We start from the raw sequence: 57,671 nt of genomic DNA, 5'->3' as shown, positions 1-57,671 counted from the left end.
GACTTGAAAGGTTTGGTTCAACTGATGATTTAACGATCTCCTGTCCCCGCGGACAAAGGCGCCCGTTACAAGGGGGATCAGGGTTAAAGAAAAGGCCGTCGCCAAAGAGACGGGAATGGTCACCAATTTATGGGCGTAAAAATTGACGTAGTTCAATTGCACGTCGGATTGGCGGGCCAATCCGACGGCCGCCATGGCCCGGTTGAAAGTGAAGATATCGGCCAATTGGAACAAAGGGTTGGCGATCCCGACGATGACAAAGGGGATGGAATAGCTGAGGATTTCCTTGTAAATCGTTCTGTAGGAAATCTTTTTCGTCCCCCGGTCCTTTCGGAAAAGGCTTTGCAAATAGGGCTGCCGCTTGATCCAATACCAGATCAGGACGAGGAAACCGCCGACGCCCCCGACGAATGCGGCAAAGGTCGCCACCTGAATGGCCTGGACGACGGTCCCGTCCATGAGGTGCAATACAATAAAAGCGCCCGCCAGCAAGAAGACGACGCGGACGATCTGTTCCACCACCTGGGACACGGCCGTCGGCCCCATCGATTCATGCCCCTGGAAAAAACCGCGGAGCAGGCTCATGACGGGAACGATGATCAGGGCGAAACTGACGGAGCGGATGACGACCACGACTTCCCCTTTCGTCGTGATCTGGTCGTCGCTCGCATGAATGATGTCCGCCAAAAGAGGCGCGGAAAAATACAGGGTCAAGAAGGCAGCCAGCCCGGACAGGGTCATCACCAACAGCCCGGATTTGAACAGCCGGTAGCCGACGGTGTATTCCTCCAGCGTATTGTATTTGGCGATGAATTTGGAGACGGCGAGCGGAATCCCCGCCGTGCTGATGCTGATGAAGATCGAGTAAGGAACGTAGCTGTAATTGTACAAAACCGTCCCATGGCTGCCGACGAGGGCGGCAAAGGGGATCACATATAAAACGCCCAAAATTTTCGATATGTAGTTTCCCAGGGTTAAAATAAAGGTGCCTCGCAAAAGTTTCGACATAAAACCCCTTCTTTTTGCATCCCGCGAATCCGCTCGATTTCTTTTTCCATTTTTTTTAAAATAATTACGGCTACATGTAGTTTACACCGATCATCCGCTTTTGACAAACGTTCCCTTCGTTTCCGAAACGTCCGGTCCGAGCGCCAGAAGCCGCTTTTTTTCCGGGATTTCCGCGATCAAAAATTTCTTGGGAATGTTCTGTACATACATTTTCATCAGCAGCGGTTTTGGACAAAATGGGATTGACGGACCGGCCGGCTGCGGGGCCGGAGCGTTTTTCCATTAACGGTTTTTGGCTAAAACCATCAGCCGCCTGTTTTCCCTCATTTTCCCGGTCGATGTTTTCCACTAAACGGTTATTGGCCAAAACCTTTCGTTTTGGAATTTCTTGGATTTGCGGCAATCATTCGGAAGATTTATCCTCGCCCATTCAATCCGCTTCGGAAAAGAAAGGAGAGAACCATGATACGGAAAACGGAAGTGCTCGTCATCGGCGGGGGACCCGCCGGTTTAATGGCCGCGATCGCCGCCGCCGAAACGGGGGCGGAGGTGCTCCTCGTCGACAAGGGGGATAAACTCGGCCGGAAATTGGCCATATCCGGGGGCGGACGCTGCAATGTCACCAACCGGCTCCCCGTCGATGAAATCGTAAAAAATATCCCCGGCAACGGAAAATTTTTATACAGCGCCTTTTCCATTTTCAACAACGAAGACATCATCCGCTTTTTTGAAAAACTCGGCGTCAAGCTCAAAGAGGAGGACAACGGGCGCATGTTCCCCGCGAACGACGACGCCAAATCCGTCGTCAACGCCCTCATCCGCCGGTTAAAGGAATTGAAAGTGGTTATCCAAACGAGGACGAAAGTGATCGATATCGAATATGAAAAGGGCCGGGTCGCGAAGGTCCTTTTGCAGGACGGCGGGGAAATCCGGCCGAAGGCGGTCGTGGTCGCGGTCGGGGGAAAATCGGTCCCCCATACCGGTTCCACCGGCGACGGCTATCCGTGGGCCGAAAAGGCCGGCCACACCATTACGGAACTTTTTCCGACGGAGGTGCCCATCGTTTCCGACGAACCTTTTATCAAGGAGCGGAAGCTCCAAGGTCTTTCTTTAAGGAACGCGGCCTTGTCCGTGCTCGACCCGAAGGGGAAACCGGTCATCACCCACCGGATGGACCTCATTTTCACCCATTTCGGGGTCTCGGGTCCGGCAGCGTTAAGATGCAGCCAGTTCGTCGTGAAAGGGATGAAAAAATGGAAGCTTTCCCGGATTGAAATGAACTTGGACGCCCTGCCCGAACGGACCGAAGAAGAAATCTTCCTTGACCTCCAGGAAAAAGGGAGGGAACAACCGAAAAAGGCGGTCAAAAATTTGGCGAAGGAATGGGTCCCCGAACGATATGCCGCCTTTCTGCTGGAACGATGCGGAATCCTTCCCGAAACCCCTTTCCATTCCCTTTCAAAGGAAAAATGCCGGGAATTCAGCCGCATCCTGAAAAACTTCCGCTTTTTTGCAAGCGGGACCCAGCCGCTGGAAAAGGCCTTCGTAACGGGAGGCGGCGTGTCCGTGAAAGAAATCGATCCGAAAACGATGGCTTCCAAGAAGATGCAAGGCCTTTATTTTTGCGGGGAGATTCTTGACATCCACGGCTATACCGGCGGGTTCAACATTACCGCCGCCCTCGTCACGGGCAGGCTCGCCGGGATGAGCGCCGGGACCTATGCGAAGGAATAAGGGCGAGTACTTGTGAAAAGGGCCGACCCGGGGCGGAACCTGGGAATCTTGCGAAAAAGGCGGTCCCGGGATCGGGCCTCGGGAACCTTGCGGAAAAGACGATCCGGAGAGCCGGCCATGCCGAATCTTGTGAAAAAATGACGATCCGGGGAGCGACCCCTGCCCGTCCATCTTCCGGCTGAACCGCGGGAGACAGGGGGAGCCTGCGGCGGGCCGCCTTCCGCGGCATGGTTCCGGGAATCCCCTTCCCTAAAGACGCCGGGTGCGGGCATACTCAATCCCGGTAAATGATCATGGCGGAAAAACAGTAGATCTGCTCGTCCTCATCTTCCTTCATCGCGGCGATATGGTATTTGATATCGATCAAGTCGTTTTCGTCAATGTTCTTTAAAAACCGGTTAACCGCCCATTCCAAATCCTTTTCATGTTCATAGTCGAAAAGTTTGACTTGAACCAAAGAAACACCGCCTTTCCATGGAAAGATCTATTTCCAGTATCGGCGGTATTTTTTCGTTTTATAAGTTTATTCAAAACATTTTTACTATTTCTCGCCCTCCATTGTGCGGCGGTGGCAATCACCCCTTCAACTCCTTCGCAATCCGCCCGGGCAAGATGGCATTCTGCCCCCGAAAAAAGGAAAGAGACTGCCGCAAAAGGCCGGCAAAAGGACCTTTTGCAGACAGTCTCCGGATGGCATAGGGGAACGAAGCACGGTTTGAAAATCCGTTCATGAGCCCTTCGCGGACAGCCTCCGGATCGGCAGCCTCCGGACGGCATCCGGTTATCCGACGACGATGTTGACCAATTTATCCGGAACGACGATGACTTTCCGCACCGTCTTTCCTTCGAGGAGCTGCCGGATCCGTTCATCTTCGCGGGCGAGTTTTTCCAGCTCCCCTTTGTCAATGCCCCGGGGCACCGTCTTTTTCGCCCGGACTTTTCCGTTGATCTGGATGACGATTTCCGTTTCCTCTTCAACGGTTTTGGACTCGTCGTAAGCGGGCCAGGATTCGTAGGCGATCGTCCCCTGATGCCCGAGTTTTTCCCACAATTCTTCGGCGATGTGGGGGCAGACGGGGGAGAGCAGTTTGACGAAGCCTTCCATATATTGCTTCGGAAGTTCATCCTGCTTGTAGGCCTCGTTGATGAACACCATCAGCTGGGAAATAGCGGTATTGAACCGGATTCCCTCATAGTCTTCGGTCACCTTTTTCACCGTCTGGTGATAGATTTTTTCCATCGGCTTTAAATCGGCCTTATCCGAAATTTTTTCATTCAACGTGCCGTCCTCGTTGACGAAGAGCCGCCATACCCGGTCCAAAAAGCGCCGCGCCCCTTCGATCCCCTTTGTCGACCAAGCGACGGAAGCCTCAAGCGGTCCCATGAACATTTCATACAGCCTCAACGTGTCCGCCCCGTATTTTTCCACGATTTCATCGGGATTGACGACATTGCCCTTCGACTTGCTCATTTTTTCGTTGTTTTCGCCCAAGATCATCCCTTGGTTGAACAGTTTCTTGAACGGTTCCTTCGTCGGGACGACGCCGATGTCGTATAAAAATTTATGCCAGAAGCGGGCGTAAAGCAAGTGAAGGACCGCATGTTCCGCTCCGCCGATATAGATGTCCACCGGGAGCCAGTACTTCAATTTTTCCGGGTCCGCCAGCTTTTCGTCGTTGTGGGGATCGATATAGCGCAGGAAATACCAGCTGCTTCCCGCCCATTGGGGCATCGTGTTCGTTTCCCGGCGCCCCTTCTTGCCCGTCTTCGGATCCGTCACTTCCAGCCATTCCTTCGCGTTGGCCAGGGGAGATTCGCCGGTTCCGGAAGGCTTAATTTCTTTCATGACCGGAAGTTCCAAAGGCAGTTCGTCTTCGGGCACCGTCGTGATCGTCCCATCCTCCCAATGGATGACCGGGATCGGTTCCCCCCAATAACGCTGCCGGCTGAAAACCCAGTCCCTCAGCCGGTAGGAAACCTTCCGCTTGCCGATCTTGTTTTCTTCCAGCCATTCGATCATCTTTTTCGTCGCTTCTTCCCGGTTCAGGCCGTCGAGAAAACCGGAATGGATATGTTCGCCGTCGCCGGTGTACGCTTCCTTTTCGATGTTTCCGCCGGCCACCACCTCTTTGATCGGCAAACCGAATTTTTTCGCGAATTCATAGTCCCTTTCGTCGTGGGCGGGGACGGCCATGATCGCCCCGGTACCGTAACTCATCAACACATAATCGGCGATCCAAACCGGTATTTTTTCCCCGTTTGCCGGGTTGATCGCATAAGCGCCGGTGAACACCCCGGTTTTTTCCTTCGCCAGATCGGTGCGTTCCAGGTCGCTCTTCGACTGGACTTCTTCCAGATAGGCTTCCACTTTGGGCATTTGTTCCTTCGTCGTAATCTTTTTCACGAGGGGATGTTCCGGGGCCAATACCGCGTAGGTTGCGCCAAAAAGGGTGTCCGGTCTCGTCGTAAAGACGGTGAAGGTATGTTCGCTGCCGTCGATCTTAAAGGTGATCTCCGCCCCTTCCGAACGACCGATCCAGTTCCGCTGCATCTCTTTGATGCTTTCCGGCCAGTCGAGCTCTTCCAAATCTTCCAACAGCCGGTCGGCGTATTCGGTGATTTTTAACATCCATTGTTTCATCGGCTTGCGGATGACCGGGTATCCGCCCCGTTCGCTTTTCCCGTCGATGACCTCCTCGTTGGCGAGCACCGTTCCCAAAGCGGGGCACCAGTTGACGGGAACCTCGTCGATGTAGGCGAGCCCCTTTTCAAACAGCTTCGTGAAGATCCACTGGGTCCATTTATAATATTTCGGGTCGGTCGTGTCGATTTCCCGGTCCCAGTCGTAGGAAAAGCCAAGGGATTTGATCTGCCTTTTGAAGGTTTCAATATTTTTCCTGGTGAATTCCGCCGGATCGTTTCCCGTGTCGAGGGCGTATTGTTCCGCCGGAAGCCCGAAGGCGTCCCAGCCCATCGGATGGAGGACGTTATACCCTTGCATCCGCTTCATTCTCGCCAAAATGTCGGTCGCCGTATAACCTTCCGGATGCCCTACGTGAAGGCCCGCCCCGGAAGGATAGGGAAACATGTCAAGGACGTAAAACTTCGGCTTCGAATAGTCCTCTTCGGCTTTAAAGGTTTTATTTTCTTCCCAATAGCGCTGCCATTTTTTCTCGATCTCGCGGTGATTGTAACTCAATGGTTTCACCCCTTCTCTGATTTTGCTTTATCCTGAAAAACAAAAACCTCCCGTCCCAATAACCTTGGGACGGGAGGCGAATCTCCCGCGGTACCACCCAAATTAACGCCTCCTGAATATTCAGGGACGGCGTTCCCTTCATTGCCCGTAACGCAGGGATGCGGCAAATGCTACTTCCCTTCGCATTTGCGGCTCCAAGGCGAGTTCGCAAGCGTAACCGTCCGGCTTGCACCGACCGCCGGCTCTCTGTGACGGGAATCCGCCTGCTACTGCTCCTTTTCACAGCCTTTGGATATTGTATGAAATATTATAAAAAAGGAAATGCGAAAAAGCAAGAGGCGTTTTTTTCTTGCTTCCATCCGTTCGCGGGATCCTTCAGGATTCCGTAAATTTATGAGAAGCTGTCCATGAGAATGGGCCTCGTTTCTGGGAAGTGGTATTGGCAGTAGGGCCTCCTGATTCTTTTTGCTTATGGAAGGATCAGCTCCCAAATAAAAATTCAACAATTATCGGAATGCCTTCCGATCTTTTTGCATAAGTATTTCATTAACGCCGTCTGTCCTGGCCAAATCCGCCGCTGGCGCGGAACGCCATGCTTCGTCGGCAATTGGCGGTACGGATCCGGCCTGCGCTGCGGTTATGCCGGCAATCGGCCGCACGGCCGGTTTTCCCCGTCCGTTTCGCGAAATACGGCCGTTTCGCCGGAAAACTTTCCTTCGCTCCCATTTTCATTCTGCCCGTTCCGGGATAGGGACAAACGGCCCGGCGGAAAAACAATGCCCATGGCCGCCGGTTGGAATATCCAATATCCCTTTTGTCCCTGCGATCGGATTTTCCGGCATGGAATTTTTTCCTAATGACCAACATACATCCGGCCGGGTTTGTCCAATATTCCGGGAAAATGGTCCGACATCTCCTTCGTCCGGAAAACCCGTTTGTCCGATATCGGGATCGAATGGTCCATCATTCGGAATGGATTGTCCAACATCGCATGTCAGTATCCAACATAAGAAAAGTTTTGTTTAACATTTTAAAATTTTTGTCCAACATGGGAAAAAATTTGTTCAACTTGGAAGAAAATATGTTCATCACCGCAAAAAATTTAGCCATCATCCGGCAAAAAATGTCCATCATCGATCGGGGTGTCCAACATCGGTTTTGGATTGTTCAACATGTTTCGGAAATATACCACGAATCACCCAGACCGTGAAAAAAACGGCCCGAACGGGCTTACCCGCGGACCGGAGGACCTTCCCTTTTTCGAATCCCGAAACATGAGCAAAACCTTTCAAGGGGCGGCCTCTCCCAAAAGGACCGTCGCGAAAAACCCTTTCCTTTAACCGGCAGGATTTTTCCGGCGAAAACTGATAAAATGTTAGATTGGGAGAACTTTCCGGTAGACCGTTTCCCAAATCCACAACAGATTCGGGTGACGAAAAATGATCTTGGAACCGGTTCTGGCCTTTTCCCACTCGATTTTGGAAAAACGGGTTCAGCCCGGGGACATCGTCGTCGATGCCACCGTGGGGAACGGCCATGATACGTTGTTTTTAGCCAAGCTCGTCGGCCCGGCAGGGAAAGTGTACGGCTTTGACATCCAAGAAATCGCGATCCGAAGGACAAAGGAGCGTTTGGAAAAAGAACGGGCCGGTCAAAACGTCGTCCTTTTCCATTGCGGCCACGAAGAGCTGCTGCACCGCATCCCGGAGAAAGACCACGGGAAGATTTCCGGGGCCATCTTCAATTTAGGCTATCTGCCGAAAGGGGATCATACCATCATAACAAAACCGGAGACGACGCTGAAGGCGGTTGAGGGCCTGCTCCAAATCACGGCTCCCGGCGGGGTGATCTCCATCGTCGTTTACGAAGGCCATCCGGGGGGAAAGGCGGAAAAGGAAGCGCTGCTCGATTATGTGCAGAAAATCGACCAAACCCGGGCCCGGGTGCTGATGTACCGTTTCATCAACCAAAAAAATGACCCGCCCTTCTGCCTTGCCATTGAAAAAACGGCCCCCGCCCCGGACCGGTAACCGGACCGGCGGCGCCTTTATGGCCGCAGGAATGGACCGGACGGACCGGGCGGTTTTTCCTCGGGTTACCGCAAACGGGAAAGCCTTCCCGATTTTCTCCCCGCAAGCGTTAGCCCCTAACGAGGAAATGCCTTTCCCGGATTTTCGGCATCAACGGGAAAAAAAGAATGAGAGAATAAGGAGATTTTGGGTATGTGCCGAAAAATTTCCCTTTTCCGTCCTTTGTTGGCCTGCCTTCTTTGCCTCTTCGGTTTCGGCGGGTTTTCCCTCCTTGTCGCCCTCGGGTGGACCGTTTCCTTCGATCTGCGGCTGATCAACTTCATCCAGGGGCTTGAAACCCCGCTGTTGACTAAAATCATGAAATTTTTCACCTATTTGGGGAATCCCGTTCCCCTGGCCTGCATTTCCGCGATGGCCTTCATCCTGCTGTCCGTCATTTTCCGCCGGAACGCGGAAGGGATTTTCTTTGCCGGGGCCCTTGCGGGATCGGTGCTGTTGAACGAAACTATAAAGCAGATCTTCCGCCGTTCCCGGCCGGCCTTTCACCGGATCATTGACATCGGCGGCTTCAGTTTTCCGAGCGGCCACTCGATGGCAGCACTCAGTTTGTACGGAATGCTCGCCTTTTTGCTCTGGCGGCATATCCGGTCCGCCGCCGGCCGCGGTCTTCTTCTTTTTTCCAGTGCCGCAATGATCCTTCTGATCGGCGTCAGCCGGATTTATTTGGGGGTTCATTATCCGAGCGATGTCGCCGGCGGATATTTGGCCGGGGCTTCTTGGCTTTTCTTTTCCATCTGGATAGGCGGGAAGTTAAAAAAAGATGGAACGATCAGTCCGCCCGGCTGACCTTTCCGCCCTCTTCATCCCGGCCGTCTGCTGAGACCGGCGGCTCCTTCGGGGCGGCGCTTTTCTTAAATCCTTCCAAAAAGCCGGAAGCGACGGCAGTCCCAAAGGTTTTCCGTAGACAAACCAAACGCAAGCCGCAAACGGCAAGCACCTAAAAAATGGGAAGGGGCGCCCGTCAGCCCAAGGACCGCGGGACAGCCCCTTTTCCATTTTTTCAGAAAAAGCCGCGTATGCCACGACTGAAAAGAAGGCGGGTAACCTTCCGCTTGTTTAATCCTTCATGGAAGCCGCATCCTTGGCGCGGATCACGGCCCCTTTTTTCAACCCTTTATCATAAGTGAGGGAGGTGACGATGGCGATCACGAACAAAAACATGAGAACGTTAAACAACACCTGCATGTTGAACCTGTCCACCAGCCATCCGCCCAACAGCGGGCCGATCATCCTTCCCCCGGTGTTCGTGCTGTTGACGACCCCCTGATAAAAACCTTCCTTTCCTTTCGGCGCCAGCTGATCGGCGACGGTCGGAATCGCCGGCCATACGAGCATTTCCCCGACGGTCAAAACCGCCATCGCCGCCGCAAAACCGTAAAAATGTTCCGAGATGGAAGCGATGTAAAAGGACGCAATAAATATCACCAGGCCTGCGACCATTTGTTTCTTAATCGTCCGCATGAAGGCCCGGATGAAAAGGTTCAACAAGGGCTGGCCGAGGATGATGAGGAGGCCGTTGATGGTCCACAAAAGGCTGTATTGTTTCAAGGAAACACGGAGCTCCTGGGTATAGGTAGCGATCGTCGTCGTCCATTGGGAGTAGGCGATGCAGCAAAGCAAGTACCCGAAACAAAGGATGAGCAGGGCGGCAAAATATTTGTGGTCGTCGCCGGTCTCCGGGCCCTGCCGGCGGACGCCGCCGGCCTTCCCTTGCCCGCCGGCATCGCGGAATCCGATGACGACCATCATGGAGAATACGATGAACAGGAGCAAATTGGCGACAAAAATATAATCAAAGGAAAGGGACGCGATCATCCCGCCCAAGGCGGATCCTACGGCGACCCCCAAATTGATGGCCACGTAAAGGGCGTTGTATGCCCTCCTTCCCCCTTCTTTCCACAATTCGCCTGCGAAAGCGTACATCGCGGGATGAACAATTCCGAAACCTAAGCCGATAAATAGTAAAAAGAAGGGATATTGGGGCCATCCGTGCCAAATGGTGAGGCCGGCCAACGACAGCAGGTCGATGGCGATCCCCAGGACGATCGTCCGGAAGGCACCGATCTTATCGTATAAAGCGCCGCCCGCCAAACTGCCGACGACGCTGGCGGCCGAATTCAGCATGATGACCATGCCGGCAACGGACAGGGATTTTCCCAAATAGTCGTGGATATAGATGGTGTGCAAAGGCCATAGGAAAGCCGAACCGGTCGCATTGACAACGGCACCGAGGATGAGCAGCCAAAATTTCCGCGGCATGTTTTTTCTCCTTTTCCCTTTGATCAAATGCAGATAAACCCATTTTATGGATATTCCTTAAAGTTTTCAAGGAAAAGTTTCCCTGCCGTTGGAACCAATCCGCCGTCCGCCCCCGGGACGGAAATCCTTATCGGAAGCGAAACTCGCACGGCCGTCCGCCTCCCAAAGGCAGATGAAAAAGGACGAAGGCCCGTCGGCGAAGGATAGATATAGGTACCCCATCCGAAAGGGAAAAGCCGGCCATCCTTGGGAAGAAAAGCTGTCCGCAAGAACGTCCTTTCCCGCGGGCCACCCGTCAAAGAAAATAACCGCTGCGGGGAAAACGCCCCATGTATCAACGAAAGGAAAGGGACAACCTCTTCTTTTCGGCCCGGCGGAAAAAGGGGACGGCCGCGCAGGCGGGAACCGGCAATCCGAAAAAACCCATTAACTGAACGGCTTTCCCTTCCGGTTCAAGATCAGGCGGTAGAGCTTGGCTTGCCAATAAAAAAATTTCCCCGTCCAACCGCCTTCTCGGATCAACGGTTTTGCCAGCCTTTTCAACCCGGCGTTCCGGCTGACTTTCCCGTCGGACAAATACAAGCCGGGGAGGCCCTTTACAATCCATAGATGAAAAGCGGCGTCCGGCAGTTGCCCGGCCTGCAGCTTCGCCATGCGAAAAAAATGGAAGAGCCGCCGCAGCATGATTTCTTCGCTTTCATAATAAAAACAAAAGTTCAAATCGCCGCCGGCCCGGTCCTCTTCCTGATCGATCAAATAATCCAACAAAATATGGAATCCCTGGATGTAGGGAAAATAGCCCTCCGCGATTTTTCGCGCCAGTTCCGGCGTCATCTTTCCGGTCAGGCCGTAAGAAACGAGGGAAAAAATTCCCAAAGTGGATCCGGCGCAGGCGGAAAATTCGTGCCAGTCCATGTCCGAAGCCCATTCTTTATGCTCCCGGAACCAGGATCGGAGACGGGGAACCCGTTCGGATACGGGCGCATGTTTATGGATCTGCAAGGCACAATATAGCGTACAAAGCCGCAGCAGCTCCTCTTCCATGGAACCGTAATGTTTTGTTTTTCTTAAAACCTCCCGGCAGGTCTGGACAAGCTCCCGCAAATAGCCGCCGTCTTCCTTGTCGTTCCGGAAGCGGTAATACTCGCTGCCGGGCGGAATCTCGGCATGAAGCGAAAGACAATGCCGAAGGGCCTCGTGGAGGGCGGCGAAATCCCCCGGATCCTGGGAGTTGCTCCGGTCGCACAAATTATCCAAATAGTCGCTGATCGTCTGATAGGCGACAATAAAACGGACGGCTTCCCGGTAATTTTCCCCGGCCAATAACGCGAAGACCGCACCTCCCTGGCAGTGGAACCGCTTCTGTCTCATGCTGGCCAATGCCTGTTTGCGCAGTTCCCGGTTCGGGATTTCCTCCGCCCGTTTTTCCCAGTAGAGGAGCTGGGTTCGGACTTCCGGAAAAATTTTCCGATAAATTTGAGCGATGAAACGAACGGGAATCGCAACTTTCGCCACAGGAACACCTCCGGTCCCTTCTTTTTCGGCAGCACAAAATTTTTGTTGTACAATGAAAATAAAAGCGCGAGGAGAGGAGCAAAAGATGGTACTCATTTATCCGTACCGGGAAATCTGGCCCAAAATCCACGAAACCTGCTTCCTTGCGGACAACGCCACCATTACCGGCGATGTGGAAATCGGCCCCCATACGAGCATCTGGTTTCAAACGGTGATCCGCGGGGACGTGGCCCCGACAAGAATCGGGAAAAATTGCAACATCCAGGACCTGTGCCTGCTTCATCAGAGCCCGGGGCTGCCCTTAATCATCGAAGATGAAGTGACCGTCGGACATCAAGTGATTCTCCACAGCTGCGTCATCCGCAAAGGGGCGCTGATCGGCATGGGGTCCCTCATCATGGACGGGGCGGAAATCGGCGAAGGGGCCTTCATCGGCGCCGGCAGCCTCGTTCCTCCCGGGAAGAAGATCCCGCCCGGCACCCTCGCTTTCGGAAGGCCGGCGAAAGTGATCCGTCCGGTCGCCGATCGGGACCGGAAAGAAATGGAACGGATCGTAAAAAGCTACCGGGAAAAGGGCGAATACTACCGCCGCCTGCAAAACGAACTCGAATCCACAACAGATGAAAGGTGAAAACATGGAAATCATCATCCTGCCCATTACCGTTCTCCTGTTTTCTTTCATCGCCATCATTCATAAAAACCGGTTCGTCCGCCTTTTCTATTTTATTTTGACCATCATCGTCCTCGTTTTAACCGTCAACGTCCTCCCCGAAAAAATCCCTGAAGTCCAGGGCAGGGAAGAGGATCCCGTTCCGGTTTCCGAATTGTTCCGGATCGCCGACGACGTTTTCATCGATGTCCCCGTCATTTCCCAATTGCCGGAGCTCCAGCGGGGCTGCGAGGTGACCAGCCTGGCGATGCTCCTGAATTTCGCCGGGGCCGATGTGGATAAAATGGAACTGGCGGAAAAAATCAAAAAAGTCCCCTTCACCTACAAGAAGGGCGGACAAATATATTCCGGGCACCCGAACGACGGTTTCGTCGGGGACATCCGTTCCTGGAAAAAGCCGGGATTGGGCGCGTATCATCGGCCGGTCTATGAATTGGCCGCCCGGTACCTTCAACCCGGACAAGCGATCGATTTGACGGGCGAAAATTTCGAAAAGGTGAAACTTTACCTTTCCCACGGCAAACCGGTTTGGGTGATCACGAACACCGAATACCGGAAACTGCCCGACTCTTATTTTCGGATATGGAACACGGAAAAAGGGAAAATCAAAATTACCTACAAAGAGCATTCCGTTTTGCTCACCGGTTACGATCCGCAGTACGTCTATTTTAACGACCCGCTGACCGGGAAAAAAAGAAAGGCCCCCCTGCATGATTTCATCGCTTCCTGGGAGCAAATGGGCCGGCAGGCGATCACCTACGGGGACCGTCTCCACTGAAGGCCCCCGGGACGGTTTTGTCCGACGTGACCCGGGCAATCCGTCCAGACCGCTTCCTCTGAAGTGGTCGTCGACGCCTTTATCGGCCAGCAGGAAATCGCAATCCGTCCAGACCGCTTCCCCTGAAGGCCCCGGCGTCCGTCGCAGCCGCGGACGCCAAGGCCGGACTCCCTCGTGGCCAGTCCCGAAGACCGTTGAAAAAGCGCCTTGAAATCCGGATTCAAGGCGCTTTTTTCCGATGCGGCCCGTTCAGACATAAACCTTTGCCGCTTCATCGGACCGATCAAAGGAATATTTTTTCTCGACAAATACTTGGTGCCAGACCATGAAGGCGAGGATCGTCCAAAGCTTCCGGCCGTAGTCCCCCTTATTTTTCCGGTGGTCTTCCAGCATGGCCAAGACCGCCTGCTTATTTAGATATTCATCCGTTCCGCTCTCCTTAATGATCCCCGCCGCCCAGTCGTACATTTCTTCTTTGAGCCAGTGGCGGATCGGCACAGGGAAGCCCAATTTTTTCCGGTTTAGCACATGATCGGGAACGATGCCTTCTGCCGCTTTCCGAAGGATATATTTCGTCGTTCCGTCCGCCGTTTTCATCGAGGCCGGAATGCGGGAAGCCACTTCAAACACCCGTTTGTCCAGGAAAGGCACCCGCAATTCCAAAGAATGGGCCATCGTCATTTTGTCCGCCTTCAGCAGGATGTCCCCCCTAAGCCACGTGTGGATGTCGATATACTGCATCTTTTCGACGGGATCATAATCTTTCGCTTCCGCATAAAACGGCCGCGTAATGTCTTTGTAGTCGATGCCCGAATCATAATGGACCAGCAGCTTCCTTTTTTCCTTTTCGGAAAAGATGTTCGCGTTGCCGACGTACCGTTCCTCCAGCGGCGTCACTCCCCGCTGGATGAAGCTTTTCCCTTTCACCCCGTCCGGCAAAAGGAGGGACAAAAAGTACAGCGCCTTTTTCAACGGGGAGGGGATTTTCTGGAAGACGGCCAAGCTTTGCGGTTCGCGGTATATATTGTAGCCGCCGAACAGCTCGTCGGAACCTTCGCCGGAAAGGACGACGGTCACATGTTTCCGCGCCTCCCTGGCGACGAAATAGAGGGGCACGCAGGCGGGATCGGCAAGCGGATCGTCCATATAATACATGATTTTCGGGAATTCCTTCATGTATTCTTCCGGCGTGATCACGTAACTGATATTTTCCACCCCGATCTTTTCCGCCGACTCTCTGGCCACGTCGATCTCGCTGTAGCCCTCCCGTTCAAAACCGACGGAGAAGGTTTGGATCCTCGGATGGAATTCCTTCGCGATCGCCGCGATCATCGTCGAATCGATTCCGCCGGACAGGAAAGAGCCGACCGGCACGTCGCTCCGCATATGGACCTTCACCGAATCGAACATCGCTTCCCGGATTTCTTCGACCCATTTTTCCTCCGGCTGTAAGGCGGGGCGGAATTCCGCTTTCCAATATGTAAAAATTTCCAAAGGTTTTCCGGGCCGTTTCTTGAAATAAGTCCCCGGCAGCAATTTTTCGATCTTTTCATGCATGGTATACGGTTCGGGAACATATTGGAACGTCAAATATTGCTGGAGGGATCTTCCGTTGAGCGCCGGATTTTCCAAGGCATGGAGGATCGCCTTCTTTTCCGAGGCAAAAAAGGTGCACCCTTTGTCCGGATCCGCATAATAGTACAACGGCTTGATGCCGAAAGGATCCCGGGCGCCGAAAAGGAGCTTTTCTTCCCTGTCCCAGATGAGGAAGGCAAACATCCCCCGCAATTTATCCACCGATTTTTCTTTATAATGGTCGTACAATGCCAAAATCACTTCGGTATCGGATTCGGTGGCAAATTCCATTCCCTTTTCCTGCAATTCTTCCCGCAGTTCGATATAGTTATAAATTTCCCCGTTAAAGATGATCCAATACCGTTCATTGGCATAGGACAGGGGCTGCCTGCCCGATTCAAGATCGATGATGCTCAGCCGGCGAAAACCGAACTGGACATGTTCGTCGAAATAATACCCTTCGTCATCGGGACCGCGGTGGGTCAAAAGATGGTTCCGCTCTTTGAAGGCATCCCGATCTTCGTTGGAAAACTCCTTCGGTTGGTCATGAACACAGCCGATAAATCCGCACATTCCATTCACCTTCTTTTCCTTTCCTGATGCCGAAAATCCTATTTACTTCCATGAGACGTGGAAAAGGAGCAATCCGTAACGGGGAAATCCTGAAACGCCGAAAACCAATGATCCGGATGGGAAACGGCGCGAATGATCACCCCATTATTGTATCAAAAAAGGTTGTCGAATAAAATTGCGGGATGACAGGGCGCCTTCTCTTTTTACTTGCCAGTTGAAGGTTCCGATTATTGCCGATTGAAGGATCCGATCCCGAGAAAAATTTTGCACATGCGATCCAAGAAAAAAGGGGGCCATTCATACCCCCGCTTTTCCCCGGCCGCCCATGCCCTTCTTGTGATTCCGCATTTTCCGGCGGAAAAGAAACGCCCCTCTTTCCGCCTGTGCCTGGCCGGATGTCAATCTTTATAGGATTCCTTTTTTCCGAAGACGTCCAAACGCCTTTCTTTTTCCGCTTATGCCCGGCGGAACGCCTGTTCCCTCAACAATTCCGCCTTGTCGACCCTTTCCCAGGGCAGATCCAGATCCGTCCGGCCGAAATGGCCGTAGGCCGCCGTTTGTTTGTAAATCGGCCTTCTTAAATCAAGCATCCGGATAATGCCGGCAGGCCGCAAATCAAAATTCCTTCTCACCAGTTCCTCCAGCACTTCCTCGCTGACTTTCCCCGTGCCGAAGGTATCCACGGAAATGGACACCGGCCGGGCGACGCCGATGGCATAGGCCAACTGGACTTCGCACTTGTCCGCCAATCCGCTGGCGACAATGTTTTTCGCCACGTAACGGGCCGCATAAGCCCCGGAACGGTCCACCTTCGTCGGATCTTTGCCGGAAAAGGCGCCGCCTCCGTGTCTGGCGTAACCGCCGTAAGTGTCGACGATGATCTTCCTTCCCGTCAGCCCCGCATCTCCCTGCGGACCGCCGATGACAAACCTTCCGGTCGGATTGATGAAATATTTCGTTTCCCCGTCAAGCATTTGTTCCGGGACGACGGCACGGACGACGTGTTCCATCAAGTCCCGCTTGATCTGCTCCTGGCTCACTTCCGGATGGTGCTGGGCGGAGATCACGATCGTATCGATCCGCACCGGCTTTCCTTCTCCGTCATATTCCACGGTAACCTGGGTTTTTCCATCGGGACGCAGGTAGGGCAGGATCCCCGTTTTCCGCACCACGCTCAACCTGCGGGACAATCTGTGGGCCAATGAAATGGGAAGGGGCATCAGCTCTTCCGTTTCGTTGCATGCAAATCCGAACATCAATCCCTGATCCCCCGCGCCGATGGCTTCGATTTCCTCGTCGGTCATCTTCCCTTCCCTGGCTTCCAGGGCTCGGTCAACCCCCATCGCAATATCCGGGGATTGCTCGTCAATCGATGTGATGATTCCGCATGTATCGGCATCAAATCCGAACTTGGCCCGGGTATAACCGATTTCGCGGACGGTGTCCCGAACGATTTTCGGAATATCCACATAGGATGACGTGGAAATTTCCCCGGCAACGAAAACAAGCCCGGTCGTAATAGACGTTTCCACCGCCACGCGGGCATCGGGATCTTCGGCGATGATGGCGTCAAGGATCGCGTCGGAGATCTGATCGCAAATTTTGTCCGGATGCCCTTCCGTGACCGACTCTGATGTAAACAATCTTCTTCCCATAAAAATTCCTCCTTCCGGTTCCTTTGCTGACTGTCACGGATACCTTATTTCATATTTTGCACGAAAATATCGATCCTAGTTCCGTAAATTATGCCTGGATCCCATGGAAGGTTATAAAAAAATCCCTTTCCGCTGAGGAAAGGGTGTGATTTTACCTTTCACTCTTATCGTTCAAGGAATTCCCTTGCTCAGTTGAGCACCTTACTTATTTGTCAATAAGCAGGTTGCCGGGCTTCCTCGGGGCAGTCCCTCCGCCTACTCGCAATAAGAGTATCCGTTCAAGTTACAATCATACAACACCGGCTTTAGCCTGTCAACGATTTTCCCATTCCCTGTTAAACGTCTTTGATATTGTCATATTGTAACGCTTCAGTGAAAATGTCACTATGGGACAGGAGAAAATTACGATGACCAGAAAAGAATTGTGGCGTTACAATGTGATGTTGAAACATATTCATGGACTCATGACTGTACGTGAAACTGCGAATGAACTAGGATTAAGCACCCGCCAGGTTTTTCGCCTGAAGAAAAGAATCCTGGAGGAGGGAGAAACCGGAATCATCCATAAAAATCGTGGGCGAAAACCGGCACACGCACTTTCAAATGAAGTACGTGAATATATTCGTAATCTTCTCACAAGCGAGCGTTATCGCAACTGTAATGATCATCATTTGGCTGAATTGTTGGCACAGCATGAGGGTATTCACATAAGCCCTTCTACCGTTCGCCGAATTCGCTGTGAATCCAACCTCCCGCCGAAGCGAAAGCGTCGTCCACCCAAAGCCCATCGTCCAAGGCCTAGAAAACCTCAGGCGGGGATGCTCGTTCAAGTGGATGCCAGCTTTCATCCCTGGTTGGAGGACCGAGCCAAGCCATTTGCTTTACTGGCAGCGATTGACGATGCCACGGGAGAGATCGTGGCTGCCGTGTTTCGTCCTCAGGAGGATACGGAAGGGTATTTGCTTCTCCTCAAACAGATGATCGAACAAAAGGGAATCCCGATGAGTATTTACTCCGACCGGCATACCATCTTCCGTTCGCCAAAAGAAGCAACCCTGTCGATCGAACAAGAGCTGGCCGGTGAAGCCCCTCCGCTCTCCCAGTTCGGCCAAGTCTTACAGGAATTGGGGATTACCCACATCAAGGCCCTTTCGCCACAGGCCAAAGGACGAATCGAACGCCTCTTTGAAACCTTACAGGATCGCTGCGTGGTGGAATTGCGTCTTCGCAATGTCAACACCATCGAAGAAGCAAATCAGGTTCTTCCGGAACTTATCCGTAAACATAATCATCTCTTTGCGGTTCAACCTGCCGATCCGGAAAGCGCGTTTGTTCCCTTGGCTGAGGAACAATCCTTGGATCATATCCTGTGCTATCGGGAGAAACGCACGGTCGGTTCTGGCGAAACCGTATCGTATGGTGGAAAGACGTACAAGATCGTAACGAAGAACTCCAAACAAACCATTCCCGTGAAAACACGGGTTGAAGTCCGTGAAACCCTAAACGGGGATCGATTTATCTGGTACAAAGGGGAAAAATACCTGCTGGAAGAAGTGCAAAAGCCTGATCGCCAAGAATCTTCGCAAAAAGAAAAGGCGGGCATCGTGAGAACGCCTCACAAGCCCGCTGCCAATCATCCTTGGCGAAAACCATTCCTACCCAAGCCAAGGATACCACAACGGGCTGAATTTGGCTATAACGGTTTGAGAGAACCGACTCCAATTCCTTTCACCCCTTGATGGCTTCCATGCCTGGACCGCAAATGAATCAAGGGTGAGCGAAGCGAAGGCCCTTGGGCCTTTACCCTTGATGAAATGAGCGGTCCAGGCCAAAATTCAAAACACAGGGTGAAAGGAATAAAAAAATAAATCAATGTGACAAATTCACTGACGCGTTAGTATGACATTTTCACTGACGCTTGACACGATTTTCCCATTCCCGTGTCTTTAAATATCATCGTTAAAACCTATTCCATTTTTCGTGGAAATATTATATACTAATAGCATATATGTGTTATACTTTTTTAACGAAATCATGAAAAAGGAAGGTTTTGTATGAATACCGTCAGCCGGCCAAATTTGACGAAGGACTTGAAAGATTTCGGGAATGTTCATGTCCAATTGAGCACCCCCCGATTGGTGGAAAAAATCTTGGAAAGGAAGGAAGGCATGTTAACGTCGACGGGGGCCGTAAGGGTCATGACCGGGAAATATACCGGAAGATCCCCGAAAGACAAATACATCGTGGAGGAGCCCTCGGTAAAGGATAAAATCGATTGGGGGACCGTCAACCAGCCCCTGCCGCCTTCCCGCTTTTTAAATCTGTACAAAAAGATGGTCCATTATTTGAAGGATAAGGAATTGTTTTTGTTTAAAGGCTTTGCGGGAAGCGACCCGAAATACCGGCTGCCGATCGACGTGTATACCGAATTCGCCTGGCACAGCCTGTTCGCGCGGCAGCTGTTTATCCGCCCCGATGAAAATGAATTGAAACATCACGAAGCCCGCTTCACCCTTTTGTTTGCGCCGAATTTCAAGGCCGATCCCCTGGAAGACGGCCTCCGTTCGGAAACGTTCATCATCATTTCCTTTGAACACCGCCTCGTTTTGATCGGCGGGACCGAATATGCGGGGGAAATGAAAAAATCCATCTTTACCGTGATGAACTATCTGCTCCCGGAACAGGGGATCCTGTCCATGCATTGCTCCGCCAACGTCGGGGATCAAGGGGATGTGGCCCTGTTTTTCGGGCTGTCCGGGACGGGAAAAACGACCCTGTCCACCGATCCGCGCCGCAAATTGATCGGAGACGACGAACACGGATGGTCCGATGAAGGGATTTTCAACATCGAAGGCGGCTGCTATGCGAAATGCATCCATTTGTCCGAAGAAAAGGAACCGCAGATTTTCCGCGCCATCGGTTTCGGTTCCGTATTGGAAAACGTCGTCGTGGATCCGGTGACACGGGTCCCCGATTACGACGATGCCAGCCTCACGGAAAATACGCGGGCGGCCTATCCGATCGAAGCGGTGAAGAATATCGTAAAGCCGAGCGTCGCCGGCCATCCGTCCAGCATCATCTTCCTTACGGCCGACGCCTTCGGCGTCTTGCCCCCCGTGGCGAAACTGACCAGGGAGCAGGCCATGTACCATTTTTTGAGCGGGTATACGAGCAAGCTGGCCGGGACGGAACGGGGAGTGACCACGCCAGAGGCCACCTTCTCGGCCTGCTACGGGGCCCCCTTCCTCCCGCTTTCGCCGCTCAAATATGCGGAAATGTTGGGAAATCTGATCGACAAGCACCGGGTGGAGGTTTTCCTCGTCAATACGGGGTGGATCGGCGGCGAATACGGGGTCGGAAAACGGATCAGTCTGCCCCATACCCGGGCGATTGTCCATGCGATCTTGGAACATCGGCTGCAGGGGATCGAAACGGTGCAGGATCCGATCTTCGGCTTGCACATCCCCGCATCCGTCCCCGGTGTGCCTCGCGAAATCCTGAATCCGAAAAAACAATGGGGAAACGAAAAAGATTATGAGAAAAAAGCGGCCGATTTGGCCCGCAAATTCATGGAAAACTTCAATAAATTCGCCGGCATCCCGGAGGAGATCCGCAAAAAAGGCGGACCGCTCATTCAACCGTGATCTTTCTTCTTCGGAGCGGACCGCCCGGCAGGGGATGGGGAAATTTTTCCTCGGTTTTGCAAATAAAACCAGCCCGAGTCATGCACCAATGCACTCGGGTTTTTCCCTTTCTTGTTCCCATCCTAGCAACTTTCCGGCGGAAAGGACGCCCCGGAAAAGGGACAGCGGATTTGCTCCTGGCGAATGAGATGACGCGTCCACCACCGGATACCCGAGCTCTTTTGCCGGGGGACGAATACGACGATCAAAAGGATGATCTATCCCGATCATCCTCAACCGTTCAATTTTCAAATTTATGATGTAAAATGCGGCATGGTAAGTTAACGATCAAAATCTTCAGCACGGGAAAAATGGTGAGAAGTTTAGAATTTTTTCACTAACAGGTTTTCGAAAAAATTTCTCCGTTGGCCAAAACTTAACACCCCCATAACCCACAAACATATTGGCATATTCATGAAAACATTCAAAATAGGTTTAGATCCCCTAAAGCGGTTTGACAATCAAAAGTTCTGTAGACATCGCATCGGATTCTTATTGCCCTTATCAAACGAAACCTTTCCGTCATACCCTCATGAAATACTTCTGCAAGGTACATGATACTGCTTAAGCTTATGGTCGGTCCCGATTTCCAGACAATTTAATTGATACCCATAAGCACATCCCCCATCGATCCCTATTTTATCTTCGGAAAACCAAATATCCGCAAAACCATGGATGAATACCGTTACTGTATGCCCAAAAACCACTTTTTTCTCGGTATTTGATTTATGGTTGATAAACTCTCCCCTAATCGTATAAAAATCCCTCTCCGGTTGATTTTTCCAATTTTCATAATTTGGATTCAAACCGGCATGGACATAAATATAATGATTATCTTCATAATAAAGTTTTGTTTTTTTCAGAAAATCAATATGATGGCTATACGCTTTGCGGATGAATTCGAATGCCCCAACCAAATCGTTATCTTCAAGAAAGGGGCAATAGCTTTTCAGCGTCTCTAGACCGCCGTATTTTATAAAAATTTTTTGCATCTCAGGATTACGATTCTCCACTAATGTTACAAATCGCTGGTCGTGATTTCCCCTTAAAACGACGACATTATCGTTTTTCGCCAAATCCATTACTTTTTGTACAACTTCTTTGCTTTTGGGGCCGCGATCCACGTAATCCCCGAGCAAAATCAACCGGTCTTTACCGGCTTGATAATCTACCAGGCCCAAGAGTTCCAAGAACTCATTCAGACAACCGTGAATGTCGCTGATAACAAGCGTCCGCAAAAAATCATCCTCCTAATAATAAAATAATCAAACCCATCTCTAATCTTACTAAAATATTAAAAAGGTGCCCTTATCTTGGGACACCCGATGATGGAATGATTCTTCCATATTTTTTGATTACCATATTTTTTGATTATCTTTTTATCTGTTTAAATGCTTCCGTTTGAGCTTTAATCCCTTTCTCAGCAGCAAATCTTTCGATGCTGGATGCTCCAAAGAATCCAACCAGGCCGTCCACCCTTTTAATGACGTATTCGGCATCTTCAGGTTCCGCGATAGGACCTCCATGGCAAATTACCAAAATGTCAGGATTAACGGATCGTCCGGCATCAACGATTCTTTGGATTCTTTCAACACAGTCGTCCAGGGATAAAGCCGTTTTGGCTCCAATTGTACCTTTCGTCGTTAAGCCCATGTGAGCGACTAAAATATCAGCACCTGCATTTGCCATTTTTATTGCTTGTTCTTCATCAAAAACATATGGAGTTGTGAGCATGTCCAATTCATGGGCTTTCCGAATCATATCCACTTCCAAGTCATAACCCATTCCTGTTTCTTCCAAGTTTTGCCGGAACACCCCATCAATCAATCCTACCGTCGGGAAATTTTGTACTCCGCTGAAACCTTGGTCCTTTAATTGTTTTAAAAATACATCCATGATTCGAAAGGGATCTGTACCGTTAACCCCTGCAAGCACAGGCGTATTTTTCACAACGGTCAACACTTCATTGCCCATTTCAACGACAATTTGGTTCGCATCACCATATGGAAGTAAACCTGCCAATGACCCGCGTCCAGCCATTCTGTAACGGCCAGAATTATAAACGATTAACATATCCGCACCGCCGGCTTCACTGCTTTTTGCCGTTATACCTGTACCTGCTCCAACCCCTAATAATATTCTTCCTTTGGCGATTTCTTCTCTAAATCGTTTTAAAATTTCTTGTCTAGAAGGCATGTTCATTTTCTCCTTTCTTTCTTTCCATTAATTCGATAAGTTTTTTAGCTGCAGTTTCTCCGAATACTTTTTCATTGATGTGCGCATTAATTTCAATGATCTCCACTTTGCTTTGGTCAATATTTTCTTTAATTGTGTCGAATAGCATCTTGTCCTCTTCCGGTCCATAGAATGGTTGCCCTTCCGCATCCAAACCGGAAAGACCTTTTAACGGCAACAATAATGCCGTGTTGCCGGAAGCCATATTTAACTTTTCCGCAATCTTTTCGCCAATTTTCCTGTTTTCTTCCACGGTCGTCCGCATCAAGGTGACGGATGGATTATGCTGATAAAATTTCCTTCCGGCAAATTTTGCAGGGACGGTATCACGCGGTCCAAAATTGACCATATCAATCGCCCCAAGGGATACTACTTGAGGAACCCGGTTTAATGCTGCGGCTTCCAATCGATGTGGACCGGCCGCCAAAATTCCTCCCACCAACTCGTCTGCCCATTCGGTCGTTGTAATATCCAATACTCCTTCAATAAACCCGTTTTCGATAAGGCTTTCCATCGTTTTCCCGCCAATACCCGTTGCGTGGAAGATCAAAACTTCATATCCATGATCCTCCAAGTATTTTTTTGCATAATTGATGCAAGGCGTCGTAAGGCCGAACATGGTCGCCGCAATTAATGGTTTTTGTTCCTTTGTCGTTTTTTGCTCATATTGCAGCATGCCGGCAATGGCAAAAACAGCATTTGAAAAAATTTTAATCGAAAACGAGTTGATGCCTGCGATATCTACGATGGACGGAAACATGACAATATCGCTCATTCCAACATAAGGGAGCGTATTTCCGGATGCAACGGTGGAAACCATCACTTTCGGAACACCAATCGGCAACTTTCTCATGCCTGCTGTTGCAATGGAAGTGCCCCCCGTACCGCCGAAAGATAAAACCCCATCAAATTTCCCTTCTTTAAACAACTCGGGCAATAACACTTCCATTCCTTTTGCAAGCGTAGCTGTCGCATAGGCTCTGTCTTTACGTTCAACGATTTCTTCAATATCCCCTCCCGCAGCTGCAACGACTGCACGATTCGAAACATCGGGTTCAAAAACCGGCTCAAAAACACCGGTATGGATCGTAAACGTGCGAAAACCCAATGATTCGATCAATTCTTTAACGAACAAAAACTCTTTACCCTTTGTATCGAACGTGCCGACCAAAGCGATCGTCTTGTCCACCGTATCACTCCTTTCCCATGGGTGAAAATTTATTTTCACCCAAATGATACCGCTTCCATCATTGAAAATATATGTTCTTTTGTTTGAAGATTATGGATTTATGTTTGTTTTTACATATTCTTTCGGGGACATCCCCGTTCGTTTCTTAAATATTTTACTGAACTGGGCATAATCGGGATAACCGACCATTTCCGATACAATCGTTAACGGGACTTTCTTTTCCTTTAAAATTTCAATGGCACGGTTAATCCGATAATCGATCAAATAGTCACGAAAAGAAATCCCTACTTCTGTTTTGAACAATAGGCTTAAATAGGGTCTGGACAAGCCCAACATCCCGGCCAGTTCATGTAAGGTAATTTCCTCATTGTAATGTAAACTGATATATTTCTTGACAAAATCGATATATTCTTTTTGAGTGTTAAATCCGTCAATAATTCTTTGAATGAGTTGTTCATATTTGATATCATTGGTTTGTTTAAATGATTGGGTAACATGCAGAATGGCCTGTTCAGAAGGAATCCGTTCAAAAACTGATCCGCCGATATATCCGTGTATATCCGTCCCATTATACATAAATTGGACATCTACAGGTTTGCTGACGGGACCGCCATAAATCATCTTAATGATATTTGGATTAATTTTTTGACATTCCTCAAAAATCTCGGTCGCCAAATTTTTAGCGGATTGCAGGGTTTGAACATATTTGGCGCCCAACATTCCGCCTTTGGTCAAGCCAAAGTGCACACAAATGACATCGGCTCCGGCCTTTGTCATTTGTATGGCTTGCGTTTTGTTAAAGACAAAAGCTACCGTAAAGAGATCCAACCCATTGGCGATCGAAATGGCTTCCACTTCCTTATCATATGAAATATCTGCTTCTTCCAGAGCTTCCCGATATTTTCCGTCGATTAACCCTATCGTCGGATAATTATTGATCCCCGCAAAGCCCTTTTCTTTAATCAAAGCGATATAGCTTTTTAGGTCAATCGTTGGATCAGTGGCCATCAAACCGAAAATGATCGGAATATTTTTGATGATCGGCAATAATTCTTTTAGCCCGAAATCCATGACGATTTCATTACTGTTAGAAAAGGGCAGATATCCAGCAAGAGAACTGACACCCATTTGCCGGAATTTTCCGGAACTTAGCGCCAAAATAAAATCGGCGCCGCCTTTTTCAGCATACCGGCCAGTTAATCCTGAACCGGCAGCTACACCTATTAAATGCTGATTGGCTTTTAATTGTTTTTTCAATTTTTTCCATATTTCCCTCTTATTCATCCGCATCGCCCCCCACCCATCGGTCGATATTTTCCGGCATGTTGTCAGCGAAACTTCTTCCCCTTCGCGTTTATCATTTTTCCGGATTTCAAGATCCTTAATGGCTTCCAAAGTCATTCCCGATTTTCAAAACCAAAAGAGAACCGTTTTTTCGGATAGCCTTCGGTGAGAAGAGACAGGATGTATACGCCAGGACTATTCCGGTTGTAAATCATTGAAAAAACAAATCCATAAGTTCATGGGGCATGACAACAAAGGCTTAAGAAAAAAGAACATTCTCGTCTCCATTTTATATCAATTATTATCCCTAAAGACGCGTTTTCCAAGAAATTGTGTTCTTGTGCGACCTTCGATGGATTCAAAGGATTTTTTTGACGGGCATCAGCCATGACGAACTACGCCGGTTATTGATGCTGTCCATTAGGGAAACAAATGAAAGGGGAGCAGAAGTCAAGCGGTTTGAAGCAGGGTGAGGTAACGATGCCGATTTTGTGATTTTCTCCGGGACGCTATTGCTCTTAATTTTATAGACGATTTGTTTCGCATAGTATTCCTATCGGATCACCGTAAAGGAAGGAAAGAAAACCGGGGATGAAAGGGATGGCTTGTCGGATGAGGAAAAGCAGATTTCAGAGGGATTAACGGGCTCCCCTTTGTTTAAGAAAGCATCAAAAACAGGCATTGCAACGGAAACATTGCGCAAAAAATGGTGTACTTTTCAAAGAAATGTGGGCATGCATTTCGGTTTGGTGAGGAAAGACTTTTCGATAACAGCAGGAATCTGCCGAACCACCCGCAAAAGCAATGCACCGCAGCCTAGTGAAAAAGGTCCTTTGTCAATTGTTGGGGTGGGGGCCTACGTCCTTACCCCACATGGTCCCCGATTCTTTTATACTTGTATGAAAGCAATATCCTGGCCCTTGCCCGCTCGAAGTTCCTGAATCCATACCCATCCCGTCATTCGCTTTCGTGCCGGGACAGAGCGGCCCATCTGTAATTGAATGAGAACCCAACAAACCGTAAAGGGCCTAAAAAGAAAAAGGCGGCTTTCGCCGCCTTCTTTTTTATTTGGCAACTTCCGGTTTGTCGGAAGTTACGCCGACATCAGACCACATGAAGCTGTTCTTGCCCCATTCGATGGTGAAATTCTTCACCCGGTTGTTGACCGGCCAGAGTTCATAGCGGTAAAGGGTGGGAATGACCGGTACTTTTTCCGCCATATATTCTTGCCATTGGTCATAGATTTTCTTGCGGTATTCTTTGTCAAGGGCCTTTTCGGAATGTCCTTCTTCCAGCAGCCGTTCGTTTTCTTCGTCAACAAAACGGCTGTAGTTGAACGGAGCTTTCTTCGAATACAGGCCCCACGGGTCGACGTCCGTACCGGTGCCCCAGGCCGCTTGGTAAATATCGACGTTCGGGTCGTCTTTTTCAATCATGTCATAGAAGGAGTTGAATTCGATCAGACGGCCGTTCGTCAGCTGCACATTCAAACCGACATCTTTCCAGTTTTGAATGTAGAATTTGGCCAACGGTTCGGCGACGTCGCTGCCGCTCATCGACGCGAAATTGATGACGAATTTTTTGCCGTTCGGATCTTCACGGAAGCCGTCACCGTCGACGTCTTTGTAACCCGCTTCATCCAGCAATTGTTTCGCCTTTTCCGGATCGTAGTTGTACCCTTTCACCTTGTCGTTGTGCCAGGTCTTGAAGAATTTCGGGATCAAAGTCGTGGCCGGTTCGCGCAAGCCGTGATAGAATCTTTCGGCAACCGTCTTGTTGTCGATGGCGTAGGCCATGGCTTGGCGCAGACGGACATCTTGGAATTTCGGATTGTCCATCACCGCTTCATTTTTCTTGGCATCCCAATGCCCGAGTTTAAAACCGATGTAGGTGTACGCATCTTCGATTCTTCCCAGGTATTGGACGTTCTTCAGTTTTTTGGCGTCCGGATACATGGTGGTCGGGAATCCATAGGCGATGTCGATTTCGCCCTTCTTCAGCGATTCAAGAACGACCGACGGGTCAACCACTTTTACGATAACGGTTTTCAGCTTCGGTTTGCCTTTCCAGTAATCGTCGAACCGTTCAAATTCCACCGATTCGCCGGGAACGATGTTTTTCACTTTGAACGGTCCGAAGCCGATCGGTTTCGTGCGGATCTTATCAGATTTGGCAAGATCCTTTACCGGAACGTCCCCGAGATAATGTTTCGGCATGGCGTAAGGCCACAATCCGGTCAAGAGGGACGGGTTGGCTTTCTTAAATTGGATCCGCACCGTATGCTCATCGAGAACCTCGATCCCGGAAATCTTATCCGCTTTGCCCGCATGATATTCCGCCATTCCGACGATGTTTTCCATGAGGGCGTCATAGCGGACACCTTTGTAATCCGGATGGCCGATGACGAGGAAGGAATATTCGTAATCTTCCGCGGTTACCGGTTGTCCGTCATGCCATTTCAATTTGTCGGAAATCTTGATGGTGATCGTTTTCCAGTCATCGGACAACTCGAAAGTCGCCGGACCGTCGTTGGTCATTTCATGGTCGGCGTTGTAGCTGAAAAGCGGCTCGCTGAAAAATTGCAGGATTTCAGCGTCGTATGCCCCTTGATAGAAGGCGTAGTCCAACGTCCCTTCAAAGGGCGTGTCGGTGACCAGCCCGTAATTCAACGTACCGTCTTCGATGATCTCCTTGTCGTTTTTGACGGTCTGCGGGAACAGGCTGGTGTCGACCTTTTCCGCTGTCTTTTTCTTGCTGCCGCCGGATGAGGAGCTGCAAGCGGAAAGCAGCAGCGCAAAGGCGATGAAAAGGCTCAACAGCTTAAGTTTTTTCATCCAATATCCCCCTTCTTTTTTATCCTAATCTTTGCCTTGCATCGGCCGCACGGCGCAGCGCCTGGCCGATGAAATTTATGCACAGCATCATTACCAGGATCAGCAATGATGCGGGCAACCAAACCCACCATTTTCCTTGCATGACTTCCGGATTTCGCGCGTAACCGATCAATGTCCCCAAGCTCGGTTTGTCTTCCGGAAGTCCGAATCCGAGATAGCTCAAGCCGGTTTCAATGCCGATGTTTCCGGCGAGATTCAAGGTCAGGTTGACGATGATGATGGAACTTAAATTCGGCAGAATTTGAAAGAGAATGATTTTCCAATGGGGAGTGCCCAATGTCCGGGAGGCACTCACGTATTCCATTTCCTTTTCCGCCAGCGTTTTCGAACGGATCAGCCTCGCCTTCCCCGTCCATAAAAAGGCGCTCATGATCAGGATGAAATTGGTGATCGTAAATTTCGGCACCAAGGTGACGAATACGATAATGAGCATCAACGTGGGAAGGATGAGAATAAAATCGATGATCCGCATGATCACGTTGTCGACCGCTCCGCCGAAATAGCCGGCGATCAATCCTATCGTCAGTCCGATCAGCCCCGTAAGGAGGGTGATCAACAAACCGATCGTGAAGGAGTTCCTCGCGCCGATGATCAGCTGTCCGAAAATATCCCTGCCGCCGTAATCGGTGCCGAGCCAATTATCGGGCGAAGGCGGCGAATACATGTTAAACAAATCGATTCTCGTCACTTCTTTTTCATCGATCAGCAAGGAACCTCCGTAAACGATGATGAGAAGGATCGTCAATAAGACGAGTGAAAACAGGGCAACTCTATCTTTAAGGAGCTCTCTCCAGATGATTCGCATGCTGGATGGCGATTTTTCTTCCTGAGCAAATGGCATTTCCGGATTGGCGATATCCGGCTTCATCGTTTATCCCCCTTTCAACAGGCCTTTTCTTCTAGTCGATTCGGATCCTCGGGTCGACGGCGCTCAAGATGATGTCCGAAAGCAATGTCCCGATCAGTGTAGCAAAGCCGGTGAGCATGACGAGAGCCGTGACGACCGGATAATCCCGTTGCGCGATGGATTGGACGAACAATTGGCCTATTCCGGGGTAGCTGAAAATCGATTCAATGAAAATCGATCCGCTGATGACTCCGGTAATTTCGTAACCCAAAAAAGCTGCGATGGGCAAAAAGGAATTCCGCAAAATATGCCTCGTGTAGACCTTCCTTTCGGGCGTTCCCTTCGCCCTTGCCGTTTTCACAAAATCCCTTACCTTCGTGTCGATGATTTCGCTGCGCAAATATTGAATGGTCGTCGTCGTCGAAAGCAGTGCCGCCGAGAAAGCCGGAAGGATCAAATGATAAAATTTGTTAATATAGTAATCCAGCGTTCCCTTTTCCAGGCGGACGTCCACGCTGCCTCCCGTCGGAAACCATCCCAAGACATAGCCAAAAATGAACAGCATGAACAGGGCAAAAATGAATAATGGCGTCGCGTAGCTCAAATAGTTATAGGCGACGATCACCTTGTCCGCCCACGAATTGGTCCAGCGTCCGGCGACAATGCCCAAAGGAATGGCGATGATATAGGTGAGCACAAGGATAAAAATTCCCAAGTTCACCGTGTTTAACAGCCGGTTACCCAACAATTTCGTCACTTCGACCTGGTGGATGTACGAAATTCCCCAGTCTCCCTGGGACAAATTTTGTATCCAATTCCAATACTGGACGTGCCAGGGATCATTCAATCCGAGCTCTTCCCGCAATTTTGCGACCGTCTCCGGATCGATGTTCGCATTGCCGGCGATCCTCCCCGTCAACGCGTCACCGGGCATCATTTTCGCCAGCAAAAAAACCAAAATGCTGAGAAGAATCAACTGAGGGATCATGACTAAAATTCGCCGCAAAATAAACTTCAGCATCTGCAGACAACTCCTCTCCTACGACTCCAACGGTAGCGCGACTTTATGGGTTTCCGTAACTGGCCTCAAATCGAAGATCCGTCCCTCAGCATCCAAATATCTATCAAAATGCTCCGAAAATTCTTGGTTAATTTCCTTCCGAAGGGCTTTATGCTTATCCCGTTCTTCCGGTTTGATGTCGGGTATGGCCGCAATGAGCCTTTTTGTATATATATGCTGGGGATTCGTATATATGTCTTCCCCCGTTCCTTCTTCCACCAGGCGGCCGCGGTACATGATGCCGATCCGGTCGCACATGTGGCGGATGATGCCCAAATCGTGGCTGATAAAAAGATAGGACAATTTAAATTCTTCCTGGATGTCCTTCATAAAGTTCAATACTTGGGCCTGCACCGAAACGTCCAGGGCCGAAACCGGTTCGTCGGCGATGATCAGCTTCGGCTTCAGGGCCAGTGCCCGGGCGATGCCGATCCGCTGTCTTTGGCCGCCGGAAAATTCATGGGGGTATTTATAGATGGAGTCCGGGCTGATCCCCACCCTTTCCAGCAATTCCTGAACCCGACGTTTCTCCTCCTGCGGGGAAAACTTTTCATAGTTCCGGAAAGGTTCCGCGACGATATCCAAGATCCGTTTTTTCGGGTTCAAGGAAGAATAGGGATCCTGGAAGATCATCTGGATATCTCTTCTGTATTGGAAAAATTCTCTCCTCTTCAATTTCGTCAAATCCACATCATTGAATAAGATCTCCCCCGATGTGGCTTTCAGCAAGCCGATGATCGTCCTTCCCGTCGTCGTTTTTCCGCAGCCCGACTCCCCGACCAGTCCGTAGGTTTCCCCTTCCCGAATCTCGAAGCTGATGTCATCCACCGCTTTTACGTAATCCACCACCCGGCGGAAAAAGCCTCCGCGGACGGGATAGTACACTTTCAGATGATTCACCTTAAGTAATGTCATGTTTCAGTGCCTCCGATACTGTATCTGGAAAGTGAAAATGCTGATAGCAGGTGCATCGGACCCAATGCCCTTTTTCCACTTCGCGCAGCACGGGGTTTTCCTCGTGTACCGATTCATCGATCCACGGGATCCGGTGCCGGAAACGGCAGCCGGCTCGCGGCAATTTGCTCAGCGAAGGAACGATCCCTTGTATGACGTGGAGACGATCCTTCACTTCCGTCGTCGAAGGAATCGAGTTTAGCAAGGAGCGGGTATAGGGATGCAACGGATTGTTGAAAATCGTGCGGACATCGGCGATCTCCACGATTTCGCCGGCGTACATGACGGCGACCCGGTCCGCCATTTCCGCGACGACGCCCAAATCATGGGTGATCAGGATGATCCCCGTCTTCATCTGCCCCTGCAGATCCCGCAAAAGATCCATGATTTGCGCCTGGATCGTCACGTCCAAAGCCGTCGTCGGTTCGTCGGCGATCAAAAGCGAGGGATTGCAGGCGATCGCGATGGCGATGACGACCCGTTGCCTCATGCCTCCCGACAATTCATGGGGGTACATGGCATATACCCGTTCCGGATTGCGAATGCCGACCTTTTTCAGCAGTTCGATGGCGCGTTCTTTATACTCCTTATTGGAAAGTTTCATGTGATTCCGCATATTTTCTTCGATCTGCTTCCCCGCCGTCATCAGCGGGTTCAGCGCCGTCAAAGGGTCTTGAAAGATCATGCCGATCTCGCTTCCGCGGACTTTGTTCATATCGGAAAGGGACAGGGGGAGCAGGTTCCTGCCTTTAAACAGGATTTCCCCTTCCACCTTTGTCCGCACTTCTTGATGCAGCCTCATGACGGAAAGAGCCAATGCGCTTTTTCCGCATCCGGACTCTCCCACGATGGCAACCACTTCGTTTTCATTCACGGTCAATGAAACATGATCCACCGCCGCATAGTATTCGTCGCCGATTTTAAAAGACGTGGTCAGGTCTTTGATCTCCAGTAGCGGCTGCTTTGTCAAAATGATGCCTCCTCTTCAAAATACTACAAATATTTACAATATTCTATCTTTTAATCTGTTAATTTATTAATCGGATAAACGATTTTAGACATGTTTGAATACTTTATTTTATGTTTGAATTCAATAATATTACAAATAGATTACTATTGCAATACATTCTTTCAAATTTTTTCAAGAAAACATTTGTCCTAAAACAATTTATAAAAGAAAAATTCAAAAAAATAAGAGTAAAGAGAACAAATTTATTTTCTTATAAAAATTTTTTACAACAAGAATCGACCCGTTGTCAATGGGGTTGGAAAAAACATTTAGGAACCGCCCGTGAAATAGCGGGGAAATGTCATCTGCCCGACGGAAAATCAATGCGCCGAACGGGCTTCACCCCGGGTGAAAGCGGGGCGGGGGAAAAGCCCCCGGTTGTCCGATGGAACGGGCAGTCCTTTCCCGTTTCTGTTGCCCAGGCGCGTTTCACGGCCGGCATCCCGGCCGGTTGTTCAATAATTGATCAGCCCGGATATTACTTCCCGCTTGAATTTTCAAGTTCCTGTCCGATTTTTCGCAAACGTTCGCCCACGGTGCACTTGTTGATGCAAAAATTGTGGGCGTATCTTCTTCCCTTTTCCTTGGAGAAATATTTGTGCAGGAAACAGCCCCGGCAATAGTCCTCCATCCATTTATCCGCTTCCGAATACAAGATTAACCGTTTATGTTTGTCCATCGTGTTTCACCCGAATCCCGGAAAGGAGTATTGAAAAGAACTGCTGGAAATAAAAATAATATGGATTCTTTCTTTTTTCAAATCCCGTTTTTTCACCGTTTTCCCGTCCGTCCCGTTTCAGCGGGCCGGACGGGAAAGGGCGATGTTCTTATCATGTCCGAAAACGGTTTTTCCTTATTCCTGTGCCTATTTGAAGGCCAGCGGCATAAAATGGGTGAGAAAGCGATGGAGGGAGATCGACATGCTTATTCACACCGTCCAAAGGGGGGAAACGCTGCAAAGGATCGCCGATCTTTACGGGCTTCCCGTTTCCCGGCTCGTTTCCGCCAATGAATTGCCCGACCCGGACCGGCTGGCCGTGGGCCAATCGCTGGTCATCCCCGTTCCCGGCCGCCGGCATGTGGTGCAGCCCGGGGAAAACTTGTGGAATATTGCCGCAAGATACGGCCTGGAGCCGGCCGCGCTCATTCAAAACAACCGGATCGCCAATCCCGCCCTCATTTTTCCCGGCATGGTGTTAAATATCCCCGCGAAAACTTACCGGGTGCAAGCCGGGGATACCTTGGGGCAAATCGCCCAACGGTTCGGCACAACCGTGGCGGAACTGACGGAAATCAATCAAATCCAGGACCCGGACCGGATTTTTCCGGGAACGCTAATCGTCATTCCCTTTCCGAAACCGGTCATCGAAGTGAACGCCTTCATCATCCGCACCGGGGAGGAAGGGGCGGAGGACGTCCGTCCGTTCGCCGGCGCCTTGACTTACGCCTCTCCGTTCGCCTATCGCATCAGGGAAGACGGGACTTTGCGGGAGATCAACGACGGCCCCGCCATACAGGCCATGCTTTCCGGCTCGGTCGCGCCCATGATGTGCATCACCAATTTTACCGCCGAAGATCCCGGGACGAGGCTCGTCCACACGATTTTGTCCGATCCCCGGCTCCAGGATCGGCTGCTGGAGGAAACCGTCCGCACGATAAGGCAAAAAGGCTACCGGGGGTTAAATATCGATTTTGAAAATGTGGAGCCGGCGGACCGCCAGAATTACAATCAATTTTTGGAAAGGGCCGTGCGAACGTTGCATCCTTACGGCTACTTCGTATCCAGTTCCCTCGCCCCGAAAATCAGCCCGGACCAAAAAGGGCTCCTTTATGAAGCCCATGATTATTCCGCCCACGGCAGGATCCTTGATTTTGTCATCTTGATGACGTATGAATGGGGCTACCGGCTCGGCCCTCCGCAAGCCATCTCTCCCCTCAACCAAATCCGCCGCGTCCTGGATTATGCGGTGACGGCGATCCCCCGGGATAAAATCCTCATGGGGTTCCAGCTGTATGCCCGGGATTGGCTCCTCCCCCACGAAGAAGGGATGGAGGCGGAAACCTTCGACATGCAGGAAGCCGTCCGCCGGGCGGTCCGCTACGGCGCGGAAATCCAGTTCGATCCGGTTTCCCAAACCCCGTTTTTCCGCTACCGGGATGAAAGCGGAAGGCTCCATGAAGTCTGGTTCGAGGACGCGCGAAGCGCCCAGGCGAAATTCGATACCGTCAAAAATTACCGTTTGCGGGGAATCAGCTACTGGGTGCTCGGTTATCCGTTCCCGCAAAATTGGCTCCTGCTGCGGGACAATTTCCGCATCCGAAAGATTATGTAGGAAGGATTTCCGGGGACCGCCGGTTTTCCCTTTCGCGGACTGATCGGGGGCGAAGACGGTCCGAAAGGACGATTACCTTGTCAGGATCCGGTGCAATATGTCGGCCGTCCGGTCTCTTTTCCGCCGATAGGCCGATTGCCTTGTCAGGATCCGGCATTTTAAAAGCGATGATCAGGGGACGTCGGCCGGAAAGTTCCGGAAGGCCGGACGTCCTCCCTTTCCTCGGCGGATGATCAAGACCGAAAAAAGGGACCGGGAGCCGTTTCATCTTTTCCGGACGAAGAGAAAAAGTCCAGGCCGTAAGATCGGGAAAGGCTGCCCTCCCCAGGAAAGGGGCCCGCGCGGTGAACGTCTGCCGCCGGGCAGAAAGATTTGCATGTTTTTCCTAGGTACCGTTTCCGCCTCACGCGGAGCTCGCTTCGCCGTACCGGAGAAAGCGGCCGAAACCGGTGAAGCCGTGCTCGAGAAATACGGCCGAAGCCTTTTGCCAATCGATCCGGATTTTCGCTTCAGACAGCGGGCAATGTACCGGGGCGTCGCACCGGATTTCCGCCAGTTTCCGGCACAAAAGCAGCATTTCCCGGTCTCTTTCAATCTTTGCCCGGACCCCCTTTGCCACCTTGTCAAGATTCTCCAGCAATCCTTGGACGGAGGAAAACTGTTGGACGAGCTTCAAGGCGGTTTTCTCTCCGATCCCTTTCACCCCGGGATAATGATCGGCCGGATCGCTCATCAGCGCCTTGACGTCGGCCAGGGCGGCGGGCGGAATCCCCATTTCGCGGATGAACGTCTCCTCCGAATAAACCTGGTAATTTCCGAAGCCTTTTTTCAGCAAGGCGACGGAAATATTCCCGCCGATCAGCTGCAGGATGTCCCGGTCGCCGGTCAAGATCAGGATTTCCGAATCGCGGCAATGCCTTTTCGCCAAAGTCCCGATCACATCGTCGGCCTCGTATCCTTCGATGCCGATATTCGGCACATTCAAAGCATCCATGACGGTTTTTGCCAGGTCGAATTGGGGAATCAGCTGTTCCGGCGGCTCCGGACGGTTGGATTTATATGCCGGGTAAAGCTCGCTGCGGAACGTCCGGCTCCCCATGTCCCAGCAAACTGCCGTATGGGTCGGCCGGAAGGTTTGCAAGGCAAGAAAAAAATGTTTCAGCATCCCTTGGACGCCGTTTGTCGGAATGCCTTTCCCGTTCACCATGAATTGTCCGGTTACGCTTGTCGCGTAATAAGAACGGAACAGCAGCGCCATTCCGTCGACGAGCAAAAATCGGGATTTTTCCATTCGAAACATCCTCCATCGTAAACTTCTTCCATTATATCACGGGGAGAATGGAGGCGGGGGAAATTTTGAAAAAGAAAGCGGCGGAACGCTCCGCCGCAGTTGAACCCCTTCCATATTTTCCGAAAATGTCTTGGATGGCCATCGACGGGACGGTTAAAACCGGGAAGGCACCCCGGCAACCCTTCCCGAAAAGCGGCGGAACCCCGGAGGCATGCCGCGAAAGGAGGCGGCGTTCTCTCCGTCCAGTCCGCCAAAAACCGGCCGCGATCGCTTTTGAAAATTATTGTTTTCCGGCCGGTTCGACCGGTTTTTTCAACAAACCAAGCAACAGGGCGGTGACAATGGAACCCGCCAATATGGCCGCCAGGTACAGGATTTTGCTCCCTTCAACGAGCCAGACGACAAACACGCCGCCGTGGGGAGCGCGCAGACCGATATGAAACAGCATCGAAAGGGCGCCGGCGACGGCCGAACCCGCCATGATCGAGGGTATGACGCGGAGCGGATCGGCGGCGGCAAAGGGAATCGCCCCTTCCGTAATGAAGGACAGCCCCATGATGATATTTGCGTTGCCCGCATCCCGCTCCGCTTTCGTAAATTTATTTTTGAACAAATAGGTGGCGAGGGCGATGCCGAGGGGAGGAACCATTCCGGCGGCCATCACGGCGGCCATCGGTTCATAAACCCCGTTGGCGATCAGCCCGGTGCCGAACACGTAGGCCGCTTTGTTGACCGGGCCGCCCATATCGAAAGCCATCATTAACCCAAGGACGATGCCCAAAAGGACCGCATTCCCCGTGCCGAGGCCGGAAAGCCAGTCGGTGATCGCGCTGTTTAAGGCGCCGACCGGCTTGTTGATGACATAGAGCATCAAAAATCCGGTGGCCGCGATTCCGAGCAAGGGATAAAGGAGGATCGTCTTGATTCCGTCCAGGGATTTCGGCATGCCGGCCAGTCCCTTTTTCAGACCGGCAGTGATGTAGCCGCCCAAAAACCCGGCAATGATCCCGCCGAGGAAACCCGCGCCTCCGCTTGTAGCCATCATCCCGCCGACCATGCCAGGCGCGAATCCAGGCCGGTCGGCAATGCTCATGGCGATAAATCCGGCCAAAACCGGAACCATTAATCCGAACGCGTTTCCTCCTCCGATCGTCATCAGCGCCTCGGCGAGGGGATGATAGGACGGATCGTTCGGATCGGCCGCCTTATAGCCGAACAGGAACGAGATGGCGATCAGGATCCCTCCCCCGACGACGAAGGGGAGCATGTTGGAAACCCCGTTCATCAAATGCTTGTAGATGCCCGTTTTGCCTTGTTCGGCCCCCGTCTCGTCGGCTTTCAGCTTTTCCCCTTCGTAAACGGGAGCATCCTGCAGAAGCGCCCGCTGGATCAGCTCCTCCGGCCTGCGGATTCCTTCTGCGACGGCCGTCCGTATCACATGTTTTCCTTTGAACCGCTCCATGTCCACCATCGTGTCGGCGGCGACAATGACCGCTTTCGCCTTTTCGATTTCTTCCCTGGTCAATACGTTTTGGGCGCCCGCGGATCCGTTGGTTTCCACCTTGATGTCCACACCCATTTCCTCCGCCTTCGTTTTCAGGGCGTCGGCGGCCATGTAAGTATGGGCGATCCCCGTCGGGCAGGCGGTGACGGCCACGATGAATTCCCGATTCTTTCCGGGATCCTTCTTCCCTTCATTCCTCTCCTCTTCATAACGTCCGATCACTTCCAATACTTCATCGGGGGAGGAGGCCTTCATCAATCCCTCCCGGACTTCCTTTTTCATCAGCAGTTCCGACAGGCGGGAAAGGGCGTCCAAATGTTGGTTGTCCGCCCCCTCGGGAGCCGCAATCATGAAGATGAGATGGACAGGCTTCCCGTCCAGGGAAGCAAAATCCACCCCTTTTTCCGATTTTCCGAAGGCGATGGCCGCCTCCTTCACCGCGCTGGATTTCGCGTGGGGAATGGCGATTCCGTCGCCGATGCCGGTCGTTCCTTGGTCTTCCCTTCGTAAAACCGCTTCCATAAACCTTTGGACGTCAGCCAATTTTCCGGCCCCGTCGAGGAGCTTTGCCAGCTCCCCGATGGCCTCCGTTTTGCCGGAGCCGGAAACGGTCATGGTGACCGTCGCTTCCGTTAAAAGCTCCGTGATTTTCATCCGCTATCTCCTCCGAAATTTTTAATGATAATATGAGGCAATATTTCTTCCACCTTCTCCTTCGTGCACAAATCCAGCGAAAACGCCGTGGCGCATCCCGACGCGACACTGTAACGGAAGGCCTCTTTTACGTCTCCGGTCTCTCCATATTTGGCGAGGAAGCCGGCAACCATGGAGTCGCCCGCCCCCACCGAACTTTTCACCTCCCCCTTTGGCACTTCGGCAATAAAGGCGGATTGCCGGCTGACAAAGACAGCCCCCTGATCCGCCATGGAAACGATGACATTTTCCGCTCCCCTTTGGACCAATCTTTTGCCGCAGGCGACCGCCTGGGCAAAATCGGCGATTTCCGTATGGAAAAGTTCTCCCAGTTCATGATGGTTCGGCTTTATCAGGAAAGGACGGTAGGGCAGGACTTTTTCCAGCAGCCTCCCTTCCATGTCGGCGACGAATTTCGTTCCGTTTTGCACGCAGATCTTCACCAGTTCCTCATAGGCCGTCTCCGGCAGGACGGCGGGGACGCTTCCCGCCAAGACGAGCACATCCCGGCCGGTGAGAGCGCCGATTTTTTCTTTTAAAGCTTCAAAATCGGCTTTGGAAATGGGCGGACCGCTGGCGTTGATCTCCGTTTCCGTTCCCGCTTGCAGTTTCACGTTGATCCGCGTATCCCCTTTGACGTGCACGAAATCGCAGCTGATCTTTTCCTGTTTCAAGCGTTCTTCAATATATTTTCCGGTGAATCCTCCGATGAAGCCGAGGGCCTTGCTCGATACGCCCATCCGCTGCAAAACCCGGGAAACATTGATCCCTTTTCCGCCGGGGAATTTGGCTTCCCGCAACACCCGGTTCAATTCCCCGAGCTTCAGTTCTTCCAGCTGGATGACGTAGTCAACGGAAGGGTTCAATGTCAAGGTGTAAATCATGGGGTCACAACCTCGATCCTTGTTTTATTTTCATATTGCCCGGCAACCTCTTTGTCCAGGCCGTCCGTGATGATCGCCGCCTCATGAATGTCGGCGATCTTCGCGAAGGCGATCTCCGAAAATTTCGTATGGTCGGCGAGGACGTAGGCCTCCCGCGATAGAGAAATCGCCGTCTGTTTAATGAGGGCTTCCTCCGGGTCGGGGGTGGTAAACCCGTATTCCGGATGGATGCCGTTCACCCCCATGAAGGATTTGTCAAACCGGTACATGCCCAAGCTGGCCAAGGCGCCCCTGCCGATGACGGCGTTGGTTTTATGCTTGGCGTAACCGCCGATGACATAGGTTTCGATCCTTTTTTCAAATAGCGGACCGATGTGCGTCAGCCCGTTTGTGACAACGACGATATCCTCCGGAAGATAGGGAATCATCTGCATGACCGTGGAGCCCGCATCCAAATAGATGCAATCTCCCTTTTCCACGAGGCTTGCCGCGTATTTGGCGATCAGCCGTTTTTCCTGAAGGTTTTTGGAAGATTTTTCGGTCATGCTCGGTTCCTGCAATTTTCCTTGCAGGCGGGCGGCGCCGCCGTGGATCCGCTTCAAAAACTTCCCTTTTTCCAGTTGAATCAAATCCCTGCGGATGGTGGATTCCGACGCTTTGGTCAATTCCACCAGTTCCTGGATTTTTACCGTTTGTTTTTCCTTTAACAGCGAAAGGATGATTTGATGCCGTTCCGGAGTTAACAAAATCAACCCTCCTATCCGACTTCATTTTCATCATACCGAAAACGATTCCAAAAATCAATCATTTTCAATCAAAATCTATCATAAATAATCATTTTTATGATTGTTTTTGAATGTTTTTTGATTTTTCAGATTAAAGTTGCCTATAAAAAAACCCCGGCATCGGGCGGCCGCGGTCAGTTGGTGTTTTTCAGTTTCACGAGCTGATAAGTGATCACCGTCTTTCCCCCTTCAAATACCAATCTGGTGATGGTGCCCAGTCCGATGGGCTCGTCCCCTTTCGAACCGTAAACGTAAACTTGCGTATTTAACGGATATAGGTGATACCCTTCTTTTTCAAGGACGAAGTTGTTCCCTTCCAATCTTTTTTCCTTTCCTTCCGTTTCGATGACCGTGTTCAATTCCAGCTGCATTCCCGAACCTCCCTTCCGTGCCAGCTCGTGATCCGTCCCCGGCACCCCGCCCTTCCCGCTCCTCGTTGAAGGGGACTTCTCTTTCCGTCTTTGCCCTTCCCTTGTCCTTTTTTCGGAACCCGGAAGCGGGGATGCCGGATTCCCGGCATGCTTTACATCCATTATATAATGTTTAACCTTTCGGCGAAACAGCCCGTTAAAAGGGAAGATGCCTTTACCTTTTGAAGGGAAGCTGAAGCCGCGAGTTTTTTCCGCCGACCGCCCGCGGAACTGTCCCCGGCAAAAATGGCTTTTCATGCGGAAATCTTGGATTCCGCCTGAACAAATGGGAAATCTTCCTCGAAATGTGCTTTTCCCGTGTTCCCCCTGAACAATGGGGGATTTTCCCTGCCCAGAAACGGATCCCGCTCATGCGGCGCATCGAAAGCCTGCCCCGATGCCAATCCGTGCATTCCAGGACAGAATCGGTTCGGCCGACTAAGGGGAATGATTGTCCAACATGGTCTTTCGCCGGATCAGGCATATCCCTCATTCCCTTTTTCCGGGCCGGAATGTCCAACATTTCATTTTTCTTTGCGGCCGGATGGTCCGACATCAGGGGATAAATGTTCAACATTTTTTATAAAACGTCCGATAAACGGCCCGTTTGTCCAATATCTTGAGTCGAACGTTCAACATCGGTTACGGCCTTAACGACGGAATGTCCAACATTCCCGCCGGATGGTTCGACATCGGCAAAAAAACGTCCAACACCGCATAAGACTGTCCAACATTTTCAACGATTGGTTCAACATTTTAAAATTTATGTTCAATATGGAAAAAAATTTGTCCGACATGAAAGGAAAAATAACCAACATCGCGGAAAAAACGTCCATCATCACCCGAAAAATGTCCATCATCGCTCCCGATGTCCAACATCAAAGGCGGTTTGTCCGACTTCCTGCCGACAGGGTTGCAGTTTCTCAATAAGGGGGCAAAGCCGTTTTGATATTGGCGGTATTCTTAGTCTGGACGTTGCAGTTTCTCAATAAGGGCGAAAAGATTTCCGGACAGGCTGGAGCGGCCGGGAAAGGGCAACGGTTTTCCCCATTCCTATGGCTGCATCATTGCCGGTCCGACCCTCCGCCCCGAGCGCGGTAATTTTCCTGTTTCCGGATATGGGCGTTTTCACCTTTTTTCCCCATGGCACATAGAATAAAACGTAAATTTTCATACCAGATGGTTTGGGGAGGATGCTCCATGAAAAAGAGCTGGAGAAAAAAATTATTGCCGTTCCTCTGCCTTTTCCTGCTCGCAGCCGCTTCCGGATGCGAAGGGACGAAAAAAGAAGGGCGGCAGAAAGTGCGCCTGGCGGAAGTGACCCGATCCATTTTCTATGCCCCCCTTTATGCGTCGATCGAGAAGGGTTTCTTCCAAAAACACGGCATCGACGTTGAATTGAAGACGGTATGGGGCGGAGACAAAACGATGACCGCCCTCATAACGGGCGGCGCGGATATCGCCCTCGTCGGGGCGGAAACGAGCATCTACGTGTATGCCCAAGGTTCCGAAGATCCGGTGATCAATTTCGCCCAATTGACCCAAACCGACGGAACCTTTCTCGTCTCCCGGGAAAAAATGGACCGGTTTTCCTGGGAACAGCTGAAGGGAAAAACCTTTCTCGGCCAGCGGAAAGGAGGAATGCCGCAGATGGTGGGGGAATTCGTGCTGAAAAAGAACGGCATCGACCCGCATAAAGATCTCAACCTCCTGCAAAACGTGGACTTCGCCAATATCCCGAACGCCTTCGCCTCGGGAACGGGCGATTTCGTGCAATTGTTCGAACCCCAGGCAAGCCTGTTCGAATTGGAAGGAATCGGCCATATCGTGGCATCCTTCGGCGCGGAAAGCGGAAAAGTGCCCTATACCTGCTTTATGGCAAAAAGCAGTTATATGAAAAACAACAAGGATATCATCGAAAAATTTACCGCCGCCCTTTATGAAGGGCAAAAATGGGTTTATGAATCTTCCGCGGAGGAAGTGGCGAAGGCGATCCAGCCGTATTTCGAAGACACGGAGCTTTCCGTCATTGAGATGGTCGTCGACCGCTACCGGTCGCAAAAAACCTACGCGGAAAATCCCTTGCTCGACGAAGAGGAATGGAAGAACCTCCAAGATATCATGGAAGAAGCCGGCGAATTGCCGAAACGCATTGACATCGGGGAACTGGTCGATCCTTCCTTTGCGGAAAAGGCCATGAAAGAATGAGGGAGACTTGCCTATGAGCCTTTTAACCGTCCGGGATGTTTCCCATATTTATTTTTCAAAGGATGCGAAAACAGCGGCACTCCTGGATATCTCTTTTTCCGTCCGCGAGCAGGAGTTCGTTTCCCTCGTGGGGCCGAGCGGATGCGGGAAAACGACCCTGCTTTCCATTATGGCGGGCCTGATGGAGCCGACTGTCGGGAAAGTCACGTTGGAAAATGAAAAAGTTCACCCGAAAAGCCGGAAAATCGGTTACATGCTGCAACAGGACTATTTGTTCCCCTGGAAGACCGTGGAAGAAAATATCTTGATCGGCCTGAAACTGACCCGTCAATTGAACGAGGAAACAAGGCGGAAAACCCTCTCCCTGCTGCACGAAATCGGGCTCCGGGGAGTGGAGAAACAATACCCGGCCCAGCTGTCCGGGGGCATGCGGCAGCGGGCCGCCCTGGTGCGGACGCTGGCGACCGACCCGAAGATCCTCCTGCTTGACGAACCCTTCTCGGCGCTGGATTTCCAAACCAAATTGAAAATGGAAGAATTGGTTTACCGCACGCTGAAACATTACCGCAAAACCGCCCTTTTGGTGACCCATGACATCGGCGAAGCCATCGCCATGAGCGACCGGGTGATTCTGTTGTCCAACCGCCCCGGTACGGTCCGGAAAATTTTTGCGATACCGGAGGAAATAAGGGCCCTGCCTCCCTTTTTGGCAAGGCAGCATCCGGATTTCCAACGGCTGTTCGATATGATCTGGAAGGAGTTGGAGAACCTTGAGCCGAGTGAACAGCGAACTCCTTCATGAAAAATACAAAAAGGCCTTGCGCCGGGAAAAAAGGATCGTCCGCTTTTTTCAGGCGGCCATTTTTCTTTTGTTTTTCCTTCTTTGGGAAACGGCAAGCCGAAACAAATGGATCGATCCGTTAATCTTCAGTTCCCCTTCCAAGGTATGGCATTTATTGATGGAAAACATCAGGGACGGTACGCTCCTTGTCCATACGGGGGTGACCCTGACGGAAACGGTATCCGGCTTTCTCCTCGGCACCCTGGCCGGCTGTTTGCTGGCCGCGGCCCTCTGGTGGTGGGAGCGGCTGGCAAAAATCTTGGATCCCTATTTGGTCGTCCTTAACGCCTTGCCGAAAGTGGCCCTCGGACCGATCCTGATCGTTGCCCTCGGACCGAACTTCACCTCGATCATCGCCATGGGCGCCATCATCTCGGTAATCATCACGACCATCGTCGTCTACACATCCTTCAAAGAAGTCGACCCGAATTATCTGCGGGTTTTGGAAACCTTCGGCACGAGCCGGCTGGACCGTTTCCGGGAGATCATTTTGCCCGCCTCTTTCCCGGCGATCATCTCCACGTTAAAAGTCAATGTCGGCCTTTCCTGGGTCGGGGTGATCGTCGGGGAATTTCTCGCGTCCCAGAGGGGGCTGGGCTATTTAATCATCTACGGATTCCAAGTGTTCAATTTGACTTTGGTTTTCCTGGCCCTCGTCATCATCGCCTTCTTGGCAACGATCATGTACCAATTCGTCGATTTCCTGGAAAAAAAGCTGATTAAAAACCGGACCTGACCCGCTGCCGGCCTTTTTATCCGCGGCGGAATAAGGCTGACCTGGCCCGTTTTCCGGCCAAGTCCTAATGTTTGTATAAAATCCGGCTCCCAGTCCAGGAAACTTAGCCTTCCGGTAAGGGAACAGATTTGTGCCCGCTGCCTTTTGCACAAATTCTTGGACTTCATTCGTTTCCCGGCCGCTGGCGTGGAACCGGGAAAATGACCCATCGATCAGGTACGGGCCGGCAGACCGTCCCGTTATCCGCAACACGGGCCGTCTCGCCAAAAAGGAAAGGCTGCCGCATCCCTTCCTGCGGCAGCCTCATCCTTTCCCGTTTTCGCTCCCCTCCGGAGACAAAATGTCCGGCAGCCGGTTTTCCTTCAAATAGCGGATGGATTCGGCCACGACCGAATCCCTCATGAGAAAGCTGAACCGGTCGTTCAACGGTTTCACCAAGGTTTCCTCGTCGACGAGGAGCGGACCGTTCGTTTCATGATAGTGGGGCCTTTGCCGGATTTCCCGGATCGTGGCAAAAAAAATCTTTTTGACAAAGGCTTCCCGCTCGTCAAAAACTTGATATTGCCCGATCGGAACGAGGCGGTCCACCACCCCGCCGGTTTCTTCATACACTTCCCGCACGGCCGCGTCCTTGGCGTCCTCCCCCGCCTCGATCTTTCCGCCGGGGAATTCCCATCCCCGCTTTTTATGGTCGGTCAAGAGCCAGCGATCCCGGTAACGGCAAAGGACAAAGACATGTTTCGGCTCTTGGGGAAAAGGGTTTTCCCCGAAGGCCAGCCGGACGAGTTGGCCGCGCAAATCAAAAAAGGATTTCAACTTCCATGCTCCTTCCCCTTGCTGTCAATCCAACCCCCATTGTAGGAAAGGAAGGACCGGCCGTCAACGGCAAAGTCCGGATACCGAATCCGGCCCTTAAACTCCGACCCGGCCCGCCTATTCTTCGCCGGGCCAGGCACTCTCCTGTCCCAAAATCCCCAGGCTTTCAATATGCTTTTTCGCCGCTTCGTCGCCCAGATGGTGCAGCATGGCGAATATTTTTGACAGCAGCCTGTCATACGCGTCGTTTTCCCGGTCGTAATGATAGGGTACGTACGGCACATGCGCCCGGATGAAGCTGAAACCGTCCTTTTCGAAGGCTAGGTCGAACAGCTTCCGGAGCTGGATGATCTCCTCATCCGTCGCTTCGATTTCGTAATTCCATGCGCTTGACGAGCGGCTTTGGCTGATGGAGCCGCTCGCCAGATCGACATAATAGGTTTTTTTTTCCATATTATCCTCTCTTTTTCAGCCACGCGACAGGTTCAGCCTTTTGCGGGGGCACGGCGTTTTTTCCGGAAAACGCCCGCAGCATCCAAATATTCTTGTCCATTTGAGCGGCGATGGACAAAAGCAGGTCGTTGGTGATATCATCGCCTTCTTGTTCAGCCGCTTTCAGGCATTCCTTCAGTTGTTGGATGACTTTGGCAAAATCGCTGATCGTCTCTTCCACCATCTGCTGTTCGGACAGGTCGCCCTTCGCTTCCTCGACGGTTGCGCGCCGCAAGCATTCCTCCAGCGTGGAAACCGGGGCCTCGTTCAACGTCAGCAGCCGTTCGGCGATCTCGTCGATGTAGCCCGCCAAATCGTTGTAAAACTGCTCAAATTTCTCGTGCAGCACATAAAAATTCGTCCCTTTGACGTACCAATGGAAATGGTGCATCTTCATGTACAATACGGTAAAATTGGCGATGATGTTGTTCATGCCGTCCGCCAAAGCTTTCGACATGTCAACCCCTCCTTCAAATGTTTTTCCATTTTCCGCGCGTCCGTTTCTCTTCCGTTATCATTCCCCTTATTAATAAAATTATAAACCCTTTTCCGCCCCATGTTATAATAAGATGAAGATGTGTGGAAAAATTGTAAAATATTCCTCCCGTCGCCGAGGGATAACCCTGTCAATAAACGGAAAACGGAAAGCAAGGGATGACAATGGGCCAAAAAATCCTGATCGGGCTCATCCGATTTTACCGGAAGTTCGTATCTCCTTTAAAACCCCCCACCTGCCGTTTTCAACCGACCTGTTCCGAGTACGGACTCGAAGCCGTCCGCCGTTTCGGAGCGGTGAAGGGCGGGTATTTGACGGTGAAACGGATTTTAAAATGCCATCCTTTCCATAAGGGCGGCTTCGATCCGGTTCCTTTGGAATGGCCGAAAAAAACGGGGGAAAAGCGGTAATGCGAAAAGACGGGCCCCGTCCCGGGAAGCGGACGGGGTACCCATAAGAAAAATGGCGGGATTCATGGCCCCAAGCCCGGCATCGTGCCGGTTCCCCTGAAGGAAACGGGATTCAGGCTGCCAAACCCAAAAAAAAGGAGCGCCCGCTTTCTAACGGAGCTCCTTTGCCAATTTTTTTAATTCCCTTCGCATCAGCTTGTTGGCCGCGTTTCTCGGAAGCCGGTCCACTTCCTCCCAGCCTTTCGGCACCTTATAGGACGCCAGATGCTTCCTGCAATATTGCTCCAGCTCCTCCCGGCCGACTTCGCAGCCTTTCTTCCGGACATAAAACACGAAGGGGACCTGGCCCCATTTTTCATCGTCGACCCCGACGACGCAAGCCTCCTGAACGGACGGATGGGAAAGCAGGACATTTTCGATTTCTGCCGGGTAAATGTTTTCCCCTCCGGATATGATCAAGTCGGCGCGGCGGTCGACCACATATAAAAACCCTTCCTCATCGACATATCCGAGATCCCCCGTCAAAAACCATCCGCCCGGCAAAAAACTTTTTGCATTGCTTTCCTCCCTCCGGTAATATCCTTTCATGACAACGGGGCCTTTGACGGCGATTTCCCCGATTTGCTTCGGAGCGAGGTCCGTCTCCGGATCGTCGGGTGATACGATCCGCAATTGATTCGGGAACAACGGTTTGCCCGCCGATCCGATTTTTTCCAGGCTGTCTTCCGGGGCCAAAGTCACGATTTGCGAACAAGTTTCCGTCAGGCCGTACGTTTGGTAAACGGGGATTCCTTTCTCCTTGCAGATCTGTAGCAGACGGACCGGCGCCGGCCCTCCCCCCAGCAGGACGCAGCGGAGCCTTTCATGATACGTTCCGTCACCGAGGCCCTCGATCAAAGCGGAAAGCATCTGCGGAACGAGGGAGATGATGGAAATTTTCCCTTCCCTTAAATCCCGGTTGATCCGTTCCGGCTCAAATTTTTCGTATAAAACGACCGGAATCCCGTAAATCAGGCTGCGGATGAAAATGGAAAAACCGCTGATATGGAAAAGCGGAACGGCCAGGGCCCATGCGTCTTCCGGAGCCAGGCCGAGGTTGATGACCGATCCGACGGCGCTCCACCAATGGTTGCCGTAAGTTTGCAAAACCCCTTTCGGAAATCCGGTCGTTCCCGAAGTGTACATGACGGAACAAACATCATCCAAAGCAAATTCTTCTTTGAGCGGGTCCGGTTTTCCTTCCAGGCCGTCCAGCTCCCGCAAATATACGATGTTCAACGCCGACAGCTCCGTCCGGATCGCTTCGCATTTCTCCCGAAACGTTTCATCGGCGACCAGCAGATCCGCCCCGCTGTCCTTCAATTGAAACAGAAGTTCCCCCGCCGTCAAACGGTGATTTAAAAATACGGTAACGGTGCCGCACAATTGCAGGGCCGCAAGCAAATAAAGGGATTCCGGCCGGTTTTTCAGAAGGACGGCCGCTTTTTTCCCGCTGCCGCAACCGAGGCGGAACAGCTTTTCGGCCGTTTTTTTCGCTTCCTGGAACAATTGCCGGAACGTGATCTTTTCATCGTGGAAAATGACGGCGGTCCGGTCCGGCGTCAAAAAGGCCCGTTTGGCTATCCAGTTGGGGATCTTCTCGTTCCACCGTTCATCCATCATCGGATCCTTCCTATCCTGTGCTGATTTTTGACCTTCGCAAAGTTTCCGCCGAGAAGACGCGACGGCGCGGCGGCACCCGGCGCCCGGCGCATCCCCCGGCGGCCATAAAGGAAAAACAGCCGTGACGGATTCACGCAGCTGTTTTTCCAAAATTGGCTTTTCTTTTCCTTGCCAAACCGGCTTCCAGCCGGACATCACGGAAAACGGGGGAACTTGCTGAAGTCGGGTTTCCGTTTTTCCTTAAAGGCGTCCCTGCCTTCCTTCGCCTCATCGGTCGTATAGAACAGCAAGGTCGCGTCCCCGGCCAATTGCTGAAGGCCGGCGAGGCCGTCCGAATCCGCGTTGAAAGCGGCCTTCAAGAAGCGGATCGCCGTCGGGCTTTTTTCCAAAATTTCTTCCGCCCATTTCACCGTTTCCTCTTCCAGCTGATCCAGGGGGACGACCTTGTTGACAAGCCCCATTTCGTAAGCTTCCTGGGCGGTATATTGCCGGCACAAATACCACATTTCCCTCGCCCGTTTGTGGCCGATGATTCTCGCCAAATATCCGGCGCCGTATCCGCCGTCGAAGCTTCCCACTTTCGGACCGGATTGTCCGAAGATGGCATTGTCGGCGGCGATGGTCAAATCACAAACGACATGCAGCACATGTCCTCCGCCGATGGCGTAGCCGGCGACCATGGCGATAACCGGTTTCGGTATGACGCGGATGAGCCGCTGTAAATCCAGGACGTTCAAGCGGGGAATATGGTCTTCCCCGACGTACCCGCCGTGGCCGCGCACCTTCTGGTCCCCGCCGGCGCAGAAGGCCTCCTTGCCTTCCCCGGTCAAAATGATCACGCCGATGCTCGAATCATCCCGCGCATGGCTGAAGGCGTCAATCATCTCGGCGACCGTTTTCGGACGGAAGGCGTTGCGCACTTCCGGACGGTTGATCGTTATTTTGGCGATCCCGTTGTAGGTTTCGTATTTTATATCCTCATAATCTTTCACCTTCACCCATTCTCTCGGCAAAGCGGTTCACCCTCACTTTCCTTGATGAATTTCATAACAATTTTACCAAAAAAACTCGGATTTTCCACATGGGCCGCATGGCCCGCCCCGGGGACGGCGACCAATTTGGCCTTCTTGATCGCTTTTTCCATCTCCCGGCCAATCCGAAGAAATTTCCCGTCCCTTTCCCCGGCGAGGAGCAGAACCGGGATATCGAGCCTGGGCAAATCCTCCCAAAAGGAAGGCTGCACCCCCGTCCCCATGCCGCGGAGGCTGTAAGCCAGCCCGTAAGGGTCGTTGGCCAGCCGCTTCCGCCACAGCCTTTCATAAACCGGTTCCGGCAATTCCTTCTGGGTCCGGAAAAGGGGGAGCTCCCGCCAATAATCGACGAAATCCGCCAGCCCATTTTTCAGGATCCGTTCGGCCAAAAGCTCGTCGGATTTTTTTCTTGCCTCCCTTTCTTCTTCCGTTTTCAATCCGGGAGAGGCGCCTTCCAAAATCAACGAACGGATCCGTCCCGGCCGGAGAATCGCGTAGGCGAGGGCGGTCCTTCCCCCCATCGAATAGCCCAACACATGGACCCGGCGGACGTCCAGTTTGCCGAGCAGTTCGTCGATGTCCCTGACGACGGATTCCATCCTGTACCGGCTGACATCCTTCGGCTTTCCCGTCTCCCCGTGTCCGGGAAGATCTACGGCAATGACGCGGAAATGTTCGCCCCAGAGCGGAAAAAAGGGCGCCCAATCGTTTTTGTCCCCTGTAAAACCGTGCAAAAGCAGCAACGGTTCCCCTTCTCCGGTTTGCATAAAGGAATAGGGCATGCCGTTGATCGTCAAAATCATCGCCCATCCTCCCGCGGAAGTCCGGCGATTTCCCGGGAAACCTTTGCCCACAGCCCTTTGCGGATCGCCGCGTTCCTCTTCCGGCCGGTGCGGACTTCGACGATCTTCAATCCGTCCATGTCCCTTACCTTCGCCATCGTCCCGCAAAATTCCTCCCACGTTTCGGGGCAGGCGTAATAAGCGCCGTATAGTCGCGCCGCATGCTTAAAATCGAGATCCGTCGGCGTCCCGAACAGCGCTTCGAAATGCTTCGGCCGCTCCGCCTGGGGAAGGAGGGAAAAGATGCCGCCGCCGTTATTGTTGATCAAGACAACCGTAAGATTTAAGCCGTACAGCTTTGCCGCCAGCAGGCCGTTCAAGTCATGATAAAAGCTTAAATCGCCGATCAACAGATAGGTATGCGGATGGAACAGGCTCGCCCCCATGGCGGAAGATACGACGCCGTCGATGCCGCTGGCCCCCCGGTTGCCGTAGACCCGGACCGGCTTTTGGCAGGCAAAGAAAAACGAATCCATGTCGCGGATGGGCATGCTGTTGCCGACATAAAGGGCGGCATGATCCGGAAGGAATTCCGGCAAATGGTAAAAGATCTTCCCTTCCGCTATCCCTTCTTCGCCGCCGATTTCGGCCATGATTTTTTTTGCCCTGGCGTTCATGCTTTTCCAGGTCCCTTCCCATTCGCCCGCGGTGCGGAAGGGAGCCGGATGTTTCAGCATTTCCTCGCAAAAGACCGATTCGTCGCAATAAATCCATTCGCTTCCGCCGTACGCCGGATCGCGAAAACCCCGCCCGGAGTCGACGACCCATTGGGGGACTTCCCCGTGTTCCTGGAGGTAAAAATGAAGCGCTTTGGAAACGGGCATCGCGCCGAAGCGGATGATCAGTTCCGGCTTTAACGACCGGCGCACATCCGGATTCCGCAAAAAGGCATCGTAGCTATCGACCAACGGGGAATGTTCGGGCGCCCGGCTTCTCAGCTGGGACAACGGATCGGCGAGGACCGGATAATGCAAGGCTTCGGCCAGACGGAGAAGGGATCGGAAAAACCGGTCATCGGCCATTTCCATCGGACCGCAGATGAACAGCCCCTTTTCCGGCAAACGGGAAGACAAGGCGGCAAACTCCCTTTCGTCCAAGGTCATCACCGGATCGCGAAAGACGACCCGCGGGGCCGCCGGCATTTCCCCGGAAAAGAAATCCTCCTCCGGCAGAAGCGGTTCCCGCAGGGGAAAATTGATATGGACCGGGCCGGCGGGATTTTGCTTGGCCGTATGAACGGCCCGGGCGGAAACGGTCCGGACGAATTTGAGCATCGTGCCGGAAACTTCCGCCAGCGGCAAATCTTGAAACCATTTGACGAAATTCCCGTACAAACGGACTTGATCGATCGTCTGCGGCGCCCCGACATCCCGCAATTCATGGGGGCGGTCCGCCGTGATGACCACGAGCGGCACCCGGGACAGGCAGGCTTCAATGACGGCGGGAAAATAATTGGCCGCCGCCGTCCCCGACGTGCACAAAATCGCCACCGGTTCCTTCCCCGCTTTCGCGGCGCCCATGGCGAAAAAAGCCGCCGAACGCTCGTCCACGAGAACGTAACAGTCCAAGTCCGGATGTTCCATGGCGAGCAAGGCCAAAGGCGTCGACCGGGACCCCGGGCTGATGACGATTTTTTTTACCCCCGATTTGGCCAATTCATCGATAAATGCCCCCGCATATTTGGTTAATGCCTCATTCCCGCTCATCGAACATCCCTCCGTCATCCCAAGTCTTTCCGCAAAGGGCCCGCAACATCGGACGGAATTTTACCCTCGTTTCCGCAAACTCTTTTTCCGCTTCGGAGTCTTTCACGATCCCGCAGCCGGCAAACAAGCGGGCCTCATTGCCCCGGATGAGGGCGGACCGGATCCCCACGGCAAACTCTCCGTCCATCCGGTGATCGACCCATCCGATCGGCGCGCCGTACAATCCCCGTTCAAACAATTCCAACCGGCCGATCAATTCCAGCGCCACATCCCGGGGGGTCCCTCCCAAAGCGGGGGTCGGATGGAGGGAACGGAGAACGTCGAAGAAGGCGCCGTCCTCCCGCAATATGCCGGCAACCGGGGTATATAAATGTTTAATATCCGGATTGTTTAAAATCACCGGTTGTTCGGGGACGCGAAGATCCCGGCAATACCGGGCCATGGCCCCGGTGATCATCTCCACGACGAACCGGTGCTCCTGCAAATTTTTCTCATCGCTTAACAATTCCCGGCCGATCCGTTCGTCTTCCTGCGGGTCTTTCCCCCGCGGCGCCGAACCGGCCACACATTCGGAAAAGATCCGTTCCCCGTCTTTTCTGGCGAGCCTCTCCGGGGACGCCCCGATGAAAGCTTCCCCGCCGTTTTCCAACAAAAACAGATAATTGGCGGTTTGGCTCCGGAATAGATTCGCCAGCACCATGCCCGCGTCGATCCCGCCTTCGCAGGCAACCTTCATTTCCCGGGCCAAAACGACTTTTTCCCCATAGCCTTCCTTTAAAAGGGATATGGCCTTCCCGACATGTTCCTTCCACCGCTCCGGCTGAAGTTCCGTGCCCTTTGCCGGGTAAGCGCCGGCGCCAAAACCGCTTTCATCGGGGAACATTTCGGCCAAGCCGGATCCTTCCGCTTCCTCCGAAAACCGATTCACCCATTCCGGGACGGCTTCCTCCTCCCCGCCGTTAACCGTCAAATAGGTTTCCCCGTCCGCCTTCGTCAACAAATAACGGGGCAAATAAAAAAAGCCGTCCAGAAAATTCCCCCATAACGCCCCATCTTTTAACGGCCGGAAAGAAAAGCCGCCGAACAACAAAGGTCCCGTTCCGCGGACCGGTCCATAGGGATTATTAATGATTAGTTTTTCACATATATCTTCCCAATAACGTTTCAGTTCCAAAAAGCGGTCCTTTTTTTCCCGAAAACGGATGATTTTCGCAGCGCCAAAACCGGCCATAAAAAAATCCGAATCCTTTTCCTTCCAAAAGAAATTCCGGCCGGGGAAAAATCTTCGGTTTTCAAGGAAAAATTTTAAGGGATCGATATTTTTCACCTTAACAACCTTGCTTATAAGAACATTTTCGGATGAAGGAAAATCGGCCCCTCTTTCTGCAGCAAATGGCCCATTCATGTCCGGTTGCACCTCTTTTTGTTTCGATCAAACAACCGTTCGTCCCTTTCCCTCTGAAAGGCTTCCGCAAAACGAAGGGGACGAAAAAACGGTCAAAAGATTCCGATGGTCTAAAAAGTTTCAACACTAATATTCATTATATCACGGAAAAATTTTTCCCCCAATGATCTTGTCCGCCGCGCCCGAGGTTTTGAAGCGTTTGAAAAAACCGGGTCGCCGAGAGCCGAGCCGTGTAAAGATCGGTTCCGGCCCCGCTGACGCTCGAAGAAAACTTTCCGTGAAAGCGGATTCCTCCCTTAGTCGGACCCTCCGCGTTCGAAGAAATTGCGTTTTTATCCCCCAGTTAACCATTCTGATGGGTGAACTGGTTCGTCGTGCGGAGAAGACCGCGTTTTATATCCCCCCAAACGGCGCCGGTTGAAAGGCGGAAACGGTCCGGGAAGCGCACCGCGGATTGGAACCGGATCATTGGCAAATTGGCAGCAAAACGATTAAAATTTTAAAAAAATACATTTTTTAAAGGGGATGAGGAAAATGACGGTTTATTTTACGGCATCCGCTACCGCAAAGGGCGGAAGGGAAGGAAGGGTTAAATCCAGCGACGGCGTTCTCGATTTGAAATTGGCCATGCCGAAGCCGGATCAACAACCGGCCGCGACCAATCCCGAACAGCTTTTTGCCGCCGGATATTCCGCCTGCTTCGACGGAGCCCTGAATTTCATCGCGCAAAAAAAGGGGATGAACATCGATTCCACGGTGACGGCCAACGTCAGCCTCCTAAAAGATGAGAAAGACAACGGGTATAAAATCGGCGTTGTCCTGGAAGTGGAAATCCGGGGCGTCACCCAGGAACAGGCGGAAGAATTGGCGCACGCCGCCCATGAATTCTGCCCCTATTCCAAAGCGACCCGCGGCAATATCGACGTCGAAATCGTCGCAAAAGCGGTCTGAGCAAAGGCGGGTACCGGATTTTTCGCCAATTGGGCCCGGATCCGGGCAAACCGCTTTACCGAAGCGCTGCGGCTGGATCACCCGCCGCGGTCCCGTTGATCTTGCGGCCGTCCGAGATCCGGTTCTGCCCGATGGAAAACCGAAGCGGAACCGAAAAAAAACGGGTTCCCGCCGGACAATCAGCAGCCGCGTCATAGGCGATCAAAGCCGGAACCGGGTGGCGTTTCCCCGGGTGAGTCTGCCGATGGCCTCACGCATCCATAAAAACCGGGACAAATCCATCTTTATTGCCGACGGCAGAAATCGGAACGGAAGGTCAAGCGCGGCCTTCCTTTTTTATCAAAACCGACGGATCGTCCGGTACCCTTTCATCTCCAGCCCATCCCCGATCCGTCTTTATGATCGATGGGAATCCAGAACGGGCTTTGTTATTCCCGGCAAAACTTTGTGATTGATGAAAATCACGGGTAACCCCGAGGGAAAGGGATTCCTTTCCTTTTTTCCTCTGCTCTGGTTCGGCCGGCTTTTTTCCGGGATATGGAATCTTATTTCTGATATCATTGATTTGACAGCTGCTGATTTTTTTACATAAACTGAATTTGATATTATTTCTGTATTCCATTTTAATATCTTTATAGAGGGGAGAGTGTTATGCAGCCTGACCCGAAGACAAAGCCGCTGGAAACCCTTGACAGGAGGAAAGGATGGCGGGTCTGGTGGCAGTTGACGCGGCCGCACACGTTAACCGCTTCCTTTGTCCCCGTCACCGTCGGGACGGTTCTGGCCGCTGAATATACCCGGATTCATTTCGGTTTATTTTTCGCCATGCTCATCGCCTGTTTATTGATCCAAACCGCCACCAACATGTTCAACGAATACTTCGATTTCAAAAGGGGGCTGGACAACGAGCATTCCGTCGGCATCGGCGGCGCGATCGTCCGGGAAGGCGTCGAACCGAAAACCGTGTACCGGCTCGCCTTTATTTTGGTGGGCGTTTCCCTCCTGCTCGGGGCCTATATTTGCATGAAATCCAGCTGGTGGATCGCCGTCATCGGTTCCCTTTCCATTGCGGTCGGCTATTTGTATACCGGAGGGCCTTATCCCATCGCCTACACCCCCCTTGGGGAATTGTTCTCCGGATTTTTCATGGGGGTTGTCATCATCTTGATTTCCGTTTTCATCCAAACAGGGGAGATTCAAACGGCCCAAACCCTCGTTTCCGTTCCCGTCGCCATTCTGATCGGGGCCATCAATTTGGCCAATAATATCCGGGACATGGACGGCGACAAAAAGAGCGGCCGGAAAACCCTCGCCATTTTGCTCGGGAGAAAACGGGCCATCGGCCTTTTGGCGGCCATGTTTGCCGTTTCCTATCTATGGCTGTTTCTGTTGATCGCGACGGAAGGGATGACGCCCTGGATTTTATTGGCTCTATTAAGCCTTCCGACCGCGTACAAAGCCGTCAGAAACTTTATCGGCAAAACCGCTCCGAAAGAAATGCTGCCGGCCATGAAGGCAACCGCCAAAACCAACACCCAATTCGGGATGCTCATGGCGATCGGGATCATCCTTTCCTATCTGTGGTAAATAGACAACATCCCTTTTCTTCTTGGAATGGGAGGCATCGTGGAAAAAAGAGGGATTGCATCATCCGTAGGCATATCCTTCTTTTTTTCGCTTTTTTCGGCTTCTTGGCGGCAGACACCTTAAATAAGAACGCATATTCTTGCATTTTCCGGAAAAGGTCGTGAAAAAATGAAGTGGATACCCTTAGCGGTGATCGGTATCGGTATTCTTTCCGGTGTTCTCCTTTTCCGGAGAACGGCCATCCCAATGGATCGCACGCATTCCGGTCAGGATGAAAAAATCTCCGTCATCATCCCGGCCAGAAACGAAGCGAAGAATCTTCCCGACCTTTTGGAATCATTGAAGAAACAAACCCTTTTGCCCGACGAAATCATTGTCGTCAACGACCACTCGGAGGACAACACGAAGGAAATCGCCGAAAAATTCCAGGTGGATTTGATCAATCTCAGCGATCTGCCGAAGGGCTGGACGGGGAAAAACTGGGCCGTTTGGAACGGCTATCTCCATTCCACCGGGGATATCCTCGTCTTTTTGGATGCGGACATCCGCCTCAAACCGGAAGCATTGCAGGCGTTAATCGCGGAAAGAAAACGGACGGGGGGCGTGATCTCCGTCGTTCCCTACCACATCACGAAAAGGTTTTATGAACGGTTTGCGATGATTGTTAATATCCTGGGGGTCTTCGCGTTCACCTCTCCCTTTGAAAGGCATAACAGAAATAAAGGGCTTTACGGGGCTTGCATCGTGGCCGCCCGCCGCGACTATGAAAGGATCGGCGGACATGCGAGCGTCCGGTCGGAAATGCTGGATGATCTGAATTTGGGCGCAAGATTCCAACGGGCGGGCATCCCGGTGGCCAATTATATCGGAAAGGGTCTTGTCAGTTTCCGGATGTATCCCGGCGGAATCAAAAGCGAGCTGGAGGGGTTCGCAAAGGGGGCGGTCTTAAGCACTTCCTTGCTGCGGGCGCCGACTTTGGTGTTTAGCGGTTTGTGGCTGGCCGGCGTCATCCTGTCCGAACTCTTTCCATTTTTCCTGCACACGCCTTACTTTTTTCCGTTTTTCTTGGGATATTTGGCCAATGTTCTGTTTATCCTGTATATAAACAAATTTGTCGGCCAATTCGGACTCATTCATCCGATTTTTCATTTTCTTTCCGTCATCTTTTTTCTCGTCGTCTTGATGTATTCCATGTACCAGGCGGTTTTTCGCAAGTCCGTCGTTTGGAAGGGCAGGTATGTCGATGTGGGAAGGAGAAAATAAAATGATCCTCCTGTTAACCATCCTTTGCTTTTTAAGCGGTTCGCTCATGTTTTCCTATTGGCTGGGTCTTTTGAAAAAGAAAAACATTACCGAGGTCGGCGACGGGAATCCCGGCGCGGCCAATTTATGGAAGGCGGCCGGTTACAAATACGGGCTGACGGGAATTTTCCTCGATTTTATGAAAGGTTATATCCCGATTGTCCTGATTAAAGAATGGGAGATGGCACAAAATTACCAATTCATCCCCATTGCCCTCGCCCCGATTTACGGGCATGCTTTTTCGCCGTTTATGAAAGGAAGGGGAGGAAAAAGCATAGCGGTCAGTTTCGGCGTCTGGAGCGGCTTGACCGAATTTCGCGCATCCTTCATGTATGCGGTTATTTTGGCCGTGCTGGCCGTGATCACAAAATGGATGAAAAAGGGGAATCCGGTAACCAGCGAGGAAGACGGTTTCCAGACCACCCTGGGAATGCTGTTCTTGTACATTTATTTCTATCATCAAACATATCCGGCATACATCCAGTGGATTTGGCTGGGGAATTTCCTCCTCCTCTTTCATAAAAACAAAAGAGGAATCATTCTCATCATTAAGAACAAACGGATGAAAAAAGAGGAAAAACATTATACGGTATAAAAGGGTCCTTTGTCAAATGTTGGGGTGGGGGCCTGCGGCCTTACCCCACATGGACCCCGATTCTTTTATACTTGTATGTAAGCAGGATCCTGGCCCTTGCCCGCTCGAAGTTCCTGAATCCATACGCATTTCGCTTCATCACTTTCGTGTGGTTATTGATCCCTTCCAAAAAGCCATTCGTGTAGCCAAAAATAAAACTGTTCAGGATTTCCATTTCCCAATTCCTCAAAGTCCGAACACAGCGTTGAAACGCTTCAATCCCTGACTCTTCGACACGTTGATAAAATTGATGCAATTCTTCCTTGGTTTGAAGGATGCCTTCCGCCCCATTNTCTTTGGCCAGCTCCAGCCAACGGCAAAAGGCCTCTTTCNGTTCATAGGCTTTCTTCAGCGTCTCCGACTTCTGGAGGTATCGGTTTAAATACCAGCGTTCCTTTGCGCTTAGTTCCTCCTTCTTTTTGTAAAAGATCCGCCTCATCC

At 51.7% G+C, this 57,671-nt stretch carries 49 protein-coding genes, 1 riboswitch and 1 other annotated feature (1 of these 51 running past the window's edge); of the genes, 16 read left to right on the top strand and 33 right to left on the bottom strand.

All coding sequences use genetic code 11. From position 1 onward, the window contains the following. Nucleotides 1–1,008, bottom strand: partial view of a putative polysaccharide biosynthesis protein gene (locus A3EQ_RS0119955; protein WP_020156914.1) — the 5' portion only. 603 nt of this gene lie to the left of the window's left edge; only the first 1,008 of its 1,611 coding nucleotides appear in the window; it begins with the start codon at nt 1,006–1,008; its stop codon lies off the left edge, out of view. Between the two features lie 70 nt (nt 1,009–1,078). After that, a complete protein-coding gene (locus A3EQ_RS22685; RefSeq protein WP_154652938.1) occupies nt 1,079–1,357 on the bottom strand; it encodes a hypothetical protein in 279 nt (92 codons plus the stop codon). A gap of 113 nt (nt 1,358–1,470) precedes the next feature. Here A3EQ_RS22685 and A3EQ_RS0119945 point away from each other — a divergent pair, with 113 nt between their 5' ends. After that, entirely contained in the window at nt 1,471–2,742 is a 1,272-nt protein-coding gene (locus tag A3EQ_RS0119945; protein WP_020156912.1) for a BaiN/RdsA family NAD(P)/FAD-dependent oxidoreductase, read from the top strand. Between the two features lie 274 nt (nt 2,743–3,016). Here the strand turns inward: A3EQ_RS0119945 and A3EQ_RS0119935 are convergent, their stop codons facing one another. After that, a complete protein-coding gene (locus tag A3EQ_RS0119935) occupies nt 3,017–3,199 on the bottom strand; it encodes a sporulation protein Cse60 (RefSeq protein ID WP_020156910.1) in 183 nt (60 codons plus the stop codon). A 324-nt stretch (nt 3,200–3,523) separates the two neighbouring features. Continuing rightward, nucleotides 3,524–5,941 carry a leucine--tRNA ligase gene (leuS, locus tag A3EQ_RS0119925; protein ID WP_020156908.1) on the bottom strand — a complete coding sequence of 806 codons (2,418 nt, stop codon included), beginning with the start codon at nt 5,939–5,941 and terminating at the stop codon, nt 3,524–3,526. Between the two features lie 62 nt (nt 5,942–6,003). Further along, nucleotides 6,004–6,233: a binding site (T-box leader), on the bottom strand. Nucleotides 6,234–7,380: 1,147 nt separating this feature from the next. On the opposite strand from leuS, the gene A3EQ_RS0119895 reads away from it, so the two are divergent. Both A3EQ_RS0119895 and A3EQ_RS0119890 read left to right on the top strand, forming a co-directional pair. After that, nucleotides 7,381–7,971 carry a class I SAM-dependent methyltransferase gene (locus A3EQ_RS0119895; protein ID WP_020156902.1) on the top strand — a complete coding sequence of 197 codons (591 nt, stop codon included), beginning with the start codon at nt 7,381–7,383 and terminating at the stop codon, nt 7,969–7,971. Between the two features lie 192 nt (nt 7,972–8,163). Further along, nucleotides 8,164–8,817: a phosphatase PAP2 family protein gene (locus tag A3EQ_RS0119890; protein ID WP_020156901.1), complete on the top strand. Its 654-nt coding sequence runs from the start codon at nt 8,164–8,166 to the stop codon at nt 8,815–8,817. A gap of 270 nt (nt 8,818–9,087) precedes the next feature. Here A3EQ_RS0119890 and A3EQ_RS0119880 read toward each other — a convergent pair whose 3' ends face one another. Both A3EQ_RS0119880 and A3EQ_RS0119870 read right to left on the bottom strand, forming a co-directional pair. Next, nucleotides 9,088–10,290, bottom strand: a complete 1,203-nt coding sequence (locus A3EQ_RS0119880) for an MDR family MFS transporter (RefSeq protein WP_040369764.1) — start codon at nt 10,288–10,290, stop codon at nt 9,088–9,090. A gap of 426 nt (nt 10,291–10,716) precedes the next feature. After that, a complete protein-coding gene (locus A3EQ_RS0119870) occupies nt 10,717–11,805 on the bottom strand; it encodes a tetraprenyl-beta-curcumene synthase family protein (RefSeq protein WP_020156897.1) in 1,089 nt (362 codons plus the stop codon). Between the two features lie 85 nt (nt 11,806–11,890). On the opposite strand from A3EQ_RS0119870, the gene A3EQ_RS0119865 reads away from it, so the two are divergent. Together A3EQ_RS0119865 and A3EQ_RS0119860 are read left to right on the top strand one after the other, a co-directional pair. Beyond that, entirely contained in the window at nt 11,891–12,436 is a 546-nt protein-coding gene (locus A3EQ_RS0119865) for a gamma carbonic anhydrase (RefSeq protein ID WP_020156896.1), read from the top strand. 4 nt (nt 12,437–12,440) lie between these two features. Continuing rightward, the gene (locus tag A3EQ_RS0119860; protein ID WP_020156895.1) at nt 12,441–13,253 is read left to right on the top strand and encodes a C39 family peptidase; all 813 of its coding nucleotides are present in this window, start codon (nt 12,441–12,443) and stop codon (nt 13,251–13,253) included. Between the two features lie 249 nt (nt 13,254–13,502). Here the strand turns inward: A3EQ_RS0119860 and asnB are convergent, their stop codons facing one another. Then, nucleotides 13,503–15,401, bottom strand: coding sequence for an asparagine synthase (glutamine-hydrolyzing) (gene asnB / locus A3EQ_RS0119850; protein ID WP_020156893.1), 1,899 nt, complete (start codon nt 15,399–15,401; stop codon nt 13,503–13,505). Nucleotides 15,402–15,856: 455 nt separating this feature from the next. After that, nucleotides 15,857–17,056, bottom strand: a complete 1,200-nt coding sequence (metK, locus tag A3EQ_RS0119840) for a methionine adenosyltransferase (protein ID WP_020156891.1) — start codon at nt 17,054–17,056, stop codon at nt 15,857–15,859. Nucleotides 17,057–17,217: 161 nt separating this feature from the next. Continuing rightward, a riboswitch (SAM riboswitch) is annotated at nt 17,218–17,327 on the bottom strand. A gap of 136 nt (nt 17,328–17,463) precedes the next feature. On the opposite strand from metK, the gene A3EQ_RS0119835 reads away from it, so the two are divergent. Next, nucleotides 17,464–18,795: an ISNCY family transposase gene (locus tag A3EQ_RS0119835; protein ID WP_051091444.1), complete on the top strand. Its 1,332-nt coding sequence runs from the start codon at nt 17,464–17,466 to the stop codon at nt 18,793–18,795. Between the two features lie 315 nt (nt 18,796–19,110). Beyond that, the gene (gene pckA, locus A3EQ_RS0119830) at nt 19,111–20,700 is read left to right on the top strand and encodes a phosphoenolpyruvate carboxykinase (ATP) (protein ID WP_020156889.1); all 1,590 of its coding nucleotides are present in this window, start codon (nt 19,111–19,113) and stop codon (nt 20,698–20,700) included. A gap of 569 nt (nt 20,701–21,269) precedes the next feature. Here the strand turns inward: pckA and A3EQ_RS0119825 are convergent. The 10 genes from A3EQ_RS0119825 to A3EQ_RS0119780 form a co-directional block, all read right to left on the bottom strand. Continuing rightward, a complete protein-coding gene (locus A3EQ_RS0119825; RefSeq protein WP_020156888.1) occupies nt 21,270–21,977 on the bottom strand; it encodes a metallophosphoesterase family protein in 708 nt (235 codons plus the stop codon). Between the two features lie 133 nt (nt 21,978–22,110). Then, nucleotides 22,111–22,935 (bottom strand): phosphoenolpyruvate hydrolase family protein, encoded by an 825-nt coding sequence (locus tag A3EQ_RS0119820; RefSeq protein ID WP_020156887.1) that lies wholly within the window; start codon nt 22,933–22,935, stop codon nt 22,111–22,113. Continuing rightward, on the bottom strand, nt 22,925–24,163 hold the full coding sequence (locus A3EQ_RS0119815; RefSeq protein WP_020156886.1) for a Tm-1-like ATP-binding domain-containing protein: 1,239 nt from the start codon (nt 24,161–24,163) through the stop codon (nt 22,925–22,927). Before A3EQ_RS0119815 ends, A3EQ_RS0119820 begins: the two co-directional genes overlap by 11 nt. 90 nt (nt 24,164–24,253) lie before the next feature. Next, on the bottom strand, nt 24,254–25,564 hold the full coding sequence (locus A3EQ_RS0119810; protein ID WP_020156885.1) for a phosphoenolpyruvate hydrolase family protein: 1,311 nt from the start codon (nt 25,562–25,564) through the stop codon (nt 24,254–24,256). 947 nt (nt 25,565–26,511) lie between these two features. Continuing rightward, the gene (gene opp4A, locus A3EQ_RS0119805; protein ID WP_020156884.1) at nt 26,512–28,281 is read right to left on the bottom strand and encodes an oligopeptide ABC transporter substrate-binding protein; all 1,770 of its coding nucleotides are present in this window, start codon (nt 28,279–28,281) and stop codon (nt 26,512–26,514) included. Nucleotides 28,282–28,300: 19 nt separating this feature from the next. Continuing rightward, nucleotides 28,301–29,209 (bottom strand): ABC transporter permease, encoded by a 909-nt coding sequence (locus tag A3EQ_RS0119800; protein WP_020156883.1) that lies wholly within the window; start codon nt 29,207–29,209, stop codon nt 28,301–28,303. A 31-nt stretch (nt 29,210–29,240) separates the two neighbouring features. Further along, complete coding sequence (gene opp4B / locus A3EQ_RS0119795) at nt 29,241–30,209, bottom strand: oligopeptide ABC transporter permease (RefSeq protein ID WP_020156882.1); 969 nt, start codon at nt 30,207–30,209, stop codon at nt 29,241–29,243. An 18-nt stretch (nt 30,210–30,227) separates the two neighbouring features. Then, a complete protein-coding gene (locus A3EQ_RS0119790; RefSeq protein WP_020156881.1) occupies nt 30,228–31,163 on the bottom strand; it encodes an ABC transporter ATP-binding protein in 936 nt (311 codons plus the stop codon). Further along, nucleotides 31,150–32,172 carry an ABC transporter ATP-binding protein gene (locus A3EQ_RS0119785; protein WP_020156880.1) on the bottom strand — a complete coding sequence of 341 codons (1,023 nt, stop codon included), beginning with the start codon at nt 32,170–32,172 and terminating at the stop codon, nt 31,150–31,152. Before A3EQ_RS0119785 ends, A3EQ_RS0119790 begins: the two co-directional genes overlap by 14 nt. Nucleotides 32,173–32,689: 517 nt before the next feature. Continuing rightward, nucleotides 32,690–32,842, bottom strand: a complete 153-nt coding sequence (locus A3EQ_RS0119780) for a zinc-finger domain-containing protein (protein WP_407637040.1) — start codon at nt 32,840–32,842, stop codon at nt 32,690–32,692. Between the two features lie 289 nt (nt 32,843–33,131). On the opposite strand from A3EQ_RS0119780, the gene A3EQ_RS0119770 reads away from it, so the two are divergent. Next, nucleotides 33,132–34,544, top strand: a complete 1,413-nt coding sequence (locus tag A3EQ_RS0119770) for a LysM peptidoglycan-binding domain-containing protein (protein ID WP_026500104.1) — start codon at nt 33,132–33,134, stop codon at nt 34,542–34,544. Between the two features lie 403 nt (nt 34,545–34,947). Here A3EQ_RS0119770 and A3EQ_RS0119760 read toward each other — a convergent pair whose 3' ends face one another. The 5 genes from A3EQ_RS0119760 to A3EQ_RS0119735 form a co-directional block, all read right to left on the bottom strand. Continuing rightward, nucleotides 34,948–35,835 (bottom strand): 5'-3' exonuclease, encoded by an 888-nt coding sequence (locus A3EQ_RS0119760; RefSeq protein ID WP_020156875.1) that lies wholly within the window; start codon nt 35,833–35,835, stop codon nt 34,948–34,950. Between the two features lie 280 nt (nt 35,836–36,115). Further along, nucleotides 36,116–37,993, bottom strand: coding sequence for a PTS fructose transporter subunit IIABC (locus A3EQ_RS0119750; protein WP_020156873.1), 1,878 nt, complete (start codon nt 37,991–37,993; stop codon nt 36,116–36,118). Then, a complete protein-coding gene (pfkB, locus tag A3EQ_RS0119745; RefSeq protein ID WP_020156872.1) occupies nt 37,990–38,916 on the bottom strand; it encodes a 1-phosphofructokinase in 927 nt (308 codons plus the stop codon). Before pfkB ends, A3EQ_RS0119750 begins: the two co-directional genes overlap by 4 nt. Beyond that, nucleotides 38,913–39,662 (bottom strand): DeoR/GlpR family DNA-binding transcription regulator, encoded by a 750-nt coding sequence (locus tag A3EQ_RS0119740; protein WP_020156871.1) that lies wholly within the window; start codon nt 39,660–39,662, stop codon nt 38,913–38,915. Before A3EQ_RS0119740 ends, pfkB begins: the two co-directional genes overlap by 4 nt. 173 nt (nt 39,663–39,835) lie before the next feature. After that, nucleotides 39,836–40,072 (bottom strand): DUF2584 family protein, encoded by a 237-nt coding sequence (locus tag A3EQ_RS0119735; protein ID WP_040369760.1) that lies wholly within the window; start codon nt 40,070–40,072, stop codon nt 39,836–39,838. A 1,239-nt stretch (nt 40,073–41,311) separates the two neighbouring features. Between A3EQ_RS0119735 and A3EQ_RS0119715 the strand changes: the two genes are divergently transcribed. From A3EQ_RS0119715 to A3EQ_RS0119705, 3 genes are read left to right on the top strand one after another with little or no spacing between them, the layout of a single operon-like run. After that, the gene (locus tag A3EQ_RS0119715) at nt 41,312–42,319 is read left to right on the top strand and encodes an ABC transporter substrate-binding protein (protein ID WP_020156866.1); all 1,008 of its coding nucleotides are present in this window, start codon (nt 41,312–41,314) and stop codon (nt 42,317–42,319) included. Nucleotides 42,320–42,332: 13 nt separating this feature from the next. After that, nucleotides 42,333–43,121, top strand: a complete 789-nt coding sequence (locus A3EQ_RS0119710; protein WP_020156865.1) for an ABC transporter ATP-binding protein — start codon at nt 42,333–42,335, stop codon at nt 43,119–43,121. After that, nucleotides 43,099–43,896, top strand: coding sequence for an ABC transporter permease (locus A3EQ_RS0119705; protein ID WP_020156864.1), 798 nt, complete (start codon nt 43,099–43,101; stop codon nt 43,894–43,896). Before A3EQ_RS0119710 ends, A3EQ_RS0119705 begins: the two co-directional genes overlap by 23 nt. Nucleotides 43,897–44,199: 303 nt before the next feature. On the opposite strand, the gene ytkD is transcribed toward A3EQ_RS0119705, so the two are convergent. From ytkD to A3EQ_RS21555, 3 genes are all read right to left on the bottom strand, one after another. Next, nucleotides 44,200–44,712 carry an RNA deprotection pyrophosphohydrolase gene (gene ytkD, locus A3EQ_RS0119700; protein WP_020156863.1) on the bottom strand — a complete coding sequence of 171 codons (513 nt, stop codon included), beginning with the start codon at nt 44,710–44,712 and terminating at the stop codon, nt 44,200–44,202. Nucleotides 44,713–44,829: 117 nt separating this feature from the next. After that, entirely contained in the window at nt 44,830–45,165 is a 336-nt protein-coding gene (locus tag A3EQ_RS0119695) for a hypothetical protein (RefSeq protein WP_020156862.1), read from the bottom strand. A 1-nt stretch (nt 45,166) separates the two neighbouring features. After that, the gene (locus A3EQ_RS21555; protein ID WP_020156861.1) at nt 45,167–45,661 is read right to left on the bottom strand and encodes a Dps family protein; all 495 of its coding nucleotides are present in this window, start codon (nt 45,659–45,661) and stop codon (nt 45,167–45,169) included. 203 nt (nt 45,662–45,864) lie between these two features. Between A3EQ_RS21555 and yidD the strand changes: the two genes are divergently transcribed. Further along, nucleotides 45,865–46,110: a membrane protein insertion efficiency factor YidD gene (gene yidD / locus A3EQ_RS0119685; protein ID WP_020156860.1), complete on the top strand. Its 246-nt coding sequence runs from the start codon at nt 45,865–45,867 to the stop codon at nt 46,108–46,110. A 150-nt stretch (nt 46,111–46,260) separates the two neighbouring features. Here yidD and A3EQ_RS0119680 read toward each other — a convergent pair whose 3' ends face one another. From A3EQ_RS0119680 to A3EQ_RS21550, 5 genes are all read right to left on the bottom strand, one after another. Beyond that, nucleotides 46,261–47,769 (bottom strand): o-succinylbenzoate--CoA ligase, encoded by a 1,509-nt coding sequence (locus A3EQ_RS0119680; protein ID WP_040369751.1) that lies wholly within the window; start codon nt 47,767–47,769, stop codon nt 46,261–46,263. A 197-nt stretch (nt 47,770–47,966) separates the two neighbouring features. Beyond that, nucleotides 47,967–48,785 carry a 1,4-dihydroxy-2-naphthoyl-CoA synthase gene (gene menB / locus A3EQ_RS0119675; RefSeq protein ID WP_020156858.1) on the bottom strand — a complete coding sequence of 273 codons (819 nt, stop codon included), beginning with the start codon at nt 48,783–48,785 and terminating at the stop codon, nt 47,967–47,969. Further along, complete coding sequence (gene menH, locus A3EQ_RS0119670) at nt 48,767–49,606, bottom strand: 2-succinyl-6-hydroxy-2,4-cyclohexadiene-1-carboxylate synthase (protein ID WP_020156857.1); 840 nt, start codon at nt 49,604–49,606, stop codon at nt 48,767–48,769. Before menH ends, menB begins: the two co-directional genes overlap by 19 nt. Continuing rightward, the gene (gene menD / locus A3EQ_RS0119665; protein ID WP_020156856.1) at nt 49,603–51,351 is read right to left on the bottom strand and encodes a 2-succinyl-5-enolpyruvyl-6-hydroxy-3-cyclohexene-1-carboxylic-acid synthase; all 1,749 of its coding nucleotides are present in this window, start codon (nt 51,349–51,351) and stop codon (nt 49,603–49,605) included. The genes menH and menD overlap by 4 nt, the downstream gene beginning before the upstream one ends. Further along, nucleotides 51,338–52,525 carry an isochorismate synthase gene (locus A3EQ_RS21550; protein ID WP_169382741.1) on the bottom strand — a complete coding sequence of 396 codons (1,188 nt, stop codon included), beginning with the start codon at nt 52,523–52,525 and terminating at the stop codon, nt 51,338–51,340. The genes menD and A3EQ_RS21550 overlap by 14 nt, the downstream gene beginning before the upstream one ends. 765 nt (nt 52,526–53,290) lie before the next feature. Here A3EQ_RS21550 and A3EQ_RS0119655 point away from each other — a divergent pair. Then, nucleotides 53,291–53,707 (top strand): organic hydroperoxide resistance protein, encoded by a 417-nt coding sequence (locus A3EQ_RS0119655; RefSeq protein ID WP_020156854.1) that lies wholly within the window; start codon nt 53,291–53,293, stop codon nt 53,705–53,707. A gap of 316 nt (nt 53,708–54,023) precedes the next feature. Here the strand turns inward: A3EQ_RS0119655 and A3EQ_RS22680 are convergent, their stop codons facing one another. Further along, entirely contained in the window at nt 54,024–54,329 is a 306-nt protein-coding gene (locus tag A3EQ_RS22680; protein ID WP_153017581.1) for a hypothetical protein, read from the bottom strand. A 29-nt stretch (nt 54,330–54,358) separates the two neighbouring features. On the opposite strand from A3EQ_RS22680, the gene A3EQ_RS0119645 reads away from it, so the two are divergent. From A3EQ_RS0119645 to A3EQ_RS0119635, 3 genes are all read left to right on the top strand, one after another. Continuing rightward, nucleotides 54,359–55,294 carry a 1,4-dihydroxy-2-naphthoate polyprenyltransferase gene (locus A3EQ_RS0119645; RefSeq protein ID WP_020156851.1) on the top strand — a complete coding sequence of 312 codons (936 nt, stop codon included), beginning with the start codon at nt 54,359–54,361 and terminating at the stop codon, nt 55,292–55,294. Nucleotides 55,295–55,540: 246 nt separating this feature from the next. Next, nucleotides 55,541–56,557 carry a glycosyltransferase gene (locus A3EQ_RS0119640; RefSeq protein WP_020156850.1) on the top strand — a complete coding sequence of 339 codons (1,017 nt, stop codon included), beginning with the start codon at nt 55,541–55,543 and terminating at the stop codon, nt 56,555–56,557. A 1-nt stretch (nt 56,558) separates the two neighbouring features. After that, nucleotides 56,559–57,191, top strand: coding sequence for a glycerol-3-phosphate acyltransferase (locus tag A3EQ_RS0119635; RefSeq protein WP_026500099.1), 633 nt, complete (start codon nt 56,559–56,561; stop codon nt 57,189–57,191). Nucleotides 57,192–57,231: 40 nt separating this feature from the next. Here A3EQ_RS0119635 and A3EQ_RS0119630 read toward each other — a convergent pair whose 3' ends face one another. Next, on the bottom strand, nt 57,232–57,669 hold the full coding sequence (locus A3EQ_RS0119630; RefSeq protein ID WP_020156848.1) for an ISL3 family transposase: 438 nt from the start codon (nt 57,667–57,669) through the stop codon (nt 57,232–57,234). Nucleotides 57,670–57,671 lie beyond the last annotated feature (2 nt).

The sequence above is a fragment of the Caldibacillus debilis DSM 16016 genome, from assembly GCF_000383875.1.
Lineage (GTDB): Bacteria > Bacillota > Bacilli > Bacillales > Caldibacillaceae > Caldibacillus > Caldibacillus debilis.
Note: the sequence above shows the minus strand (reverse complement) of the source record. Positions and strands in the feature narration are given on the sequence as shown.

What these genes read in the sequence shown, in the direction of transcription:
- A3EQ_RS0119945 (WP_020156912.1), top strand. Translation starts at nt 1,471, where the DNA reads ATGATACGGAAAACGGAAGTGCTCGTCATCGGCGGGGGACCCGCCGGT.
- A3EQ_RS0119895 (WP_020156902.1), top strand. Translation starts at nt 7,381, where the DNA reads ATGATCTTGGAACCGGTTCTGGCCTTTTCCCACTCGATTTTGGAAAAA.
- A3EQ_RS0119890 (WP_020156901.1), top strand. Translation starts at nt 8,164, where the DNA reads ATGTGCCGAAAAATTTCCCTTTTCCGTCCTTTGTTGGCCTGCCTTCTT.
- A3EQ_RS0119880 (WP_040369764.1), bottom strand. Translation starts at nt 10,290, where the DNA reads ATGCCGCGGAAATTTTGGCTGCTCATCCTCGGTGCCGTTGTCAATGCG.
- A3EQ_RS0119865 (WP_020156896.1), top strand. Translation starts at nt 11,891, where the DNA reads ATGGTACTCATTTATCCGTACCGGGAAATCTGGCCCAAAATCCACGAA.
- A3EQ_RS0119860 (WP_020156895.1), top strand. Translation starts at nt 12,441, where the DNA reads ATGGAAATCATCATCCTGCCCATTACCGTTCTCCTGTTTTCTTTCATC.
- asnB (WP_020156893.1), bottom strand. Translation starts at nt 15,401, where the DNA reads ATGTGCGGATTTATCGGCTGTGTTCATGACCAACCGAAGGAGTTTTCC.
- metK (WP_020156891.1), bottom strand. Translation starts at nt 17,056, where the DNA reads ATGGGAAGAAGATTGTTTACATCAGAGTCGGTCACGGAAGGGCATCCG.
- A3EQ_RS0119835 (WP_051091444.1), top strand. Translation starts at nt 17,464, where the DNA reads ATGACCAGAAAAGAATTGTGGCGTTACAATGTGATGTTGAAACATATT.
- pckA (WP_020156889.1), top strand. Translation starts at nt 19,111, where the DNA reads ATGAATACCGTCAGCCGGCCAAATTTGACGAAGGACTTGAAAGATTTC.
- A3EQ_RS0119820 (WP_020156887.1), bottom strand. Translation starts at nt 22,935, where the DNA reads ATGCCTTCTAGACAAGAAATTTTAAAACGATTTAGAGAAGAAATCGCC.
- A3EQ_RS0119810 (WP_020156885.1), bottom strand. Translation starts at nt 25,564, where the DNA reads ATGACTTTGGAAGCCATTAAGGATCTTGAAATCCGGAAAAATGATAAA.
- opp4A (WP_020156884.1), bottom strand. Translation starts at nt 28,281, where the DNA reads ATGAAAAAACTTAAGCTGTTGAGCCTTTTCATCGCCTTTGCGCTGCTG.
- A3EQ_RS0119800 (WP_020156883.1), bottom strand. Translation starts at nt 29,209, where the DNA reads ATGAAGCCGGATATCGCCAATCCGGAAATGCCATTTGCTCAGGAAGAA.
- opp4B (WP_020156882.1), bottom strand. Translation starts at nt 30,209, where the DNA reads ATGCTGAAGTTTATTTTGCGGCGAATTTTAGTCATGATCCCTCAGTTG.
- A3EQ_RS0119790 (WP_020156881.1), bottom strand. Translation starts at nt 31,163, where the DNA reads ATGACATTACTTAAGGTGAATCATCTGAAAGTGTACTATCCCGTCCGC.
- A3EQ_RS0119780 (WP_407637040.1), bottom strand. Translation starts at nt 32,842, where the DNA reads ATGGAGGACTATTGCCGGGGCTGTTTCCTGCACAAATATTTCTCCAAG.
- A3EQ_RS0119770 (WP_026500104.1), top strand. Translation starts at nt 33,132, where the DNA reads ATGCTTATTCACACCGTCCAAAGGGGGGAAACGCTGCAAAGGATCGCC.
- A3EQ_RS0119760 (WP_020156875.1), bottom strand. Translation starts at nt 35,835, where the DNA reads ATGGAAAAATCCCGATTTTTGCTCGTCGACGGAATGGCGCTGCTGTTC.
- A3EQ_RS0119750 (WP_020156873.1), bottom strand. Translation starts at nt 37,993, where the DNA reads ATGAAAATCACGGAGCTTTTAACGGAAGCGACGGTCACCATGACCGTT.
- pfkB (WP_020156872.1), bottom strand. Translation starts at nt 38,916, where the DNA reads ATGATTTACACCTTGACATTGAACCCTTCCGTTGACTACGTCATCCAG.
- A3EQ_RS0119735 (WP_040369760.1), bottom strand. Translation starts at nt 40,072, where the DNA reads ATGCAGCTGGAATTGAACACGGTCATCGAAACGGAAGGAAAGGAAAAA.
- A3EQ_RS0119715 (WP_020156866.1), top strand. Translation starts at nt 41,312, where the DNA reads ATGAAAAAGAGCTGGAGAAAAAAATTATTGCCGTTCCTCTGCCTTTTC.
- A3EQ_RS0119710 (WP_020156865.1), top strand. Translation starts at nt 42,333, where the DNA reads ATGAGCCTTTTAACCGTCCGGGATGTTTCCCATATTTATTTTTCAAAG.
- A3EQ_RS0119695 (WP_020156862.1), bottom strand. Translation starts at nt 45,165, where the DNA reads ATGGAAAAAAAAACCTATTATGTCGATCTGGCGAGCGGCTCCATCAGC.
- A3EQ_RS21555 (WP_020156861.1), bottom strand. Translation starts at nt 45,661, where the DNA reads ATGTCGAAAGCTTTGGCGGACGGCATGAACAACATCATCGCCAATTTT.
- yidD (WP_020156860.1), top strand. Translation starts at nt 45,865, where the DNA reads ATGGGCCAAAAAATCCTGATCGGGCTCATCCGATTTTACCGGAAGTTC.
- A3EQ_RS0119680 (WP_040369751.1), bottom strand. Translation starts at nt 47,769, where the DNA reads ATGGATGAACGGTGGAACGAGAAGATCCCCAACTGGATAGCCAAACGG.
- menH (WP_020156857.1), bottom strand. Translation starts at nt 49,606, where the DNA reads ATGATTTTGACGATCAACGGCATGCCCTATTCCTTTATGCAAACCGGA.
- menD (WP_020156856.1), bottom strand. Translation starts at nt 51,351, where the DNA reads ATGAGCGGGAATGAGGCATTAACCAAATATGCGGGGGCATTTATCGAT.
- A3EQ_RS0119655 (WP_020156854.1), top strand. Translation starts at nt 53,291, where the DNA reads ATGACGGTTTATTTTACGGCATCCGCTACCGCAAAGGGCGGAAGGGAA.
- A3EQ_RS22680 (WP_153017581.1), bottom strand. Translation starts at nt 54,329, where the DNA reads ATGGAATACAGAAATAATATCAAATTCAGTTTATGTAAAAAAATCAGC.
- A3EQ_RS0119645 (WP_020156851.1), top strand. Translation starts at nt 54,359, where the DNA reads ATGCAGCCTGACCCGAAGACAAAGCCGCTGGAAACCCTTGACAGGAGG.
- A3EQ_RS0119640 (WP_020156850.1), top strand. Translation starts at nt 55,541, where the DNA reads ATGGATCGCACGCATTCCGGTCAGGATGAAAAAATCTCCGTCATCATC.
- A3EQ_RS0119635 (WP_026500099.1), top strand. Translation starts at nt 56,559, where the DNA reads ATGATCCTCCTGTTAACCATCCTTTGCTTTTTAAGCGGTTCGCTCATG.